Origin of the sequence: Citrobacter sp. Cf132, assembly GCF_030333885.1 — a bacterium.
GTDB lineage: Bacteria > Pseudomonadota > Gammaproteobacteria > Enterobacterales > Enterobacteriaceae > Citrobacter > Citrobacter freundii.
Genome location: NZ_JAOWFA010000054.1, coordinates 115344 through 173014, shown reverse-complemented (window position 1 = coordinate 173014; position 57671 = coordinate 115344). Strand labels below are relative to the sequence as shown.

Genomic DNA, 57671 nt, shown 5'->3' with positions numbered 1-57671 from the left:
CACCGTTCGTGATGGAGCTGCCGGTATATCACGTGCCGCACATCAAGAGTCTGATTATTCAGACCTGGCAACGCCTGAAAGGCTTCGTTCTGCGTGCAGGTAAAGTCATCATCATCGTCAGCATTTTCCTCAGCGCGTTTAACAGTTTCTCGCTGAGCGGGAAAATCGTCGATAACATCAACGACTCTGCTCTGGCCTCCGTTAGCCGTGTTATTACTCCTGTGTTTAAACCGATTGGCGTTCACGAAGATAACTGGCAGGCAACCGTAGGTTTGTTCACCGGCGCGATGGCGAAAGAAGTGGTGGTGGGTACGCTGAACACGCTCTATACCGCGGAAAACATTCAGGAAGAAGAGTTCAACCCGGCAGATTTCCACCTCGGTGACGAGCTGATCGGCGCAGTGGATGAAACCTGGCAAAGCCTGAAAGACACCTTCAGCCTGAGCGTACTGGCTAACCCTATCGAAGCCAGCAAGGGCGACGGCGAAATGGCGACGGGCGCAATGGGCGTGATGGGCGAGAAATTTGGCAGCGCCGCCGCCGCGTACAGCTACCTGATCTTTGTTCTGCTGTATGTGCCGTGCATTTCAGTGATGGGCGCTATCGCACGTGAATCCAGCCGTGGCTGGATGAGTTTCTCGATTCTGTGGGGCCTGAATATCGCCTACTCTCTGTCGACGCTGTTTTATCAGACGGTCAGCTACAAAGAGCACCCGACCTACAGCCTGGTGTGCATTTTAGCGGTCATCCTGTTTAACATCGTGTTGCTGGGCCTACTGCGTCGAGCTCGCAGCCGCGTGGACCTCGCACTGCTGGCAACCAACAGAACGGCGAGTTCCTGCTGTTCCAGCACGACTGGCGATTGCCACTAAGGTTATCGACAATGGCATCACTTATTCAGGTTCGTGATTTATTGGCTTTGCGGGGGCGCATGGAGGCAACACAAATTAGCCACACGCTGCATACCCCGCAGCCCATGATTGACGCCATGCTGAATCAGTTAGAAAAGATGGGCAAAGCGGTGCGGATTCAGGAAGATGCCGACGGGTGTCTTTCCGGAAGCTGCAAAAGTTGCCCGGAAGGTAAAGCCTGCCTGCGCGAATGGTGGGCTTTACGCTAATCAGATGCTATTTGCCGGATGGCGCTACGCTTATCCGGCCTACAAATGATGCAAACGTCCAGGCCGGATAATTCGTTTATGCAGATATCCGGCTTTTTTGCGTAATGGATTCCACATAGATTTCATTATTTCAACAAAAAAGATCTATCCTCCAGCCAGCTACGCATCGTTATTAATTCGTGGATGATTACTGCCGACCATGAAAGTAGAGTCTCGTCATCTTGTTTCTCAGGTGACGGATCGCCATGAATACTGACACGACTGCTACGCCGCATGACGCGATTTTCAAAACGTTCTTAAACCACCCGGCAACCGCACGCGACTTTCTTCAGCTCCATCTTCCAGCCTCTTTACAAAAACTATGCGATCTTAAAACGCTGCAACTGGAATCAGGCAGCTTTATCGAGGACGATTTACGCGCGTACTATTCCGACGTGCTGTGGTCGTTAAAAACTCGCGAAGGTGATGGTTACATTTACGCCATTATTGAACATCAAAGCAGCGCCGATGCTCACATGGCATTTCGGCTAATGCGCTATGCCATTGCGGTAATGCAGCGTCATCTGGATGCGGGACATAAGAAGCTGCCTCTGGTAATCCCCCTACTTTTTTATCATGGTGCAGCAAGCCCATACCCCTATTCACTTTGTTGGCTGGACGAGTTTGATGACCCAGAGTCCGCCAGACAGCTTTATAGCACCGCGTTTCCATTGATCGATATCACCGTTATGCCCGATGACGAGATTATGCAGCATCGCCGGATGGCGCTGTTGGAACTCATCCAAAAACATATCCGTAAACGCGATTTAATGGGGCTGGTAGAAAAACTGGCCATCCTGCTTGTTAAAGGACACGCTAATGACAACCAGTTGAAAGCCTTGTTTAATTACCTGATGCAAGCCGGAGACACCATGCATTTTGGGGAATTTATTCATGAAATCGCCGAACGTTTACCCCAACATAAGGACAAGTTGATGACTATCGCCGAAAGATTACGACAGGAAGGGCATCTTAATGGCCTTCAGGAAGGCCATCGGAAAGGATTACAAGAGGGGTTACAAACGGGCAAACGAGAGGAAGCTTTGCGCATCGCGACAACCATGCTAGTGGATGGTATCGACAGATTAACAATACTCAGAATTACCGGGCTTAGCGCTAAAGACCTGCCTGCGCAACCGCATTAATTTCAGGCCCGGCAAGCGCGACGCTACCGGGCAAATCAACATTGGCTATAGCTGTTGTTTTAACGCCACCAGCGCTGAGCAGAACTCCGCCGGATGCGAGATAAACGGCGCATGCGCCGCCTTAGCAAACACCAACGACTCGCTCTGCGGCCACAGGGCATCCAGCATCGGGACGACTTTGCGCGGCACCAGGCCATCAAGATAGCCGTACAACCGCAGGAAAGGCATTTCCACCGCGCACAGCGGTTCACGCAAATCAACTGTTTTCAGGATCTCCAGCCCGCCATTAAGCACCTCGACTTCCGGCATGGGTAAAGCAAGCACCGTTTTCTTCAACGCTCGCGCATCCTGACGCGCGGTTTCCGTACCCATCGTTTGCAATGCCAGAAAACGCTCCACTGTACGCTGGAAATCTTCGCTCAGCTGCTGCTGGAAGCCTGCCAGCACCTCTGGCTTGATACCCGGCCACTCATCCCGCGCGCTAAAGCAAGGGGAAGACGCGACGGTCACCAGCGCCTGAACACGCTCAGGATGCGTTAGGGCTACCTGACTCGCGACCAGCCCGCCCAGACTCCAGCCGAGCCAGATAGCTTTCTCCGATGCCTGTTTCAATACCCGCTCAGCCATCTCTTCCAGCGACATTGCACCGAAACCCTGGCTACGACCAAATCCCGGTAAGTCGACAAGATGCAGCGTAAAATGCGAACTCAGTTCCTCGCTTATGCAATGCCACACTTGCGCATTCAGTCCCCATCCGTGCAGCAGCACAAGATGGCAATTTCCCGAACCCTGGGTCTGCCACCAGATGTCATTCATCAGTTATTGTTCTCTTTTAGCCTGAAAGGATGCATCTATGCTAACAGTACCGGGATTGTGCTGGCTATGCCGAATGCCCCTGACGTTAGGGCATTGGGGGATCTGCTCAGTCTGTACGCGGGCAACGCGCCAACACGCCAGCCTATGCCCCCAATGTGGACTCCCTGCCGCTCATACCGTCATTCCCTGTGGGCGCTGCCTGCAAAAACCGCCGCCGTGGCAGCGGCTGGTCACCGTCAGCGACTATGTTCCGCCGTTGAGCGGGCTTATCCACCAGCTCAAGTTTTCGCGACGCAGCGAAACAGCCTCCGCTCTTTCGCGTTTGCTGTTGCTGGAGGTACTACAGGCCCGGCGCGTCAGCGCCCTTCCTCTGCCGGACAGGCTGGTCAGCGTCCCGCTCTGGCAACGTCGACACTGGCGCAGAGGGTTTAATCAGAGCGATTTACTGTGCCGTCCGCTTGCACGCTGGCTGGGTTGCGACTGGGACAGCCGGACCGTCTCGCGGGTTCGGGCAACCGCCACACAGCACCATCTCAGCGCCCGATTACGTAAACGTAACCTGAAAAATGCCTTTCGCCTTGAATTGCCGGTGCAGGGACTCCATATGGTTATTGTGGATGATGTCGTCACTACCGGAAGTACCATCGCGGAAATCGCGCAGCTGCTTTTACGCAACGGCGCGGCGACTGTCCAGGTATGGTGCCTGTGTCGAACCTTGTAGAGCCTCGATGATGGGCGTATTATAACCAAGTAAAATAGTCAACTATTAGGCCATTACTATGATCCATATTTCCGATGCTGCACAAGCGCACTTTGCCAAACTGCTGGCAAATCAGGAAGAAGGGACGCAAATCCGCGTATTTGTGATTAATCCCGGCACGCCTAACGCTGAATGCGGCGTTTCTTATTGTCCGCCGGACGCCGTGGAAGCAACCGACACCGCCATTAAATTTGACCTGCTGACCGCATATGTTGATGAACTGAGCGCACCGTATCTGGAAGATGCAGAAATCGATTTCGTTACCGACCAGTTAGGCTCCCAGCTGACCCTGAAAGCACCAAACGCCAAAATGCGTAAAGTTGCCGATGATGCGCCGCTGATGGAACGTGTGGAGTACATGCTGCAATCGCAGATCAACCCACAGCTGGCTGGCCACGGTGGTCGCGTATCTCTGATGGAAATCACCGATGAAGGCTACGCCATTCTGCAGTTTGGCGGCGGCTGTAACGGCTGTTCAATGGTCGATGTGACGCTGAAAGAAGGTATCGAGAAGCAGCTGCTGGCTGAATTCCCTGAACTGAAAGGCGTTCGCGATTTAACCGAACACCAGCGCGGCGAGCACTCTTACTACTAACGACCAGACTTGTAGGCCCGGTAAGACGCATCCGCGTCGCCACCGGGCATCGATGCCGGATGGCAGCGTAAACGCTTTATCCGGCCTACGCCCTTACATTTCTCTGCACGTACCCTGTAATAATCCCCCGCATAATTTGACCAGCCTCTCATAATTTAAATTTTGCCTGCCCAGGTGATTTTCAATCGCCACATGTTACCCGTATCATTCGTATCAGCACCTAACACACACATAATAGTCCGCTAAACTGATTAGTTTTGCAGGCAACCAGCATTGGTGCTGAGAATACTCTGTTCCCGGTCGGGACAATCGGAATTTGTCATCTAAACACTGACGTTACCCATAACAAAGTTAAGGCCAGGTAAATCATGCCATTAGTCATCGTTGCTATCGGTGTAATCTTGTTACTCCTCCTGATGATCCGTTTCAAAATGAACGGCTTCATCGCTCTCGTCCTGGTGGCGCTTGCTGTCGGATTGATGCAAGGGATGCCACTGGATAAAGTCATCGGTTCAATTAAAGCCGGCGTCGGCGGAACCCTTGGCAGCCTCGCCCTGATTATGGGTTTTGGCGCCATGCTGGGCAAAATGCTGGCGGACTGCGGCGGCGCACAGCGCATCGCAACCACCCTGATTGCTAAATTCGGCAAAAAACATATTCAATGGGCGGTGGTATTAACCGGCTTCACCGTTGGTTTTGCCCTGTTCTACGAAGTTGGTTTCGTACTGATGCTGCCGCTGGTGTTCACCATTGCCGCTGCTGCCAACATCCCGCTGCTGTACGTTGGCGTGCCAATGGCTGCGGCACTGTCCGTAACGCACGGCTTCCTGCCACCGCACCCGGGTCCAACCGCTATTGCCACCATTTTCCACGCAGATATGGGTAAAACCCTGCTGTTTGGTACGATTCTGGCAATCCCGACCGTTATTCTCGCCGGTCCGGTATACGCACGTTTCCTGAAAGGCATTGATAAGCCAATCCCGGAAGGTCTGTACAGCGCAAAAACCTTCACTGAAGAAGAGATGCCAGGCTTTGGCGTCAGCGTCTGGACCTCTCTGGTCCCGGTTATTCTGATGGCAATGCGCGCCGTGGCGGAGATGATTCTGCCGAAAGGTCATGCTTTCCTGACAGTTGCAGAATTCCTCGGCGACCCGGTCATGGCAACGCTGATTGCAGTGCTGATTGCGATGTTCACGTTTGGTCTGAACCGCGGACGTTCGATGGATCAGATTAACGACACGCTGGTGTCTTCAATCAAAATCATTGCGATGATGCTGTTGATCATCGGTGGTGGCGGAGCCTTCAAACAGGTTCTGGTTGATAGCGGCGTGGACAAATACATCGCCTCAATGATGCACGGCTCTAACGTGTCTCCGCTGCTGATGGCATGGTCTATCGCTGCAGTACTGCGTATCGCATTGGGTTCCGCAACCGTTGCAGCGATCACCGCTGGTGGGATAGTGGCGCCGCTGATTGCAACAACCGGCGTAAGCCCTGAGCTAATGGTTATTGCGGTTGGTTCCGGTTCCGTCATCTTCTCCCACGTGAACGATCCAGGCTTCTGGCTGTTCAAGGAGTACTTCAACCTGACCATCGGTGAAACCATCAAGTCATGGTCAATGCTGGAAACCATTATCTCCGTGTGCGGTCTGGTAGGGTGTCTGCTGTTAAATATGGCAATCTGATGTAAAAAAGCCGGGTGGCGCTAGCGCCTACCCGGCTTGATTTCTTTATTTCTTCTTCGCGGCCGCTTTTCGCCGCTTATCCAAATCCTTAATCAGCTTATTCACTCTCTCATCTGCGAACATCTGCTCCAGCGTGGCGGTGAGCTTACGCCGCCAGTTTTTGTACTGGTCGCTGGTCCCCGGAATGTTGACCGGTTCAGCCATATCCAGCCAGTCTTCCGGTTGTAGGCCCAGCAGCGCACTGTTGCTGTCTGCGATGTAGCGTTGCATGCCGCGATTAAGAATCGGCGTCATCGACATCAGGGACGCCTTGTGACCGGCACGTTTTGGCAGGCAGCCGTATTTGTGCAGCGCGTCCAGCAGCCCTTGTTTCGACAGTTCTCGGTCCTGATACAGCCCGCGCAGCACGACTTCATCCGGATACAGGCCCAGTGCTTTACCCAGCGTCAAATCGCCGCTATCCCAATAACCTTTAAGCGTAGGAAGGTCATGCGTCGCCGCGACTGCCATTGATTGTTCCGGGTACGCTTTCGGCGTACGGAAGTTTTTCTCATGGTCATTCTCGAAATAAAGCACTTTGTAGGAGTACACGCCGCTGTCGCGCAGCTTGCTGACGATCTCCACCGGCACAGTACCCAGATCCTCACCAATTACCATGCAGTGATGACGTTTACTCTCCAGCGCCAGAATTGAAAGCAGGTCATCGACCGGATAGTGCACGTAAGCGCCGTGATCGGCAGTTTCACCGTAGGGGATCCACCACAGACGCAGCATCGACATAACATGGTCGATACGCAGCGCACCGCAGTTCTGCATATTGGCGCGCAGCAGTTCGATAAACGGTTCGTAGGCGCGTGCCGTAATGATGTGCGGATCCATCGGCGGCAGCCCCCAGTTTTGTCCGAGCGGACCGAGAATATCCGGCGGCGCACCAACCGAGGCTTTCAGGCAATACAGCTCGCGGTCGCACCAGGTTTCCGCCCCACCTTCGGCCACGCCAACCGCCAGATCGCGATACAGTCCAATCGGCATCGCAAAACTCTGGCTGGTTTTCCAGCAGTCAGCAAACTGGGTATACGCCAGCCACTGTAACCACAGGTAGAAATCCACATCGTCACGATGTTCTTCGCAGAAGCGTTTTACCTCTGGCGAGTCCACTGACTGGAAAGCTTCCGGCCACACCGGCCATCCCCAGCGTAATGCGTCCTCTTTGACCTGATGCGCATGCAGCGCATCAAAGGCTGCCTGCCAGTAGAGGCTGTCCCCTTCCTGAGACACAAACTGGCGAAATGCCGCCATCTGCTCATCATCACGTGCAGAGAAGCTTTTCCACGCCATACGTAGCGCCGTCATCTTCAGTGCAGTAACGGCAGAATAATCAACCCACTCGGCATCGCGCGCACGTTGCAGAGCTTGCTGAGTCGCGGGTTTCTGCCACCACGCCTGCGCCTCTTTACTCAGGCGGAAATCGTCTACGGCGTTCACATCAATATAAATCACGTTCAACCAGCGGCGTGAAGACGGGCTGTACGGGCTGGCGCTCTCCGGGTTAGCCGGATACAGCGCGTGAATAGGATTAAGCCCGATAAACGCGCCGCCGCGTTGCGCCACATCTACCAGCATGGCGCGGAGATCGCCAAAGTCGCCAATCCCCCAGTTCTTTTCTGATCGCAGGGTGTAGAGCTGAACGCATGCGCCCCACAGCTTCTGCCCGGCTAACAGCGCCTGCGGTTCATAGCAGCGTTTTGGCGCCACGATGATACGACAATGGGTACGCAGCTCGCCCTGGGTCAGGGTCAACGTGTGATACCCCTCCGGCAGCTTCGCCGGAAGAGTGAAAGATTTACCGCCGACGGCATGCCCTTTGTGCTGTACGCCCTCTTCGGTGGTCAGAAGCCAGTTAAACTCTCCGCTTCCCTCAACCGCCAGCGGCATTTTCTTACCGGCGGTATAGACCATGACATTCGGCACCGGAGTTACCGCCACCTGAGTGGCAGCGGTGGTGCGATGCATGGCGTCAAGCAAACGCCGTTTGGTTTCGGTACCAATAGACTGCGGTTTACCGTGGGCATTAATGTAATTGGGGCTGATCCCCGCCGCCAACGCGGCATTATCCAGACGTTTGCTTTCCATCGCGATTCCTTAACGTTTCGCCTGCCAGATACGAGCCTGATAATCGCGGATGGAGCGATCCGAGCTGAACATGCCGCAACGTGCGGTATTCAGAATCGCCGCCCGGGTCCAGGCTTCCTGGTCACGATACAACACGTCAACCTGCTTCTGAGCTTCAACGTAGGCCGCGAAGTCCGCCATCACCAGATACGGGTCGCCGCCCTGCTTGCCGATACTGTGCAGCATCTGGTCAAAGGCATGCTTGTCGCCGTCGCTGTATTTCCCGCTTTCCAGCTCTTTCAGGACAGCATCCAGCACTTTGTCTTTTTTACGCCATTTCACCGGGTCGTAGCCTTTGGCTTTGAGCACCTTCACCTCTTCCACGGTATGACCAAAGATAAAGATATTCTCGTCACCCACCTTCTCGGCGATTTCGACGTTTGCGCCATCCAGCGTACCAACGGTTAACGCACCGTTCAGCGCCAGCTTCATGTTACCGGTGCCGGAAGCCTCTTTCCCTGCGGTTGAAATCTGCTCAGAGATATCTGCCGCCGGGATCAGCATTTCCGCCGCCGAGACACAATAATCCGGCAGGAACACGACTTTCAGCTTGTCACCCACTTGCGGGTCGTTATTGATGGTTTCCGCCACCTTGTTGATAGCAAAGATAATGTTCTTCGCCAGGTAGTAACCCGGAGCCGCTTTTGCGCCAAACAGGAATACGCGCGGCACGCGATCTGCCTGCGGGTTGTCACGGATTTCTTTGTACAACGCCAGAATATGCAGCAGGTTGAGGTGCTGACGCTTGTACTCATGCAGACGTTTAATCTGAATATCAAAAATCGCGTTAGTCGTTATTTCAATACCGGTACGCGCTTTAATAAACTTCACCAGGCGCTCTTTGTTCGCCAGCTTGATGTCGCGATACTGCCGACGGAACTTCGCGTCGTCGGCGTATTTTTCCAGGTTAATCAACTGGTCGAGGTCGTTGGCCCACTCTTTTTTCAGCGTTTTATCCAGCAGTGCGGCAAGCGCAGGGTTGCACTGCTTAATCCAGCGACGTGGGGTAATCCCATTGGTGACGTTATGGAATTTGTTCGGCCAGAGCTGGTGATATTCAGGGAACAGATCTTTCACCACCAGATCGGAGTGCAGCGCCGCCACACCGTTAACCGCAAAGCCGCTGACCACGCACATGTTAGCCATGCGCACCTGTTTGTTGTGCACCACCGCCAGCTTCGCCCAGACTTCAGCATCACCCGGCCAGGTTTTATCAACCAACGTCTTAAAGCGCTCGTTAATCTCTTTGATGATTTGCATATGGCGCGGCAGTAGCGCTTTCACCAGCTTCTCGTCCCAGCACTCCAGCGCTTCTGGCATAAGGGTGTGGTTGGTGTAAGCAAAGGTTTTGCTGGTAATGGCCCACGCATCGTCCCAGCTCATCTGGTGCTCATCAATCAGCACGCGCAGCAGCTCAGGAATGGCAATGGTCGGGTGAGTATCGTTGAGCTGAATAACTTCAAAATCAGCCAGCTCATGCAGTTTACGCCCTGCCAGATGATGGCGGCGCAGAATGTCAGCTACGGAGCAGGCACACTGGAAGTACTGCTGCATCAGGCGCAGCTTTTTACCCGCGGTGTGGTTATCGTTCGGGTACAGCACTTTCGTCAGTTTTTCGGCGTCGATGCCCTGCTGCTCTGCGCGCAGGAAATCACCGTCGTTAAATTTGGTCAGGTTAAACGGATGCGCGTGGCTGGCCTGCCACAGACGCAGCGGTTGCGCTACGCCGTTACGGTAGCCGAGAACTGGCAGATCCCAGGCCTGACCGGTGATAGTAAAACCTGGCTCCCAGTGGCCTTCTTTGCTGACCTTACCGCCAATCCCAACCTGCACATCCAGCGCCTCGTTGTGACGGAACCACGGGTAGCTGCCACGATGCCAGTCATCCGGGGCTTCCATCTGTTGCCCATCGGCAAACGACTGACGGAACAGGCCGTACTGGTAGTTGAGGCCATAGCCCGTCGCCGACTGGCCGACAGTCGCCATCGAATCGAGGAAGCAGGCTGCCAGGCGTCCCAATCCACCGTTACCCAACGCCGGATCGGTCTCTTCTTCCAGCAGGTCGGTCAGGTTGACGTCATGTGCTTTCAGCTCATCGCTCACCTCCTGATACCAGCCGAGGTTGAGTAAGTTATTGCCGGTCAGACGGCCAATCAAAAACTCCATCGAGATGTAGTTAACGTGACGCTGATTTTTTGCCGGTTTCGCCGCAGGCTGGGCGCTGAGTAACTCAGCCAACGCCCCACTCACTGCCTGCCACCACTGGCACGACGTCATTTCTTGAGCCGACAGTAAACCGAAGCGCTGCCACTGACGCGTCAGGGCAGCCTGAAATTGATCTTTGTTGAAAGTAGGCTGTGACATAGGGGTTCCAGATCCTTAGGTAATAAAACAACGTTATCGCTAGTTTGCCTGGCTCGTTGTTGACATTCCTCATCCTGGCACGGATTAGGGAGGGAGGAGGAGCGGGGATGAGCATAAAAGTGTGATCTCCGCCACTTAAAGGGGGCGTAATCACCCGTAAATTCGCGCAAACCGTGCATAACGCTCTTTGGATGACGCATTAATAACAAAGGATTAATCGACAATCTCAAATAATGGAGTGACGATGAGAAACAAAATGTAAATAGAGAAATAGTTTCTAACCTGAAATATCTATGCCGGGTAAGATAATTCACATAAAAATTTTAAGTCGGCCACAAAATTCGTCGATTTTGATTAGCCGCCTGGGTAACCATATAAAAACAGAGGGATTCTTCGACACATTAAAAATTACAACGGATCCAGTCGCCACGCCTGTTGCGACTCTTTAAAACAATTATTGCAATAGATGTATAGATTTGTGACATAGTGCAAAATCAGACACACAAAAAGTCCGCTTAGCTTGCATAAAACACCAATCTGGCCGACCTTATATCTATTAATTACGAAGCGCAAAAAAAAATCATTCTTCCCTATTTTCACACAGTGAAGTGACTAACTTATGTTGATTCCGTCTAAATTAAGTCGTCCGGTTCGACTCGACCATACGGTGGTTCGTGAGCGCCTGTTGGCTAAACTTTCCGGCGTGAACAATTTCAGGCTTGCCCTGATAACAAGTCCTGCTGGTTATGGAAAAACAACGCTGGTTTCACAATGGGCGGCGGGGAAGAACGACTTAGGTTGGTACTCTCTGGATGAAGGCGATAATCAACAAGAGCGCTTTGCCAGCTATCTGATCGCCGCCATCCAACAGGCAACGGGTGGACATTGCACCACCAGCGAAGCGATGGTGCAAAAGCGCCAGTACGCCAGTCTGACGTCACTGTTTGCCCAGTTATTTATCGAACTGGCCGAATGGCACCGTCCGCTCTACCTGGTGGTGGATGATTATCATCTGATCTCCAATCCGGCTATTCACGAAGCGATGCGTTTCTTCCTGCGTCACCAGCCTGAAAACCTCACGCTGGTCGTACTGTCGCGCAACCTGCCGCAGTTGGGTATTGCCAATCTGCGGGTGCGCGATCAACTGCTGGAAATAGGCAGCCAACAGCTGGCCTTTAACCATCAGGAAGCCAAACAATTTTTCGACCGACGTTTGTCCTCTCCCATTGAAGCGGCAGAAAGCAGCCGGATGTGCGATGACGTTGCTGGCTGGGCCACAGCGTTACAGCTGATCGCCCTCTCCGCCCGCCAGAACAACCATTCTGCGCACCAGTCCGCACGCCGTCTCGCGGGGATCAACGCCAGCCATTTGTCCGATTATCTGGTTGATGAAGTGCTGGACAGCGTCGACCTCGGCACCCGTCACTTCCTGCTGAAAAGCGCCATTCTGCGTTCCATGAACGATGCGCTGATCGTCCGCGTTACCGGGGAAGAAAATGGCCAGATGCGGTTGGAAGAAATTGAGCGCCAGGGGTTATTCCTGCAGCGGATGGATGACGTTGGCGAGTGGTTCAGCTATCACCCGCTGTTTGGCAGCTTTTTACGCCAGCGCTGCCAATGGGAGTTGGCGAACGAACTGCCCGAAATACACCGCGCCGCCGCCGAAAGCTGGATGGCGCAAGGCTTCCCCAGCGAAGCTATCCACCACGCGCTGGCGGCCGGTGACGCCCATATGCTGCGCGATATCCTGCTTAATCATGCGTGGGGACTGTTTAACCACAGCGAGCTAACGTTACTGGAAGAGTCGCTGAAAGCCCTACCGTGGGAAAGCCTGCTGGAAAATCCGCGTCTGGTTCTGCTACAGGCATGGCTGATGCAGAGCCAGCACCGCTACGGAGAGGTTAACACCCTGCTGGCGCGCGCAGAGCAGGAAATAAAAGGCGACATGGAGCCAACGCTGCACGCCGAATTCAACGCTTTACGGGCGCAGGTAGCGATTAACGATGGCAACCCTGACGAAGCCGAACGCCTGGCAAAACTGGCGCTGGATGAATTACCCATCGCCTGGTTCTATAGTCGTATCGTCGCCACCTCGGTGCACGGCGAAGTCCTGCACTGTAAGGGCGATCTCACGCGCTCTCTGGCGTTAATGCAGCAAACCGAGCAAATGGCACGTCATCATGACGTCTGGCATTACGCACTGTGGAGCCTTATCCAGCAAAGCGAAATTTTGTTTGCCCAAGGCTTTTTACAGGCCGCCTGGGAGACTCAGGAAAAAGCGTTCCAGCTGATCAAAGAGCAGCACCTGGAACAGCTGCCGATGCACGAGTTCCTGGTACGTATTCGCGCGCAGCTCCTGTGGGCATGGGCGCGTCTGGACGAATCAGAAGCCTCTGCTCGTAGCGGTATTGAACTGCTTTCCACTTTCCAGCCGCAGCAGCAGCTACAGTGTCTGGCGCTGCTGGTTCAGTGTTCACTTGCGCGGGGCGATCTTGATAACGCTCGCAGCCTGCTCAACCGTCTGGAAAACCTGCTGGGCAACGGTCACTATCACAGCGACTGGATCTCCAACGCCGATAAGGTGCGGGTGATTTACTGGCAAATGGTGAGCGACAAAAACTCTGCCGCCAACTGGCTGCGCCACACGCCGAAACCAGAATTCGCCAATAACCACTTCCTGCAAAGCCAGTGGCGCAACATCGCTCGCGCGCAAATCCTGTTGGGTGAGTTTGAACCGGCTGAAATTGTGCTGGAAGAGTTGAATGAAAATGCGCGCAATCTGCGCCTGATGAGCGATCTGAACCGTAACCTGCTGCTGCTTAATCAGCTCTACTGGCAGGCAGGGCGCAAAAATGACGCCCAGCGTGTGTTACTCGAGGCCCTACAGCTGGCGAACCGCACCGGGTTTATCAGCCACTTTGTTATCGAAGGCGAGGCCATGGCGCAACAACTGCGTCAGCTGATTCAGCTCAATACCTTACCGGAACTCGATCAGCACCGCGCCCAGCGCATTTTGCGTGAAATTAACCAGCATCATCGCCATAAATTCGCCCACTTCGATGAAGGGTTCGTTGAGCGTCTGCTGACTCACCCGGAAGTACCGGAGCTTATCCGCACCAGCCCGCTGACCCAGCGCGAATGGCAGGTTCTGGGACTGATTTATTCGGGCTACAGCAACGAGCAGATCGCCGCAGAGCTGGCCGTCGCGGCAACGACCATCAAGACGCACATCCGCAATTTGTACCAAAAGCTCGGCGTCGCACACCGCCAGGATGCGGTGCAACATGCGCAGAAGCTGCTGAAAATGATGGGATACGGCGTTTAGTTAATGCCTGATACGCGACGCTTATCAGGCCTGGAATTACCTTAGCACAGCTCTAACTGAATATGATGGTCAGCAATCACCTGCATCACACCAGCAGGCGGCAGCGTATCGGTATACACCGCATCCACCATGCTGATGCTGCCCATATTCACCATCGCGTTACGCCCAAACTTCGAGTGGTCCACCACCAGCATCACATGACGTGAATTCTCAATGATCGCGCGTTTGGTGCGAACTTCGTGATAATCAAATTCCAGCAGCGAACCATCGCTGTCGATACCGCTGATGCCTAAGATGCCGAAGTCCAGACGGAACTGAGAAATAAAGTCGAGGGTCGCTTCGCCCATAATACCGCCGTCGCGGCTACGCAGTTCGCCACCGGCGAGGATTATGCGGAAATCCTCTTTCGCCATCAGCGTATTCGCCACATTGAGGTTGTTGGTCACAATGCGTAAATTGCTGTGATTGAGCAGCGCGTGAGCCACCGCTTCCGGCGTGGTTCCGATATCAATAAACAGCGTAGAACCGTTCGGGATCTGCGTGGCAACTTTGCGGGCAATGCGCTCTTTTTCCGCCGTCTGCGTTGCTTTACGGTCATGCCACGGGGTGTTAACGGAGCTGGATGGCAACGCCGCGCCGCCGTGATGGCGCAAAATCATGTTCTGATCGGCCAGATCGTTAAGATCGCGGCGAATCGTCTGCGGGCTGACGGAGAAATGCTCCACCAGCTCTTCAGTACTGACGTATCCCTGTTTTTTTACCAGCTCGATAATCGCGTCATGTCGTTGTGTTTGCTTCATTATTGTTCCCTGAAATTTTGCCGGATGCGCTGACGCTTATCCGGCCTACAAATTGGTCCAAACGCACACCGCCTTCCGGCACCACAAAACTTGAATCAAGTTCGTTTTCGTACATTTATAGTATCGGCAAACGCCATTGCCAAACCCACGGCCAACCCGGCGATATGAGCGCCATTCGCCATCGACATGCCGAATAGATCAAACCAGCCGGCAACAATCCAGATCAAGGCAAAGATAATCAAACCACGCTGCAGGAAAATACCGCTCTGCGGATCGCGCTCGCCGCGCAACCACACGTAGCCCATCAGCGCATATACCACGCCAGACAATCCACCAAACCACGGGCCGCTAAATTTCTGCTGAACATAACCGCTCAACAGGGCGCTGATCACGGTAATAACAATCAGTTTTCCACTGCCCAGACGCTTTTCAACCGCACCGCCGAGATACCACCACCACAGCAGGTTGAACAGAATATGCATCAGCGAGAAGTGCATAAAAGCGTGGGTGAAATAACGCCAGAATTCAAATTTCAGCGAAGGGTCAAACGGCCATGCCAGCCAGAGCATCACAGCCTGGTCGCCCAGCACGTTCATCGCGATAAACACCAACACACACGCGGCCATCACCAACCAGGTTACCGGACCTGCGCGTTCGCGCAATGTGGCCAGGAACGGATAACGTTGGTAGCGCAGACCGCTGTCGGTCTGACCCGACTGCCAGCTTGCTGCGAGGTAGCGCGGATCGCCCGGATTCTCCAGAAACCGCACCAGTTCAGCGTGCACGCGCTGAGCCTGGGACTCATCCGCCAGCCAGACATCCGTTTGCTGATGTTGTTGAATCGTCAGGATAACGCCCTGTGTCGCCATATAATCAACGAATGCCTGCGCCACGCGGGGGTTAGCAAAAGAGGTAATCATCAACATGGTTGCTGTCGCTTATTCCACACAAAAGAGGACAGTATATCTATCCTGCCCGTTTCAGGCTGCATCTTTGTTAGCTTACGAACCGTATGCCACTTCTGCCGGAAAATGTCGATGCCAGGCATCGAAGCCGCCGTCAACGCTGTAAACCGCGTCATAGCCCTGCTGCAGAAGATATTGCGCCGCGCCTTTACTGCTGTTGCCGTGATAACACATCACCAACACGGCAGTGTCGAAATCATGCTCGCGCATAAATGATCCCAGCGTGTCGTTCGTCAAATGAAATGCCTGTGGGGCATGGCCCATTGCATAGCTTTGCGGGTCGCGAATATCCACTAACACCGCCGCCCCCTGATGCAGCTTCTGATGCGCTTCTTCGACATTAATACATTCAAACTGATCCATTGCTCTCTCTTCTTTTTATGGCAGGTGACGCTTTTCGGACATGTTACTGCTTAGTGTACGTCCCGACGGCAGTTAAACGCCATAATGTTATATGTATCACTGTAAATTGTTTATCCGATGTTACCAATGGCGCGATTCTTTGCTATTATGCTCGATAACGAACATTAATGAGCTATAACGAAAGTGCGAGAGGCCAGCATGGAAACCAAAGATCTGATTGTGATAGGTGGAGGCATCAACGGTGCCGGTATCGCGGCAGATGCCGCTGGACGCGGTTTATCCGTGCTGATGCTGGAAGCGCAGGATTTAGCCTGCGCCACCTCTTCCGCTAGCTCCAAACTCATCCACGGTGGCCTGCGCTACCTGGAACACTACGAATTTCGTCTGGTGAGCGAAGCGCTGGCCGAACGTGAAGTGCTGTTGAAAATGGCACCACATATCGCCTTCCCGATGCGCTTTCGTCTGCCCCACCGCCCACACCTGCGTCCGGCGTGGATGATCCGCATTGGTTTGTTTATGTACGATCATCTGGGCAAACGCACCAGTTTGCCAAGTTCTACCGGTTTGCGTTTTGGCGCAGATTCCGTAATGAAACCTGAGATTGTGCGCGGTTTCGAATATTCTGACTGCTGGGTAGATGATGCACGACTGGTTTTGGCAAACGCCCAAATGGTCGTACGCAAAGGCGGAGAAGTATTAACCCGCACTCGCGCCACCTCTGCTCGCCGTGAAAACGGTTTGTGGATTGTTGAAGCTGAAGATATCGATACCGGCAAAAAACACACCTGGCAGGCGCGTGGCCTAGTCAACGCCACCGGTCCGTGGGTGAAAGAGTTCTTTGACGACGGTATGCACCTGCCATCACCGTACGGTATTCGCCTGATTAAAGGCAGCCACATCGTGGTGCCGCGTGTACATACCCAGAAGCAGGCTTATATTCTGCAAAACGAAGATAAACGCATTGTGTTTGTCATCCCATGGATGGACGAATTCTCGATCATCGGGACGACAGACGTTGAATACAAAGGCGATCCGAAAGCCGTGAAAATTGATGAAAGCGAGATCAATTACCTGCTGAAGGTTTACAACGCGCACTTTAAGAAGCAGCTGGGCCGTGATGATATCGTCTGGACTTACTCGGGCGTGCGTCCGCTGTGCGATGACGAGTCTGACTCACCGCAGGCGATCACCCGTGATTACACGCTGGATATCCACGACGAAAACGGCAAAGCGCCGCTGCTGTCGGTCTTTGGCGGTAAGCTGACGACCTATCGTAAGCTGGCTGAACATGCGATGGAAAAACTGGCGTCGTACTATCAGGGCATCGGCCCGGCGTGGACCAAAGAGTGCATTCTGCCCGGCGGTGACATTGGCGGCGATCGCGAAGACTACGCGGCCAAACTGCGCCGTCGCTACCCGTTCCTGACCGAGTCGCTGGCGCGCCATTATTCTCGCACCTACGGCAGCAACACCGAATGGGTCATCGGCGAAGCCACCTCGCTTGCCGAGTTAGGTGAAGACTTTGGCCATGAGTTTTATGAAGCCGAGCTGAAATATCTGGTCGATCACGAATGGGTTCGTCGTGCAGAAGATGCGTTGTGGCGTCGCACGAAAGAAGGTATGTGGCTGAACGCTGAGCAGCAGTCGCGCATGACCCAGTGGCTGGCAGAATACATTGAGAAGCACCAGCTGTCGCTGGCGTCCTGATAAAAATGCCGGATGGCGGCGACGCCTTATCCGGCCTACAAAAGTGCATAAACGTAGGCCGGGCAAGCGAAACGCCCCCGGCCTCGTGTTTTACAACCGCACCGAATCAATATGCCAGATGTTTTCAGCGTACTCTTTGATCGTCCTGTCCGATGAGAAGTAACCCATGTTGGCGATATTAATCATCGACTTGGTAGTCCACTCTTCCGGGTGGCGATACAGTTCATCAACCTTATCCTGACAATCAACGTAACTGCGATAATCCGCCAGCACCTGATAGTGGTCGCCAAAGTTGATCAATGAGTCCACCAGGTCGCGATAGCGTCCCGGCTCCTCTGGGCTGAATACACCGCTGCCGATCTGCGTCAGCACCTGGTGCAACTCCTCGTCTTTCTCGTAATATTCACGCGGCTTATAGCCCTGACTACGCAAGGCTTCAACCTCTTCCGCCGTATTACCAAAGATAAAGATATTTTCTGCGCCCACATGTTCCAGCATCTCGACGTTGGCACCATCCAGCGTACCGATGGTCAACGCGCCATTCAGCGCAAATTTCATGTTACTGGTCCCGGAGGCTTCGGTCCCGGCCAGTGAAATCTGCTCAGACAGGTCGGCAGCAGGAATTATCACCTGCGCCAGGCTGACGCTGTAATTGGGGATAAACACCACTTTCAGTTTGTCGCCAATTTGCGGATCGTTATTGATCACTTTCGCGACATCGTTGATCAGATGAATGATGTGCTTCGCCATGTAATAGGCCGAAGCCGCTTTACCGGCGAAGATATTCACACGCGGCACCCACTCGGCGTCAGGATCGGCCTTAATGCGGTTGTAGCGGGTGATCACATGCAGCACGTTCATCAGCTGACGTTTGTATTCGTGAATACGCTTGATCTGTACGTCAAACAGCGATTTCGGATTCACTACCACGTTAAGCTGCTGGGCAATGAGCGTGGCCAGACGTTTTTTGTTCTCCAGCTTCGCTCGGCGTACCGCCTGGTTCACCAACGGGAAATCGCAGTGCTGTTCAAGCTCGCTCAACTGGCTGAGATCGGTACGCCAGGTGCGGCCAATATTCTCATCCAGCACCTCAGAGAGCGGCGGGTTAGCCAGCGCCAGCCAGCGACGCGGCGTCACGCCGTTGGTAACGTTGCAGAAGCGGGTCGGGAAGATCTTCGCAAAGTCAGCAAATAGCGACTGCACCATCAGGTTGGAGTGCAGTTCAGACACACCATTAACCTTGTGGCTCACCACGACCGCCAGCCATGCCATACGCACCCGGCGGCCGTTAGATTCATCGATAATCGACGTCCGCCCCAGCAGACCGGTATCGTTCGGATACTGCTCCTGCAGCGTTTTCAGGAAGTAGTCGTTAATCTCAAAAATGATTTGCAGATGGCGCGGCAGAATTTTGCCCAGCATATCCACCGGCCAGGTCTCCAGCGCTTCGCTCATCAAAGTGTGGTTGGTATATGAGAAAACCTGACAGCACACTTCAAACGCATCATCCCAACTGAACTTGTGCTCATCAATCAACAGACGCATCAGCTCAGGGATCGACAGCACCGGATGGGTGTCGTTGAGGTGAATGGCGATTTTATCCGCCAGATTATCGTAGGTTTTGTGCAGTTGATAATGCCGATTCAGAATGTCCTGCACCGTGGAGGAGACCAGGAAATACTCCTGGCGCAAGCGCAGCTCGCGTCCTGAATAGGTGGAGTCATCCGGGTAAAGCACGCGGGAGACGTTCTCGGAGTGGTTTTTATCTTCCACAGCCGCAAAGTAGTCGCCCTGGTTAAATTTACCGAGGTTGATCTCGCTACTGGCCTGGGCATTCCACAGGCGCAGCGTGTTGGTGGCATCGGTGTCGTAACCGGGGATAATCTGGTCGTAGGCAACCGCGAGGATCTCTTCGGTTTCTATCCAGCGCGTTTTCTTGCCTTCCTGCTGTATACGCCCGCCAAAGCGCACTTTGTAGCGCGTATTGTGGCGTTTGAACTCCCATGGGTTACCGTATTCCAGCCAGTAGTCCGGCGACTCTTTCTGTCGGCCATCAACAATGTTTTGCTTGAACATGCCGTAGTCATAACGAATACCGTAGCCGCGTCCCGGCAGTCCCAGCGTTGCCAGTGAGTCCAGGAAGCAGGCCGCCAGGCGCCCGAGGCCACCGTTGCCAAGACCCGGGTCGTTTTCTTCGTCGATCAGATCTTCAAGATCCAACCCCATACCTTCCAGCGCATTTTTGACATCGTCATAAATACCCAACGATAACAGTGCATTGGAAAGCGTGCGGCCAATCAAAAACTCCATAGACAGGTAATAAACCTGGCGAGTTTCCTGGGATAATTGCGCACGATTAGAACGCAGCCAGCGCTCCACGAGACGATCGCGCACCGCGAACAACGTGGCGTTCAGCCACTCATGTTTATTGGCAATGACCGGGTCCTTACCAATCGTGAACATCAGCTTGTAGGCGATAGAATGCTTAAGTGCCTCTACGCTGAGTGTGGGCGATGCATAAGTAAATGGAGCATTCATATAGGTGATTCCTGGATAACTATTTCAAGCGATAGTAAAGCTCACGGTATGACTTCGCCGCGACTTGCCAGCTAAAATCCATGGTCATGGCCTGACGTTGTACAAACCGCCACAGCGAAGGCCGGGACCACAATACGAAAGCACGCCGGATCGCACGTAGTAGCGACCAGGCATTACTATCTTCAAATACAAACCCACTGGCGATACCATCCGCCAGGTTTTCCAGCGAACTGTCAGAGACCGTATCAGCCAGCCCACCGGTGCGCCGCACCAGCGGCAGCGTGCCGTACTTCAGTCCATACAACTGCGTTAAGCCACATGGCTCAAAACGGCTGGGAACCAATATCACATCGGCCCCACCCATGATGCGGTGCGAGAAGGCTTCGTGATAACCAATCTGTACGCCCACCTGGCCCGGATGTTCCGCCGCCGCGGCGAGGAAACCTTCCTGCAACACCGGATCGCCCGCGCCAAGTAACGCCAGTTGCCCCCCCTGCTCTAACAGACCCGGCAGAGCCTCCAGCACCAGATCCAACCCTTTCTGACTGGTCAGACGGCTCACGACAGCAAACAGCGGCACTTTATCGTTAACCTTTAGTCCCATCGCGATCTGTAGCTGCCGTTTGTTCTCCGCCTTTTCTTCCAGCGTGTCACGCGTATAGCGCGACGCCAGCAGCAGGTCGGTTTCCGGGCTCCAGATTTTTTCATCCACACCGTTCAGCACGCCGGAAAGCCGTCCTTCCCGATGACGCTGCTGCAACAGACCTTCCATACCATAGGCAAACTGCGGTTCGGTAATCTCCCGCGCGTAAGTTGGACTCACCGCCGTAATGTGGTCTGCGTAGTACAATCCTGCCTTCAGGAACGAAATCTGGCCGTTAAACTCCAGCCCGTGCACATTAAAGAACGACCATGGCAATTGGATGTCATCCATATGCTTTGCATAAAACATGCCTTGATACGCCAGGTTGTGTACGGTGAACACCGATTTCGCCGGATGGCCGCGCGCCGCCAGATACGCCGGGGCCAGACCGGCATGCCAGTCGTGCGCATGCACCACATCCGGGCGCCAGAATGGGTCAAGGCCGCAGGCCATTTCACATCCGGCCCAGCCAAGCAACGCAAAACGCAGGACGTTATCGGTATACGCAAACAGGTTGGTGTCGTGATACGGGCTACCGGGACGGTCGTAGAGATGCGGCGCGTCAATCAGGTAAATACCCACACCGTTGAAATGCCCGAAAAGCAGCGTGATACGTCCAGCGAAGGTATCGCGACGCGTCACGACCTGTGCATCGGGAATGCCGCGTCGAATATCAGGAAACGCCGGGAGCAACACGCGGGCATCCACGCCGTCCGCAATTTGCGCGGCAGGTAACGCCCCAATAACATCCGCCAGTCCCCCGGTTTTTAACAGGGGGAACATCTCTGAACAAACGTGTAAAACCTGCATTATCGCTCCTGTTTGATCTGCAGTTTGCGCAGCATTTCACGCGTGACCAGCACAATGCCTTCCTCTGAACGGTAGAAACGACGCGCATCTTCTTCCGCGTTTTCACCTATCACCATGCCTTCAGGAATAACGCAGGCGCGGTCGATAATGCAACGACGTAAGCGGCACGAACGTCCCACCCACACTTCAGGTAACAACACTGCCGAATCAATGTTACAGAATGAATTCACCCGCACTCGCGGGAACAGAACCGACTGCACCACCACCGAACCTGAAATTATGCATCCGCCAGAAACCAGCGAGTTCAGCGTCATTCCGTGGCTACCGGAACGGTCCTGCACAAATTTCGCCGGTGGCAGCGATTCCATGTGCGTTCGGATTGGCCAGTCCTGGTCGTACATATCCAGTTCAGGCGTCACCGAAGCCAGATCAAGGTTCGCCTTCCAGTAGGCTTCCAGCGTCCCCACATCGCGCCAGTACGGTTCGGATTCCGGGTCAGACTGCACGCAGGACAACGGGAATGGATGCGCATATGCCATGCCAGCTTCGGTGATTTTCGGGATAATGTCTTTGCCAAAATCGTGACTGGATTTTTCATCGAGATCATCTTCCGCCAGCAGTTCATACAGATAATCGGCGTTGAAAATGTAGATCCCCATACTGGCAAGAGATTTGGTCGGGTCGCCTGGCATCGCTGGCGGGTTGGCGGGTTTTTCAACGAACTCGATAATTTTATCGGTGTCGTCCACGTCCATCACGCCAAACGCGCTGGCCTCTTCAATAGGCACTGGCATACAGGCCACGGTGCAACGCGCGCCCTTCTCGACGTGGTCGATCAGCATGCGTGAGTAGTCCTGCTTATAAATATGATCGCCCGCGAGGATCACCACGTATTCCGCTTTATAGCGTCGAATGATGTCCAGGTTTTGGGTCACCGCATCCGCCGTTCCGCGATACCAGTTTTCACCCTGCATTCTCTGCTGGGCAGGCAGCAAATCGACAAACTCGTTCATCTCTTCGCTAAAGAACGACCAGCCGCGCTGAATATGCTGCACCAGCGTATGGGACTGGTACTGGGTGATCACGCCAATACGGCGGATCCCGGAGTTAATACAGTTGGATAAGGCAAAATCGATAATGCGGAACTTACCGCCAAAGTGCACAGCAGGTTTGGCACGTTTGTTGGTCAAATCTTTTAAGCGGGTACCGCGGCCACCGGCCAGGATCAGGGCAACAGATTTTAATGGCAGCTGGCGCGCCAACATTACACGATCGTTCTTCTCTAAACTCACCATGACTAACTCCTTTTTATCTTCTCTGGAACACACACAGTCCGTGCGCAGGTCCCTGCCAGACAGCCGTAAGCACCGGATTATCCTCTCCGGCAAATGGGGGAATGGCATGCCATTCCCCTTCAGGTAAAACGATATCTGTCACCTCAAGCGTGGCGTTTATTGCAATCAGAAAACGGTCTGAAAGCTGGATTTGCATCTGCCTCGGGCCGTTTTGCCACTCATCCGCACTTAAGGGTTGTGCGTACTTATTCAGCCAACGAACATTGCCATCGCCCTCTTCCCACCAGCAATCCCCTGTTAATGCAGGTATTTGCCGGCGCAGATGAATCAGCGCGGCGGTAAATGTGGTTAGCCCACTATTTGCCTGCTGCCAGTCCAGCCACGTTAAGGCGTTATCCTGACAGTAAGCGTTATTGTTGCCGTGCTGGCTATGACCATGCTCATCGCCCGCCAGCAACATCGGCGTCCCCTGGGAGAGCAACAGCGTGGTTAACAGCGCATGAATGCTGTCGCGCCGCCGCTCAATCAGGTCCAGCGTGCCGCCTAATCCTTCTTTACCATGATTGTCGCTGTAGTTATTGCTAGTGCCGTCGCGATTTTCCTCACCATTCGCTTCATTGTGCTTATTTGTGAAGCACACACAGTCGCGTAGCGTAAAACCGTCGTGCGCGGTCACCAGATTGACCGTGGCGCTGGGTTTGCGGCCCTGGCGTTTAAACACATCGCTGGATGCGGCAAAACGCCCGGCAAACTCGCCCAACGAGAGATTACGCTGGAGCCAAAAGCGTCGCGTCGCATCGCGGAAATGGTCATTCCACTCGGCAAACGGTGGGGGAAAATTCCCCACCTGATACCCGCCTTCACCAATATCCCACGGTTCCGCAATCAGCTTAGCGCGTGAGAGCAGCGGACAGTTTTGGATCGCGGTAAACAGCGGCGCATCCTGACGAAACGCAGGTGTACGCCCCATGACGGAAGCCAAATCAAAGCGAAAACCATCCACATGGCAGGTTTCAACCCAGTAACGCAGGCATTCACATGCGTATTCCACAACGCCAGGATGGCTCAGATTTAGGGTGTTCCCACAACCGGTCCAGTTGTAGTAATCGCCATCATCCCTGATCCAATAATAGCTACGGTTATCAATTCCGCGCAGCGAGAAGACGGGACCGTCGAGATCCAGCTCGGCGCTGTGGTTCAAAACGATATCGAGAATGACCTCAATCCCCGCTTTGTGCAGCGCTTTTACCGCGTCGCGAAACTCATCAAGCGCACTCTCTGGCGAGCAGGCATAGGCCGGATGCAGCGCGAACATCGCCACCGGGTTGTAGCCCCAGTAGTTCGACAGGCCCAGCCGCTGAAGTCGCGGTTCGCTGGCAAAATGCGCCACCGGCAGCAGCTCCAGCGCGGTAATGCCGAGACGCTTGAAATAGTCGATCATCACCGGATGACCCAGCGCTTTGTAGGTTCCGCGAATCTCTTCCGGCAGGTCAGGATGCAAATACGTCAACCCTTTGACATGCGCTTCGTAAATCACGGTATTGCCCCACGGCGTGCGCGGCGGGGCATCATCCTCCCAGTCATAATGGTCGGACACCACCACGCCCTTCAGCGCGATGGTGGCATTATCATGGTGATCCGGTTCATTTAGCCCGCCGTGCAGCAGCGGGTTATCTTTTAACTCGCCCTCGACCCGACGGGCGCAAGGGTCGAGCAGCAGCTTGGCTGGGTTAAACCGGTGGCCCTGCTGCGGTTGCCATGGGCCATGGACGCGATAGCCATAGCGCAGACCGGGCCGGGCGTTGGCCAGATAGCCGTGCCAGACATCGCCGCTACGCCCCGGCAGGTCGTAGCGGAGTTCGCAACCGTCCTCGTCAAATACGCATAATTCAACGCGTTCAGCGTGGGCTGAGAAGAGAGTAAAATTAACGCCATGGCCGTCATACGTTGCACCATGGGGGGTGGCGTTGCCGGTTGCCAGTTGCGTCATTCCCCCTCCCGAACCAGCCAGATCGTTGCCAACGGCGGTAACGTGAGGCTCAGTGAATGCTGACGACCATGACTGGCGATTTCATCACTGTGCACCGCACCGCCGTTGCCAGTATTGCTGCCGTGGTAATGCATCGAATCGGTATTGAGGATTTCACGCCATTTGCCCGGCTGGTTAATACCGAAGCGATAGCCATGGCGGGGCACAGGCGTAAAGTTACTGACCACGATGATTTCATTGCCGACCTTGTCACGACGCACGAAAGCCAGCACCGAACGTTCTTTGTCATCCACCACCAGCCACTCAAAGCCATAGGCGTCAAAGTCGAGCTCGTGCAGCGCTTTGTGATGACGATAGGTGAGGTTCAGATCGCGCACCAGACGCTGTACGCCGTGATGCCAGTTATCACCGCCTTCCAGCAGGTGCCAGTCGAGGCTGGCGTCATGGTTCCATTCACGTCCCTGCGCAAACTCGTTGCCCATAAACAGCAGTTTCTTACCGGGGAAGGCCCACATCCAGCCGTAGTAGGCGCGCAGGTTGGCAAACTTCTGCCACGCATCACCCGGCATGCGGTCGAGAATCGATTTCTTGCCGTGCACCACTTCATCGTGCGACAACGGCAGGACAAAGTTCTCGGTGTAGTTGTACAGCATGCCGAAGGTCAGCTTATCGTGGTGATGTTGGCGATAAACCGGATCCAGTTTCATGTAGTCCAGCGTGTCGTGCATCCAGCCGAGGTTCCACTTATACCAGAACCCTAAACCGCCCATGTCCTGCGGTCTTGAAACGCCAGCAAAATCAGTGGACTCTTCCGCCATGCTCACCGCACCAAGCACCTGTTCGCCAAGAATACGGTTGGTATTACGTAAAAACTCAATGGCTTCGAGGTTTTCACGACCACCAAATTCGTTCGGGACCCATTCCCCTTCTTTACGGCTGTAGTCGCGATAAATCATTGATGCCACGGCATCCACGCGCAGCGCGTCGATACCAAAGCGCTCAATCCAGTACAGGGCGTTGCCCACCAGATAGTTGCTGACTTCACGGCGGCCATAGTTGTAGATCAGCGTGTTCCAGTCCTGGTGATACCCTTCTCGCGGGTCGCTGTGCTCATACAGATTAGTGCCATCAAACTCTGCCAGACCAAAATCGTCCGACGGGAAATGGCCCGGCACCCAGTCAAGAATGACGTTCAGCCCCGCCTGATGCGCGGCATTCACAAAATAGCGGAAGTCATCGCGCGTACCAAATCGACGGGTCGGCGCATACATGCCGGTAGGTTGGTAACCCCAGCTACCGTCGAACGGATGCTCGTTAATCGGCAACAGTTCAAGGTGGGTAAAGCCCATCCACTTGGCGTAAGGCACCAGCTGATCCGCCAGCTCGCGGTAGCTCAGCCAGAAGTTGTTATCGGTATGACGACGCCATGACCCCAGGTGCACTTCATAGATAGAGATTGGCGCATCAAACTGGTTGGCTTTTTTACGCTCCTCGCTTTGCACCACTTTTTCCGGCAGACCACAGATAAGCGACGCTGTTTCCGGGCGCATTTGCGCTTCGAAGGCGTAAGGGTCCGCTTTGATTCGCAGCTTACCGTTGGCATCGATCATCTCATATTTATACAGCTGACCATGCTGCGCACCGGGGATAAACAGCTCCCAGATACCGCTTTCTTTGCGCAGGCGCATCGGGTGGCGACGGCCATCCCAGTAGTTGAACTGCCCAACCACTGACACGCGTTGAGCGTTAGGTGCCCAGACAGAGAAGCGCGTGCCGGTTACACCATCCATTGTATCCGCATGCGCACCCAGCGTTTCGTAAGGTCGCAGGTGCGTACCTTCAGATAACAGCCAGGCATCCATATCCTGGATCAGCGGGCCAAAACGATAAGGATCATCAATCAGATTCTGCTGTCCGTGCCAGACAACGGCCAACTGATAGCGAAAGAAATTTTTACGGCGGGGAAGTACTGCACAGAAAAAACCACGAGAGTCGAGGCAATCCAGCTTGCCGACTTTGCGTCCGGTTTTGGGTTCGATCACCCACACTTCGGTGGCGTCAGGTAATAGGGCGCGGACTTCAAGTCCAGCGTCAGTTTGGTACATACCGAGTACGGAAAAAGGATCCGCAAAATGGCCTGCAATTAGCGCATTAATCACGTCTCTATCGATACGAACGGACATGGTTGTCATCCTGTTTTATGGTGTCACCCCTTCCAGCTGATTTTCGACATCAGGTAGCGACACTTTTTTTGACCTGAACGGCGCAGCACAATTGTGCATCCTCTCTGCGTCGTCCCACCTTCAGGCAACAACTTAATACCTCCGGTACTAAGTCACCCTTAAAGAATAGCCAATGCTTTATCTTACTCCCGGTAAAAAATGAAACATCTGCGCTTACTCCTGTATTACGCAAAAAAAAGGGTGACTCAGCACCCTTTGATCATTAACAAACCATTACGCCAGTTGACGTAACATGCGGCGCAATGGCTCCGCAGCACCCCAAAGCAGCTGGTCACCTACGGTAAAGGCTGACAGGAACTCCGGTCCCATATTCAGCTTACGCAGACGACCTACTGGCGTGGTCAACGTGCCGGTAACGGCCGCCGGGGTTAACTCACGCATGGTGATTTCACGATCGTTTGGTACTACTTTCGCCCACGGGTTGTGCGCCGCCAGCAGTTCTTCCACAGTCGGAATAGACACATCTTTTTTCAGTTTGATGGTGAACGCCTGGCTGTGGCAGCGCAGCGCGCCGACGCGCACGCACAGACCATCAACCGGGATCACGGAAGACGTGTTGAGAATTTTGTTGGTTTCCGCCTGTCCCTTCCACTCTTCACGGCTCTGACCGTTATCGAGCTGTTTGTCGATCCACGGAATCAGGCTACCGGCCAGCGGTACGCCAAAGTTATCAACCGGCAGTTCACCGCTACGGGACAGGGTCGTCACTTTACGTTCGATGTCGAGAATAGCAGAGGAAGGGGTCGCCAGCTCCTCGGCCACATGGCCATACAGATGACCCATCTGAGACAACAGCTCGCGCATATGACGCGCGCCGCCGCCGGAAGCCGCCTGATAGGTCGCCACGGAGACCCAGTCGACCAGGTCATTGGCAAACAGGCCACCAAGGGACATCAGCATCAGGCTAACGGTACAGTTACCGCCGACAAAGGTCTTAATACCTTTATTCAGGCCATCGGTGATGACATCCTGGTTAACCGGATCGAGAATAATGATGGCGTCGTCTTTCATACGCAGCGAAGAGGCCGCGTCAATCCAGTAACCCTGCCAACCGCTTTCACGAAGCTTTGGATAGATTTCGTTGGTATAATCGCCGCCCTGACAGGTCACGATGATATCGAGCGCCTTCAGCGCATCCAGATCAAAAGCGTCCTGAAGCGTACCGGTCGCGGTTCCACCGAATGTCGGTGCCGCCTGCCCGAGCTGGGAAGTAGAAAAGAAAACAGGGCGAATGGCGTCGAAGTCACGCTCCTCAACCATGCGTTGCATGAGAACAGAGCCGACCATACCGCGCCAGCCGATAAAACCAACATTTTTCATAGCGTTTTTTTCCTGCAGAGATGTGTGCTGTGTATGTATGCCAGTGTCCTGGTGGCATATCCTTCACCATACAAAATGCAGCCAAAGTCGCAAGTGAAATTAATCAATGATAGCGAAGCCATCAGTAATGCGACTTATCCCGCTGCGCAAGCAAGCAGAAAGTCCGTGGTAATTATCAGGGAATTTGAGTTATGAATGAAATCATTTCAGCGGCAGTTTTATTGATCCTGATTATGGATCCACTCGGAAATCTGCCCATTTTCATGTCCGTATTGAAACATACCGAACCAAAACGCCGCCGCGCGATTATGATTCGCGAGCTGTTCATTGCGCTGTTGGTGATGCTGATATTCCTGTTTGCGGGCGAGAAAATTCTGGCATTTCTTAACCTGCGCGCGGAAACCGTTTCTATCTCCGGGGGCATCATTTTGTTCCTGATCGCCATTAAGATGATTTTCCCCAGCGCCACCGGGAATAGCACCGGGCTTCCGGCGGGTGAAGAGCCGTTTATCGTTCCGCTGGCGATCCCGCTGGTAGCGGGTCCAACAATCCTGGCTTCACTAATGCTGTTGTCGCATCAGTATCCTAATCAGATGGGGCATCTGGTAATCGCCCTGCTGATCGCCTGGGGCGGTACGTTTGTGATTCTGCTGCAGTCGTCGCTGTTTTTGCGTCTGCTGGGGGAAAAAGGGGTGAACGCGCTGGAGCGCCTGATGGGGCTGATTCTGGTGATGATGGCCACCCAGATGTTCCTCGACGGCGTACGGATGTGGATGAAGGGGTGATGTACTCGTTTCACGCCGGGTGGCGGCTTCGCCTTACCCGGCCTACGATGTGGATGTGTGCTCATTTGTAGGCCCGGTAAGCATAGCGCCACCGAGCAATGGTGTTGAAACTGGAAGAACATGGCATTTCAGAGAACGGTTCCGTTCACGTTATGTTCGTTGCTTCTCTGGAGTTTCTTCATCGGTGAACGTGTTAAGGGGGCTACGCAGCCCCCTTAACAATCCCGGCTCTCCGGCAGGAAAATCGATGAGGCGTTGACGGCTGACCGGGTCTGCCCGCAGGGATGCGGGCAGAGGGGACGGCCTGCAGGGACGCAGGCTCGGCCCCGACCCGACAGGCAGACGGAATAAGACGAATAACTCGCGCAGCGACGATTTTCCCGCCGGGAGCCTGGGTTGCAAGGGAGGCGGCGGTGAGCCTCCCTTGCACGTTCACGGGTATCAGCGCTTCAAAGAAATGACACCACTGAGGTGAACGGAAACCTGAGCAATAATCACATGTTCACCCTACATGCTTAACTGAACGGCATTGCGCTGTAATTTCAGGTATTCCTTATGCTTTTAAGTCGCTGATATAACGTATTTTCATTTCTGCGAAGCGCCTTCCGGAATGCCCTCTTGTCAGCATCGTGGATAAGCCTTATCTTCTCGCTGCACCTGCAAAATCAGGTGCCAGAATTAGCCTTCTGAAAATCATACTGGCGACATATACTTCTATGTCGTGCGACCGATTTCGTCTCAATGGCGGGTCGAGCGGGGGCGTCGCAAGACGCGCCGGTATCCAGTATGACCGGTAAGGCTAACTCCGCTCGATTCTGCCACCCGCGAGATTAGCCTCTCCGGTGGTGGTTTAAATAAAACATACTGGAGGCTGCCCTATGGCGACTACCCCTCTCTTTTCACACTCTTTATTTACCCTGCCCTTTAGCCATGCCACGGACTTCACCGAACTGGCGGATAACTGCGAGCGTTTTGTCGAAGGGCTGGTTGAATGCCATGACCCGGTTGAAAAACTGGCGATTTGTGCACGTCTGTCGGCCTGTCTCGCGTTATTGCAACCGACCTTAACGGAGCCTGTACCGCAGCATCTGCAGGCCAGTCTGACGGTAGAAACATTCCCGACCCGTTTTCCCCTTTTCGAGCCTGAGACAGACCAGATGGGGCGTTACTGCCAGCTTTTGACGCATTTACTGATGAGCAAAACGCTTTCTGATGATATGGAGCGAGTAGCGGGTGATTTGCTGCAGGATTTGGTGGGCTATTTCGCCGACACGCTGAAAGCGCCGCGTTGGTTGAAAACCGAGGATGGGGTGATGGTGCTGTAAAAAAGCCGGGTGACGCTTGCGCTTACCCGGCCTACGATGTGGATGTGTGCTCATTTCCAGGCCCGGTAAGCGCAAGCGCCACCGGGCAACAAGACTCAGCTCAACAGCTGGAAGGCAATCATACCGACAATTGCGCCAACCGTACCGAGGATGGTTTCCATCATCGTCCAGGTCTTCAACGTTTGTGCTTCCGTTGCGCCGGTAAATTTACCGAACAACCAGAAACCGGCGTCGTTAACGTGGCTGACCACGATCGAGCCGCCTGCGATACAAATAGACAGTGCCGCCATCTGTGCGCCGGAGAAGTTTAGCTGTTCAATCACCGGCATCACCAGACCGACCGCCGTTAAGCACGCCACGGTCGCAGAACCCTGAATGATACGCACCGCTGCCGCCAGCACGAAGCAGGTAATGGCAATCGGCAGACCCATTCCGGTTAACGCTTCGCCCAGCGCCGGACCGACGCCGGAATCAACCAGCACTTGTTTAAACACGCCACCTGCACCGATCACCAGCAGGATAATCCCCGCCGGTTGCAGCGCATGACCGCAGATCTCCATCACTTTGTCTTTTGGCATACCCTGGCGAATCGCCAGACCATAAATCGCCACCAGACAGGCAACCAGAATCGCGGTAAACGGGTGGCCGATAAACTCAAACCATTCGTAAGTTGAAGAACCAACCGGCACAAAGCGCGCGGCGATGGTTTTCAGACCAACCAATACCAGCGGCAGCAGGATCAGCGACAAGCTAAAGCCGAAGGACGGCATTTTACCTTCGCCCAGATGCGGCTCGGTAATGTCATCAGGAATGTTCAGCTCAACGTAACGGCTGATGAAATTACCCCACAGCGGCCCGGCGATAATCATGCCCGGAATCGCGGCACACAGGCCAATCAGGATCATCCAGCCAAAGTCAGCGTGCATCTGCGAAGCCAGCAACATCGGCGCTGGCCCCGGCAGTAAAAACGCCGCAGCCGCCGCTACGCCTGCAAACAACGGAATGACTAATTTAACCAGGTTGGTACCGGTGTGACGCGCCATCGAGAACGCTACGCTAATCAGCAGCACAATCGCCACCTCAAAGAACAGCGGAAGCGCGCAAATCAGACCGGCCAGGCCAATCGCGTAATGTGCGCGGCTGTGGCCGAAGGATTTCAGCATTTTGACGGCAATTTGATCGACTGCGCCGGTCTCATGCAAAATCTTGCCGAACATCGCCCCCAACGCCACAACAATCGCCAGGAAACCGAGCGTGCCTCCCATCCCTTTTTCCATAGTCGCGGCGATTTTATCGAGCGGCATACCGGAAAAGAGACCTGCACCAATAGACACCACCATCAAAGCAAGGAAGGCGTGCATACGCGCCTTCATCACTAAAAACAGCAGTAATAAAACGGACCCTACTGCTGTTAAAACAAGCGTTAATGTACTCACTACTTACTGCCCTGGTTAATAACCTCAATGGTGCTGGCGACCACACCGTCCAGTGGTTGATCGATATCGACCACCAGTACATCGTTTTCATTCGCACCTGGTTCTTCCAGCGCTTCAAACTGGGTCACCAGCATCTGCGTTTTGAAGAAGTGGCCTTTACGCGCTTTCAGACGGCTTTCGATAACGTCAAAATCCCCTTTCAGATAGATGAAAGAGAGGTTCGGGTTACCGTCGCGCAGCTGGTCGCGATAGACTTTTTTCAGAGCGGAACAGACGATCAGCGAAACCTTGTTGGTACGCTGCATCGCAAAGGCGGCGTCATTCAGCGCCTGTAACCACGGTTTACGGTCATCATCGTTGAGTGGCTCACCAGAAGCCATTTTCATGATGTTGCTGCGCGGATGGAGAAAATCGCCATCAAGAAACGCGGCCTGCAGTTGATGCGCCACTTCGCTGGCGACAGCAGATTTACCGCTGCCCGATACGCCCATCAGAACGTAAACGTGGTGATCATGATTAGTCGTGCTCAAAGCGTTGCCCCCACTGGTACAAGAATCTGGAAATTGTTACGGGTAACTGTTATCGGTAACATTGTCCAGCCGGATAAATAGAGAAGCAATATCCATTCGTGCTCGAAGTGTATAAGTGTGAGCTACTTCAAACTTGTTGGCTTAAATAGATCCGCCCGGTGACAAGGTGAAACCTAAATCTAACATTTTAGGTGTGACTGCTTCACCACGGATGCGCGCCAGCAGGCGTTCAGCACCAATGCTGCCCATGCGTTCACGCGGCGTGAGCACGCTCGCCAGACGCGGCTCCATCACCTGTCCGATGTCGTGACCGTGGAATCCGGCAATCGCCATGTCATCCGGGATTTTTAGCCCTAAACGCTGGCATTCGAAGGCCGCCCCTACCGCCAGGTCATCGTTGGTACAGAAAATGCCGTCGAGCTGCGGGTATTCGCGCCGCGCCTGACGGATGAGTTCAATACCGGAGGAGTAGGAAGAAGACTGTTCCACCATCACGCTGTACGGCACCAGGTTGGCATCGCGCATTGCCTGCTCGTAGCCCCTCTGTTTGATGATAGTACGTTCATCAAGACGTGCGCCAAGATAGGCAACATGACGGTGCCCGCGGGCGATGATAGCGGCAGTCATCTGGCGCGCGGCTTCAAAGTTGTCGAAACCGACGGCGATATCCAGACACGGGGACTGGCTGTCCATCAGCTCAACCACCGGGATACCGGCGACCTCAATCATTTTCAGCGTACGAGGCGTATGGCTACGTTCGGTGAGGATCAGGCCATCGATATTCCACGACAGCATCGATTCCAGGCGCTCTTGTTCCATCTCTGGCTTATAGCCGTAGTGCGCAAGCATAGTTTGATAACCATGGGCGTCGGTGACGGCCTCAATGCCGCGTAACACTTCAGCAAAAACCTGGTTAGTGAGAGACGGTAACAACACGCCGATAGCGCGGCTGGTGGCGTTAGAAAGGATATCAGGAGCGCGATTGGGAATATAACCCAGCTCATCAAGTGCAGCGGCAATTTTGCCCCGCAGCGCCACGGAGACCTGCTCCGGGTTACGCAAAAAGCGACTGACCGTCATTTTAGTCACGCCCACGCGGTCGGCTACATCCTGAAGTACGGGTCTTTTCTTTTTCATCGTCCTGAAGCGTTAAAAAGGGATAGATTCCCCCAGTTTACCACGGACGCATGGAATTAATGACAAACGATGAAAAGCCGGATGTCGACGCTTTCGCGTCTTATCCGGCCTACATCAGGTTCCAGCACGTTAGACAGGCGGCAGATCAAACAGTAACACTTCGCTGTCGCTGTCGGCATGAATAGAAATTGCCTGTTCATCCCAGATTGCCAGACCGTCGCTGGTGGTCGCTTTGGTTCCGTTAATGGTGACGTTGCCTTTAACGACCTGGATCCAGATGCGACGTTCAGCGGCAATCTGATGTACCGACTGCTCATCTTTGACCAGCGCCCAACGGTACAGCTCCATATCCTGGTACACTTTCAGTGAGCCATCGCGGGCATCAGGCGACAGCACCAGTTGTTTACCCTGAGCGGCATCGAAACGGCGCTGTTCATAGCGCGGCGTAATACCGTTTTCCTGCGGCATGATCCAGATCTGATACAGATGCAGCTTCTCAGTATTACTCGGGTTGTACTCCGAGTGACGGATCCCCGTCCCGGCGCTCATAATCTGAAACTCTCCGGCCGGCACCTGCTCTTTGTTGCCCATGCTGTCCTGATGTTCCACCGCGCCTTCCAGCACGTAGGTCAGGATTTCCATGTCTTTATGGGGGTGAGTGCCAAAGCCCTGGCCTGCGTCAATCACGTCATCGTTAATCACGCGCAGTGCCGAGAACCCCATAAAGTTCGGGTCATAGTAGTTGGCAAAAGAGAAGGTATGCCAGGAATCGAGCCAGCCATGATTCGCATGACCGCGGTCGTTAGCTTTGCGTAAATAGATCATTGTGTTCACCCCCAGATGTTTTCGATGGAGTAAGTGTGGACTCAATCCGCCTGGGATCATAGAGGGTGAAAATTGACTCCTCTGTTCAAAAAATATGAATAAACCCAGAGGAGTCTGTGCAGGCTATTTGGCGAGGGTTATCGTCGCCGGAGATGCCTGTTCGAAGGCGCGTTCGAGGATCTCCAGGTTGGTTAGAACTTCAGATTCCTTGACGTAATTAGGCGTACCGGCGGTCAGCGTCTGGTACAGCGCATCATAGACGCGACCGTAATCCCCCACCTCCGGCTTCACCTCTTCTTTTACTGTGATGCCGTCATCGTTGACATACTCCAGCATTCCGATGGAATCATCAGCAGCGAAACCTGGCTCACCCGGCATGATATTGGCCTTCAGACTGGTTTCCTGCTGGTCGATGCCGTACTTCACAAACGAGCCTTTGGTGCCATGAACGATAAACTTCGGATAGTCGATTTTTACCAGGTGGCTGGTTTTGACGATAGCCTTCAGGTCGCCGTAAAACAGCTGCGCTTCAAAGGTATCGTCCGGGTTCGCTTTATTACGCAGGCTGCGGATGTCATAGGCCACATGATCGGGGCGTCCGAACAACGAGATAATCTGATCCATGGTGTGTACGCCCAGGCCATAAAATGCGCCGTCCTGCGGCAGTCCCGGCTTAGTTTCCGCCTCGGGACGGTAGTAATCGAAATGGCTTTCAACCTCAACAATTTCGCCGAGCTTGCCGCTCTCAATCGCCTTTTTGGCGGTAAGGAAGCAGGAATCAAAACGACGATTCTGATACGGCGTAACGGTCAGCCCTTTGCTTTGCGCCAGTTCGAACAGCACTTTTGCTTCTGCCAGCGTCGGCGTGAACGGTTTCTCAACCAGCACGTTTTTACCCGCCTCCAGCGCACGTTTGGCGTAGTCAAAATGGCTGTCAGCATGGGTACAAACGATCACTAACTTCACCTGCGGATCGTTTAAGATCTCGTCGAGGTCGCTGGTGAAGTGAATATGTGAATACTGCGGCGCCTGCTCTTCCGGCCTGGCGTTACGGCGGAAAATGTGCGCGACATGCCAGCTATTTTTGCGGTTGAGGACGTACGGCAAATGGTAGCGAGTGGTACTTTTACCAAAACCAATAAATGCGCAGTGTAAAGTCATGAGACAGTCCTTTTGAAGGTGATTGTCTACACCATAGCGCAAAGCGGCTGGAGACTGAATGTTGGATTCTTTGCCGGATGCGGCGTTGTCTTATCCGGCCTACAAAACCCAGGTCTCAGCCGTAGGCCGGATAAGCGCAAGCGCCATCCGGCATCATCCCGGGGACAAAATGACAAGTAAGCCAGGCTGAAACAAAACCCCAAAAAAAAAGCCAGCAAAAGCTGGCTAAAGTAATACTGGAAGCAATGTGAGCAATGTCGTGCTTTCAGGTTCTCCGTAGGGGTTCCCCTGAACGCAGAGCAATAATAATCATTCTCATTCGCACTTGTCTACTTCTTTTTGCAAAAAAATGCAGTTGACGGAATTTTCTTTCTCAGCGAGGGTAAAGACTCAATTAACCCTGAAGGAGATAAGGAATGAGTGAGATAGTGATACGCCACGCTGAACCGAAAGATTACGACGCAATTCGTCAGATCCATGCCCAGCCAGAGGTGTATCACAACACGCTACAGGTTCCTCATCCTTCCATGGAGATGTGGCAAGAGCGACTAACCGAACGGGTCGGAATCAAACAACTGGTCGCGTGCATTGATGATATCGTCGTCGGACATCTCTGTATTGAGGTCGCGCAGCGCCCCCGCCGCAGCCATGTCGCCGATTTTGGTATCTGCGTTGATGCCCGCTGGCAGAATCGCGGCGTTGCCAGCGCGCTTCTCCGTACGATGATCGACATGTGCGACAACTGGCTGCGCGTCGACCGTATCGAGTTAACGGTGTTTGTTGATAACGAACCTGCTGTTGCGGTCTATAAAAAGCATGGCTTTGAGATCGAAGGGACAGGTAAGAAATACGGCCTGCGCAACGGCGAGTACGTGGATGCGTATTTTATGGCACGCGTGAAATAAATTTAAGGGCGAGTCTTATCGCCCTGTTTATTGAAAGGACGCAATAGTGAAAAAGTTTGTTCCCCTGGTTTTACTGGCCTCGCTCTCCCCAGCTTTTGCCACTACCGTACAAAATCTCGATGCCGTACCCGGCGCTATCCAACATACTGAAGGTAAACAGATTTTTGCTGAGCAAATGGCAGGGGCAACACCTGCGAAAGGATTTGGTGAACTTCCACAGGGATTATCAGAGAACCAGTGGATTGGCTGGGTTGCGCCGAACGAAAATCCTAATAATCTGATCCTCACTGGCGCCAAAGCCTGGAGAAAAGACGGGAAATACATTGGCGTCGCCTGTTTTGCTGACAATCAGGCCGATGCCGGGCAGGCAAAAAAGTACGCGGATAACACCTGTCCGGAAAACTACAACAACGGACGCGCCAATAAATTATATCTCGGCGTTTTCTCCTGGCAGAACCAACAGCTGCAGCCGATTGCCCGCTCGGAAAAACCATTAAACCAGATCTCAGCGTGGAATAAAGCTGCCGAGAAAGAGAGCGATGATGAGTCCGTCAGACCGCTGGCTTATTATACAAAATTGGATCTGGCACCGTACCGGATCGCTCCCGATACTCTGGCGTTCGGGGTGCGCGGTGGCTACTCCGATGCCTACTCCGGCGGCGGGGCGTTTTATGAAGTGCTGGAACTCTACACCATCAAAGACAGCAAGATAATCAACGTGTTTTCTGACCTTGTTTATTACTATTCGGATATCGCCGGAGACTGGAATAAAGACGGCACAAGACAGCACGACATCAGCGAGAGTAAGTACATCCTGAAATTGCGGTCGGCAAAGACGCAGGGATTTTATGATTTAGAGGTCGTGAACCTGCAGGATAAAAGCAGCCAAATATTTCACTGGTCTGAATCACTGCAACAGTATGTTCCTTAAGGAACTAATAAGACCTGCAACGTTCAGAAGGCTGTAGGTCATTATCCTTAATTTCCCCGTCGTTACATGCAAAAGCGGAATTGCCATCCAATCCTGGCATAAAGTTGTTGATTGCAGTCCATCGCCTCCGCCGTCATCTTCAGGCGTAACAACCACCTGAATCATATGGTTATTTTACTTACTATCTTCATCGCTATTTATCTTAACTTTAATAATATTAATATTACATTTTTGTTTTTTTTTGGTTTCTGCCATCACTTTATGGTGACAATCACAACAATATACTTCCCCTGGGACTAACTTAACCACGGTGAGGTAAAAAATGAAATTTGAACGCCATCATAGAATATTGAAAGAAATCAGTATTTCGGGAGTTGTAAAAGTTTCAAATCTGGCGAAAAGTCTCAAGGTAACAAAGGAAACTATTCGCTCAGATCTCAATGAACTTGCCGGACAGGGATATCTCACTCGCTGTCATGGTGGTGCATTTATTACCCTTGACTCTCTTGATAACGTTGCAAAAAACGAAATTGCTTATGTGCTGGAAAAATATGAATCAGCGCAGAAAATAAAAAAAGGTCTCTCTGCCATGAAGAATAATGTATGTGTTATTGGCTCGTTCAATGTTGATATTATCAGTTACCTACCGAGGCTCCCCTCGACAGGCGAATCATTACTTGCCGATAAATTTATTTTTTCGCCCGGAGGTAAAGGATGCAATCAGGCATTAGCTGCAAGCTATGCCGATTCTGATGTGCATTTTATTACTAAAGTAGGGTCAGACCATTTCAGTGATTACGCCATTAATTTTATAAACTCATCAAAAATCCATAAAAGCGTTATCTATCAGACCAAAGAAACACAAACAGGTACAGCTACTATTATGGTGAATGGAGATACCGGGGATAACGTCATCGCTATCTACCCCGGTGCTAACATGACAATTTCCCCTGATGAAATCACCATACAAAAAGAAGCCATCGTTCATTCAGATATTGTTCTCGTACAACTGGAGACAAATTACGAAGCGCTTCACCAAACCATTCGTCTCGCACAGAAAAATGATATCCCTGTCATTATAAATCCAGCACCATACAATGAAATGGTCAATACCATTATTGATAATATTGATTATATCACGCCAAATGAAACCGAAGCGGGTCTGTTGGCAAACATGTCCGTCAATGATATTGAGTCGGCAAAAAGTGCGGCAAAGATTATTCATCAGAAAGGCGTCAAAAATACCATTATCACCCTAGGGAGCAAAGGCTCCCTCGCTTATGACGGAACACAATTCATCTATTCTCCGGCATTCCCGGCAGTTGTAAAAAATACCGCAGGAGCGGGTGATGCCTTCAATGGTGCACTCGCATCTGGCCTTGCTAAAGGAAAATCACTGGCATCTGCATTGTGCTACGCCAGTGCATTCGCCTCGCTTGCTGTTGAAACACCCAATGCCTCTGACATGCCAGAAAACGAATCCGTTCTTCATCGCATTCAAGGTTCGCATTACAAACAAACTATCTCGACTCACTAAATCAAGGAGCAGACTATGAATAATACACAGAAAAAACTAAAGGTGCTCTTTATTGGAGAATCCTGGCATATTCACATGATCCATTCAAAAGGCTATGACAGTTTTACCTCCAGTAAATATGAAGAGGGTGCCACATGGTTACTGGAATGCTTAAAGAAAGGCGGAGTAGAAGTTGATTACATGCCTGCTCACACCGTGCAAATCGCATTTCCAGAAAGCATTGATGAGCTAAACCGTTACGATGTCATTGTCATTAGCGATATCGGCAGCAATACGTTTCTGTTGCAAAACGAGACGTTCTATCAGCTAAAAATAAAGCCCAATGCTCTGGAATCAATTAAAGAGTATGTCAAAAATGGTGGTGGACTGCTCATGATTGGCGGCTATCTGTCATTTATGGGTATTGAGGCAAAAGCTAATTACAAGAACACCATTCTTGCCGAGGTTTTGCCAGTTATTATGCTTGACGGCGATGACCGGGTAGAAAAACCAGAAGGTATCTACGCTGAGGCTATTTCCCCTGAACATCCTGTCGTTAACGGATTCACCGACTACCCGGCATTTCTTGGATATAACCAGGTTGTCTCTAGAGAAGATGCCGATGTTGTCTTAACAATAAATAATGACCCGCTGTTAGTGTTTGGTGAATACCAACAGGGTAAAACCGCCTGCTTCATGAGCGACTGTTCGCCGCACTGGGGAACACAGCAATTTATGTCCTGGTCGTTTTATACCGACCTGTGGGTTAACACGCTTCAATTCATCGCCAGAAAATAAAAAACAATGGAGTAACGAAAGTTACTCCTTTTATAAAATATAAGGATTGATGTATGAACAAGAATAAGTACTCAACCCCCTTACTGATGCTTGCAACTATCTTAGCCGGTATGCTTTCCCCTATGCAGTCTGCCGTTAATGGGCAATTGGGACACTGGTTGCAGGATGGAAATGCTTGCGCAGTAATCTCGTTCGCCAGTGGTCTGGTCGTCATGTTTTTTATTATTATTGCGCGCAAAGAAACACGCCAGCAATTCGCGTCGATCCCAGCTCTGATAAAAACGCGGAAAATCCCTTTGTGGAATTGGTTTGCCGGATTATGCGGGGCGATGGTTGTATTTTCGGAAGGGGCATCAGCCAGCGCGTTGGGCGTTGCCACGTTTCAAACTGCATTAATTTCCGCCCTCCTCCTTTCCGGCCTGCTGTGCGACCGTTTTGGTGTCGGTGTGGACGAGAAGAAATACTTCACGCCATGGCGCGTTACTGGCGCATTGTTCGCTGTTATTGCCACGATTTTTGTCGTGTCACCACAGTGGCATTCAACCTCCTTTATCCTGCTCGCTATCCTTCCATTTTTGGCAGGATTACTCGCTGGCTGGCAGCCCGCTGGAAATGCCAAAGTTGCCGAGGCAACGGGCTCTATGCTGGTTTCCATTACCTGGAACTTCATCGTCGGCTTTTGTGTGCTGGGCGCTGCGCTGGCGATACGTGTCGCATTAGGTCATGTCACCGTCCAGTTACCCGATACGTGGTGGATGTATCTCGGTGGCCCGCTGGGTCTGCTGTCCATCGGGCTGATGGCGATTCTGGTCAGAGGCTTAGGGCTGTTGATGCTCGGTGTTGCTTCTACCGCGGGTCAATTGCTTGGCTCAGTGTTGATTGATGAACTTATCCCGTCACTGGGTAATACGGTCTATCTGGTCACGATCATTGGGACGCTGTTTGCGCTAATAGGCGCAATTGTTACCACCATCCCCGAATACAGAGCATCCAAAATGGCGCAAAAAATGGAGGTGTCAGGATGAAAGGTTTCCTGCAAACCGTGACAGGCCCAGTGGCGCACACGGATATGGGTCTGACGCTACCGCATGAGCATCTGTTTAACGATTTATCATCGGTTGTTGACGAACCGCATTATGAATTCTCACAGCAACTCGTGGGGAAAAAGGTCAGCGCTGATCTGCAGTGGGGATTGAAACATGATCCCTACTGCTGCGCCGATAACATGGACAGAAAGGAAATTGATGATGTCATCTTTGAAATCAACAACTTTATGTCACTGGGAGGCAGGACGATTGTCGACGCGACAGGTTCTGAATCTATCGGTCGAGATGTCTTGTCATTGCGAGAAGTGGCATTAAAAACCGGTTTGAACATCGTAGCTTCATCAGGACCTTATCTGGAGAAGTTTGAAAGTGCCAGGATCCACAAACCTGTCGAGTTGTTAGCCTCACTTATTGATAAGGAACTGAATCAGGGGATAGGCGAGACGGATATTCGCGCCGGCATGATAGGTGAAATTGGCGTATCACCCGCTTTTACGCAGGCGGAACGCAACAGTCTGCGAGCGGCTTCTCTGGCACAACGTAATAATCTTCATACTGCGATGAATATCCATATGCCAGGGTGGCTGCGGCTGGGTGATGAGGTGCTGGATATTGTCCTTGAAGAGATGAACGTCTCTCCGGCAAAAGTCTCGCTGGCGCATTCAGATCCTTCGGGAAAAGATGTTGCCTATCAACGAAAAATGCTCGATCGCGGCGTATGGCTTGAATTTGACATGATTGGCCTGGACATCACTTTCCCAAAAGAAGGTATCGCCCCAGGCGTTCAGGAAACCGCAGATGCGGTAGCACATCTGATTGAATTGGGTTACGCCGATCAGATAGTTTTAAGCCATGATGTTTTTCTCAAACAGATGTGGGCAAAAAATGGGGGGAACGGTTGGGGATTTGTCCCGAATGTTTTCCTCGCCTATCTGGCCGCCCGTGGAGTAGACAACGATACTCTACGCAGGCTCTGTATTGATAACCCAGCGAGGTTGCTCACGGCATAGCCAACAAAACGCCCGGTGCCTGACACCGGGCTATTAATCAAAAATCAGTATCCCGCCGTTAAATCATCCACGGAACGCGGGTCAGATGCGCCATACAGTGCACCATCCGGTCCTACCATAATGCTCTGCGTGCTGCCCATCGCTTCCTTCAGCGCGACTTTCTGCCCTTTCTGCTCCAGCAGCTTAATGGTGTCCGGGCTAAACCCTTTCTCAACGCGCAGTTCATCGGGCAACCACTGATGATGGAAGCGCGGCGCGTTGGTCGCTTCGGCGACGTTCATTCCAAAATCAATGCTGTTGACTACCATTTGCAGCACGGTGGTGATGATTCGGCTCCCGCCAGGGCTGCCGGTAACCAGCCAGGTTTTCCCGTCTTTTACCACGATAGTCGGCGACATTGATGACAGCGGACGCTTCTTCGGCCCAACCGCGTTAGCATCGCCACCCACCAGCCCATAAACGTTCGGCACGCCCGGTTTGGCGGAGAAATCGTCCATTTCGTTATTAAGCAGAATGCCGGTGTTACCCGCCACAATCCCGGTGCCGAAGGTGGTGTTCAGGGTATACGTCACCGCCACGGCATTACCGTCTTTATCCACCACCGAGAAATGGGTGGTCTGATTGCTTTCATACGGCGCGAGCTTGCCAGGTTTGATCTGGCTGGAAGGCTTAGCCTTGTTGATATCAATTTGATCGGCAAGCGATTTGGCATAGGCTTTATTGGTCAGCGCCTGCCACGGTACTTTCACAAAATCCGGGTCGCCCAGATACTCCGAGCGGTCGGCGTAGGCATATTTCTCCGCTTCAGCCATTACCTGCATGGCATCAGCGCTGCCAAACCCGTACTTCTTCATATCGAAGTTTTCGAGAATATTGAGGATCTGCACAATGTGAATACCGCCAGAGGACGGCGGTGGCATCGAGAAGACCTGATACCCGCGATAGTCGCCGCTAATCGGCGTACGCTCCACGGCTTTATAGCTGGCTAAATCCTCTTTGGTCATCAACCCGCCGTTTTTCTGCATTTCCCCAGCTATCTGTTCGGCAATTGCCCCTTTATAAAACGCATCCGGACCGTTCTCGGCAATCATCTCCAGGCTTTTCGCCAGGTTCGTTTGCACCAGCTTGTCGCCCTTTTTCAGCGGCTCGCCGTCTTTCCAGAAAATGGCTTTGCTGTTCTCGTGATTAGGGAGCACTTCGCTGCCATAGGTTTTCAGATCGTCGGCCAGCGCGTCGTTAACCACAAAGCCTTCTTCCGCCAGCTTCATCGCCGGGCGCACGACTTTGTTCAGCGGCATCGTGCCGTATTTCTCCAGCGCCAGCGAGAAACCCGCCACGGTACCCGGCGTACCGGATGCCAGATGCGACGTTAGTGACTTTTTCGCATCGGCGTTGCCCTGTTCATCGAGGAACATGTCGCGGGTCGCGCCAGCGGGAGCCATTTCACGAAAATCGATCGCCGTGGTGTTACCGTCTTTGGTACGCAGCAGCATAAACCCGCCACCGCCCAGATTGCCCGCCTGCGGATGCGTCACCGCCAGCGCGTAGCCAACGGCTACAGCGGCATCAACGGCATTCCCGCCCTGTTTCAGAATATCCACCCCAACCTGGGTGGCTAAAGCATCTACGGAAGCCACCATCCCCTGTTGCGCGCGAACGGGATGGAACACATCTTCCTCGACACCGTAGGATACCGGCGGTGGCGCAGCCGGCGCGGCAGCAACGCTAAAACAACTTCCTGAGAGCAGAGCAGCAATGGCTACCCGGCGTAAAAACGTCGGTTTTATCATCGTTATTCTCCAGATGTACGGGGGTCTGCCCCCACTAAGCCTGGTGCATAACTCTGAAATAATCATCGTAACGGCGAGAAAGGAGTAAACTTAAATGATCCCCGAGAGGAGAAAAGCGATGAAACGACTCTTACTTTTAGCCATGCTCTTGCCGTTTGCAGGCTTTGCACAGCCCATCAACACCATGAATAACCCGAATCAACCCAGTTATCAGATCCCGAGCCAGCAGCGTATGCAAACCCAAATGCAATCACAGCAGATTCAGCAGAAAGGGATGCTCAACCAGCAGTTGCAAACGCAGACGCGCATGCAGCAACAGCATATGGAAAACCAAATCAACACGAACACCCAGCGCGTGCTGCAGTCTCAGCCGGGCGAGTTGAATCCTGGACAGCAGCAAATGCTGCCTAACAGTAACGGTGGGATGTTGAGTGGAACCCGTAATCCGGACAGCTCGCTCAATAAGCAACATATGCTGTCGGAGAAAAAGAACGGCGACATGCTGAAGCCCTCCAGCACGCCGCAGCCTAACGTTCCGTTAAAAACGATTGGGCCTTAACAGGGTTGGAAATCCGGACCAATCGTATCAATGGCATCGGTACAGATGCAGTCCACCCCCCAGCGCAGCAGTTCCGCCGCGCGCTGGGGTCGGTTGACGGTATACACCAGAATACGTAGCCCCGCATCGCGCAGCGCATCCACGCGCGCCTCATCCAGCAGCTTATGATTAAGATGAATAGAGACGCAGCCAAGCCGCGTGGTCAGCTCACGCCAGTCCTCGCGCCATTCATCCAGCAGCAAACCTCTCGGCAGTTCAGGCACCGCCTGCTGCGCCGCTTCTAGCGCATCAATTTCAAAGGATGACAACAGTGGTGGCGTCATTCCCGCCCACAATTCACGCGCGGCCAGCGCCACGACCTTCCCGGTGAGCGCCCCCGTCCCGGTGGTGGGTTTGATCTCAATATTTGCCATCATGCCGTGCTGGCGACAGCGCTCAGCAACTTGCGAGAGCAGCGGCAACGGTTCGCCTTTAAACTCACCGCTAAACCAGCCGCCGGCGTCCACGCGCAATAGATCCTGCCAGTTCAATTCGCCAGCCACGCCCCAGCCGTTGCTGGTGCGTTCCAGGTTGTCGTCATGCAGTAAGAAGATCTCACCGTCTTTCGACAATTTAGCGTCAAACTCAATCATGGTATGCCCGTATCGCGCCCCCACGTCGATCGCCGCCAGGGTATTTTCCGGGGCTAACTTACCGCCGCCGCGATGGGCGACAATATGGGGGTAAGGCCAGTTATTCATACGCGTTGTCCTGTTTCGCCATCAAAAAGATGCAGATGATGTTCTGGCAGATGCAGCCACAGCGTACTGCCTGCCGTCGGGCGATGCTGATGCGCCAACCGCACCACCAGCTTTTGCTCACCCCAACGTCCATGTGCCAGATTATCCGCACCCAGCATTTCCAGCGTGTCGACGACCAGCGGCACGCCGCCTTCGGCCTGCGAGCTTAGCGCAATATGCTCCGGGCGGATACCCAGCGTCATGTTACGCCCAATACACTCCCTGGCGCTTCTGCCAATGGGCAACGTCATGCCGCCCTCCAGCTCAAAATGGGTACCCGTAGCGCTGATGCGCCCATCGAGCAGATTCATCGCCGGGCTGCCGATAAAGCTCGCCACAAAGCGGCTGGCGGGTTTTTCATACACCTCAACTGGGGTACCGATTTGCTCGGCAATACCTTTGTTCATTACCATTACCCGTTGGGCGAGGGTCATCGCTTCAACCTGATCGTGCGTCACGTACAGCGAGGTGGTTTTCAGTCGGCGATGCAAATGTTGTAACTCCAGACGCATCTGTACGCGCAGCTTGGCATCAAGGTTAGAAAGCGGCTCATCGAACAGGAATACCGCCGGGTCACGTACAATCGCTCGTCCCATCGCTACGCGCTGGCGCTGGCCGCCGGAAAGTTCGCGCGGACGACGTTTGAGCAGCTCACCCAGCTCGAGAATACGTGCCGCCTCTTTTACCCGCTCAGCAATGTGTTCCTTGCCCATCCCGCGGATTTTCAGCCCCCAGGCCATGTTTTCTTCCACGCTCATATGCGGGTAGAGAGCATAGTTTTGAAAGACCATCGCAATGCCGCGATCCTTCGGCTCCATCTCGGTGACGCGTTTATTATCAATCCAGATATCGCCGCCGCTTACCCGTTCAAGCCCGGCCACCATCCGCAGCAGCGTAGACTTACCGCAGCCGGATGGCCCAACCATCACAATAAATTCCCCGTCCGCGACGTCCAGCGTCAACGGTTTAATCACCTGGGTTTTGCCGTCCCAGCTTTTGGTTACTGCCTGTAGTTTTAAACCAGCCATTTTTATTTCTCACTATCGACCAGGCCACGTACGAAGGCACGCTGCATGGCTAACACGATGATTACCGGAGGGATGAGCGTCAGCAGCATGGCGGCCATTACCTGGTTCCACTGCGTGGTGCCTTCACCGGTGGCAATCATGCCTTTGATACCCGCCACCGCAGTGCCCAAATTGACGTCGGTAATAATTAACAACGGCCACAGATACTGGTTCCAGCCGTAGATAAAGGTGATCACGAATAGCGCCGCCAGATTGGTTTTTGACAACGGTAGTACGATATCGCGGAAAAAACGCATTGGTGACGCGCCGTCAATACGCGCCGCCTCAACCAGTTCATCCGGCAGGGTCATAAAGAACTGACGGAACAGGAAAGTCGCTGTCGCAGATGCCATCAACGGCAGCGTCAGACCCGCATAGCTGTCGAGCATCTTCAGGTTGGCGATCACTTCTACCGTCGGGAAAATACGCACCTCAACCGGTAGCATCAGGGTAATAAAAATCATCCAGAAGAACAGGTTGCGCAGCGGAAAGCGGAACCAGACGATGGCGAATGCGGAGAGCATAGATACGGTAATTTTCCCTACCGTAATGCTGAACGCCATGATGAAACTGTTGAGCATCATCAGCCAGAACGGCGCGCTGTTGACGCCCACGCCGTTGACCCAGATGTATTTCATGTTTTCCAGCAGCTGCGTGCCGGGAACCAGCGTCATCGGCGTCTCAAACACCGCTTTGTTGTCCAGCGTCGCCGCGACAAACGCGACGTACAACGGAAACAGGATCACCATGATCCCCATAATCAACATGGCATGGCTGAATATTGTCAGCCCACGACGGTTCTCAATCATTGGTAACGCACCTTACTTTCCACATAGCGGAACTGCACCACCGTCAAAATAATGACCAGGAACATCAGCACCACCGATTGTGCAGCGGAAGAAGCCAGATCCAGCCCGACAAAACCTTCGCGATAGATCTTATAAATCAGCGTCGTGGTCGCCTGTACCGGCCCGCCTGCAGTGGCAGCATCAATCACCGGGAAGGTGTCAAAGAAGGCATACACCAGATTCACCACCAGCAGGAAGAAGCTCACCGGGGCAATAAGCGGCAGCGCCAGTTTAAAGAAGCGGCGAACCGGCCCCGCACCGTCAATCGCGGCGGCTTCGATCAGCGAGCGAGGAATAGACTGCAGTGCGGCAAAGAAGAACAGGAAGTTGTAACTAATCTGCTTCCAGACCGACGCAAACACCACCAGGAACATTGCCTGACCGCTGTTTTGCGCATGGTTCCAGTCATAGCCAAACTCACCGAGAAAATGGGTAATCAGCCCGCGCCCTGGGTTAAACAGGAAGATCCACAATACGGCGGCAACGGCGGGCGCAACGGCGTAAGGCAACAGCATTAGCGTTTGGTAAAAACGGCTGCCGCGCACCACGTAATTCACCAACGCCGCAAAAAATAACGACACCAGCAGACCGCTTAGCGTGACTAACGTACTGAACTTAATGGTGGTCCAGAATGAGTCGAGGTAGTACGGGTCATGAAACAGCGCGACAAAGTTTTCCAGTCCGACAAACTGGCTGGAAAGACCAAACGGATCAACGGATTGTAGCGAGTACCACAGCGCTTCACCGGCAGGCCAGATAAAGAAAATAACGGTGATAACCAGCTGCGGAGCCACCAGTAAATAGGGAAGCCAGCGCGAACGGAACACCGGACGGGATGAGGACATGGAAGTTTGATTCCTGAACAGCGCCGGATGGCGCTACGCTTATCCGGCCTACGCGCATTTGTAGGCCGGGTAAGGCGCAGCCGCCACCCGGCATTTCACATTACGATTTGGTCGATTGCTCAAAGCGGCGCAGTAACTGATTGCCACGCTCAACGGCGGCATCCAGCGCCTGCTGCGGGGTTTTCTTCCCGGTCCAGACGCTTTCCAGCTCTTCATCCACAATGGTACGGATCTGCGGCATGTTGCCCAGACGCAGCCCTTTGGTGAACGGCAACGGCGGCTTGTTCAGCATCTGGCGGGTGGCAATATCAGCCCCAGGGTTCTTATCATAGAAGCCCTGCTCACGGGTCAGGTCGTAGGCAGCTGTGGTGATCGGCAGATAGCCGGTCTTCTGATGCCATTCGGCAGCAATTTCAGGCTTCGCCAGGAAGTTGAGGAACTTCGCCACGCCTTCGTAGGTGGCTTTGTCTTTGCCCTGCATCACCCAAAGACTGGCCCCACCGATAATTGCGTTCTGCGGCGCGCCCTTCACATCGGCATCGTACGGCATCATTCCGACGCCATAGTTGAATTTCGCGTAATGGCGGATATCAGCCAGCGAACCGGAAGAGGCGGTGGTAATGGCACAATCCCCGTTATAGAACTTCTCAGTGGATTCGTCCTTACGCCCGAAGTAGCTGAAATCGCCTTTTTTGTTCAGCTCTTCCAGCAGAGCGATATGTTTTACCTGTTCCGGTTTATTGAACTCCAGCACCGCGTCAGTACCGTCAAAACCGTTGTTTTTGGTAGCGACCGGCAGACCGTTCCAGGCACTGAAGTTTTCAATCTGAATCCACCCCTGCCAGCCGCTGGCGTAACCGCACTTCATGCCTGCCGCTTTCAGCTTCGCGGTGTACTCCGCCAGGTCCTGCCAGGTTTTCGGCGGCTGCTCAGGGTCTAAACCAGCTTTTTTAAAGGCATCTTTGTTGTAGTACAGCACCGGAGTGGAGCTGTTAAACGGTTGAGAAAGCAAATGTCCGCTTTTAGAGTCGGTGTAATAACCAGAAACCGTCGGTACGAACTGAGACTCATCGAAGTTGATGCCAGCCTCTTTGAATACTTCATAGACCGGTTTAATGGCTTTCGAAGCCATCATCGTTGCCGTACCCACTTCATAAACCTGTAGCAGCGCAGGCGCGTTTCCGGTACGGAAAGCGGCAATTCCTGCACTCAGGCTCTGCTCGTAGTTGCCTTTGTACTGCGGAACAATTTTGTAGTCGGGATTGGCGGCATTAAAACGTTGCGCCAGAGAATCAACTTCTTTACCCAGTTCGCCTTCCATTGAGTGCCAGAATGGGATGGTGGTGACCGCCAGTGCCTGACCTGCAAACGCCAGGCTAAGTGCCAGTCCTAAAGCTGTATGTCGTAACGATATCATCGGTTATCTCTCTTGTTGTGCCGGATGCGCGATATCACGCGTTTTATGCTCGCGGGGGTAACATGACATGCTCGAATGACAGAAAAATAACTTTTTTATTACAAAAAAAAGATAGTAAGGCGACAAACAGATGGCAAGGCAGTGAAAGCGTAGTGACAGGAAAATGCGGAGTGGTGCACAACAAAGCCGGGTAGCGGTATGCCTTACCCGGCCAGGATGGCGTTATCTGTTGCTGCAGGAGAAAGATTAATCTCTGCGCCAGCGTCGTTCGTACTCATTCTGTAAACGCTGCTGCTCTCGCCGCTCACGTTCACGTTGGATATCTGATTTATCATCTTCCCAGCCCGGGCATACCGAGCTGGTAAACACTTCGCAGGGCGAGTCGGATTGCGCTAACGGGTTGTCCGATTTCTCTTCCCAGATTGCGGGATCGCGCGGGTCAAACGCTGGCGGTGTCGAGGCCAGGGTAGTTAAAGAAAGCGTCAAAAACAAACTGCCAATCATCATGCAGGTACCTGAACGAATCATCCTTTCTCCATGTTCATTTTTTATTATTGATAACTATTCTCAATAATAACATAGCGCAATAAAAAGGGGCCACAGCGGGCCCCTTGTCTATTCAGAGAATGATTAACCGCCCAGATACGCACTGCGCACCGCTTCGTTAGCCAGTAGCGCATCGCCAGTGTCTTCCAGCACCACATGACCGTTTTCCAGCACGTAGCCGCGATCGGCGAGCTTCAGCGCCTGGTTAGCGTTCTGTTCGACAAGGAAGATGGTCATCCCCTGCTCGCGCAGTTGCTCAATGGTGTTAAAGATCTGCTGGATGATAATCGGCGCCAGACCCAGCGATGGTTCATCAAGCAGTAGCAGCCTCGGCTGGCTCATCAGCGCACGGCCTATCGCCAGCATCTGTTGTTCACCGCCGGACATCGTTCCTGCACGTTGAATACGACGCTCATGCAGGCGAGGAAACAGGTCATACACCCACTTGATGCGTTCCTGAAACTGGTCTTTCTCGGCAAAGAAACCGCCCATCGCCAGGTTCTCTTCCACCGTCATACGGGAAAACACGCGACGCCCTTCCGGCACAATCGCTACCGCTTCGCGCATGATTTTCGCCGTCTGCCAGTCGGTAATGTCTTTACCATCAAAGACGATTCGCCCGCTGGTCGCTCGCGGGTCACCACACAATGTGCCGAGCAGCGTGGTTTTTCCCGCGCCGTTGGCACCAATCAGAGTAACGATTTCACCCTGGTTGATATACAAGCTGACGTCATGCAGCGCCTGTATCTTGCCGTAGTGGGCGTTGACTTTGTCGAACGATAACATCGCCTTATCCATATTAATCCTCGCCCCCATTATGCTTCACCTAAATAGGCGCGGATAACATCCGGGTTATTACGAATCTGTTCCGGCGTCCCATTCGCCAGCGGCGTGCCCTGGTTCACCACGTAAATACGGTCAGAAATCCCCATCACCAGCTTCATGTCGTGCTCAATCAACAAAATGGTGGTGTTGTGATGGTTACGCAGTTCAGCAATCAGCTCGTCCAGCTCTTTGGTCTCTTTCGGGTTGAGTCCCGCAGCGGGTTCGTCGAGCATCAGGATTTCCGGCTGGGTCACCATGCAACGGGCAATCTCCAGACGACGCTGATCGCCGTAGGCCAGGTTACTCGCCTGACGGTTGGCGTGCTCCAGCAAACCAATACGCTCCAGCCAGGTGGCGGCGCGATCCAACGCTTCACTCTGCGCGCGACGGAACGACGGAGTTTTCAACAGGCCGGAGAAGACGCCGGTTTTCAGTTGCTGATGTTGCGCCACCAGCAGGTTTTCAATCACCGTCATTTCGCGAAACAGACGTACGTGCTGGAAAGTACGCACCACGCCCATACGCGCGATTTGCTGACCCGGTAGTCCTTCCAGATGCTGGTCGCGCAGCTTAATCGTCCCGCCGGTCGGCTTATAAAAACCGGTCAGACAGTTAAAGACCGTGGTTTTTCCCGCGCCGTTTGGCCCGATTAACGAAACTATTTCCTGCGGCCGCAGTTCCAGTTCAACGTTGTTTACCGCCAGCAGACCGCCGAAGCGCATCATCAGGCCGTTAACGGATAATAATGGCTGACTCATGCCTGCTCTCCTTTTGCTTCCCCGTTTTTCAGTTTCAACTGTGGACGGGTCATCGGCAACAAGCCCTGCGGACGCCAGATCATCATCAGCACCATCAAACCACCCAGCATTAACATGCTGTATTCATTGAAATCACGCATCAGCTCGCGTGACACTACCAGCAGGATGGCCGCGAGGATCACCGCAAACTGTGAGCCCATTCCGCCCAATACCACAATTGCCAGCACAAAGGCGGACTCGGCAAAGGTGAAGGATTCCGGGCTGACGAAGCCCTGGCGCGCGGCAAACAGCGTACCGGCAAAACCGGCAAACGCGGCGCTGATGGTAAAAGCTGTCAGTTTGATGCGCGTAGGGTTTAAGCCCAGCGAGCGACAGGCAATTTCATCTTCACGTAGCGCTTCCCACGCACGGCCCAACGGCATACGCAGCAGACGGTTAATCACAAACAGCGAGAAGACCACCAGCAGCAGCGCCACCAGATAGAGGAAAATGACGCGGTCAGAGGGATCGTACTTGACGTTAAAGAAGTTGCTGAAGGTATCCCAGCCGCCTTCACGGGCGGTACGGCTAAACTCCAGACCGAAAAAGGTCGGTTTCGGGATCTGGCTGATACCGTTCGGGCCACCGGTCACTTCGGTGTTGTTGAGCAGCAGGATACGGACGATTTCACCGAAGCCTAAGGTCACAATAGCCAGATAATCACCGCGCAGGCGCAGTACCGGGAAGCCGAGCAGGAAGCCCGCAGCAGCGGAAACCAGCCCCGCCAGCGGCAGACAGGTCCAGAAGCCGAGTCCGTAATAGTGGTTCAGCAGCGCGAAGGTGTAAGCGCCGATGGCATAAAAGCCGCCGTAGCCCAGCACCAGCAGGCCGGAAAGCCCCACCACCACGTTTAAGCCGAGGCCGAGGATGATATAAATCATCGTCAGCGTGGCGATATCCACCGTACCGCGCGAGACCATAAACGGCCACGCCACGGCAATCACCAGCAACGCCACCAAGAACAGCTTCTGTTTAACGGTGGAGCCGTCAATCGCCGGCAGAATAAACTTCGGTCCGGAGACGCTCTTCAGGCCCTTCTGGAAAGCTGGACGCAGCAACTGAAAGAGGAAGACCACGCCAGTACCAATAAACACCCACTGCCAGCGAATATCCGCCGCGGAATCCACCACCAGTTTGGTGCCGTCAAGCTCTAACTGAACGCCCATAAAGACGCCCGCCAGGACAAAGAACATGGCGGCAGAAAGCAGCGCCATTGCAAAATGCATCGGTTTCATACTTTCTCTACCTCCGGGCGACCCAGAATACCGGTCGGCATCACCAGCAGCACCAGAATCAGCAGCGCGAATGAAACGACGTCTTTGTATTCAGTACTCAGATAAGCAGAGGAGAGCGCTTCCGCGACGCCCAGAATCAGGCCGCCGATCATCGCCCCAGGAATGCTGCCGATGCCGCCAAGCACCGCTGCGGTAAAGGCCTTCATCCCGGCCATAAAGCCGATGTACGGGTTAATTACGCCATAGAATTGACCAAGCAGCACGCCCGCGACCGCCGCCATTGCCGCGCCAATCACAAAGGTCAGCGCAATCACGCGATCGGTGTTGATGCCGAGCAGGCTGGCCATTTTCAGGTCTTCCGCGCAGGCACGGCAGGCGCGACCCATACGGGAGTAACGGATAAACAGCGTCAGCGCCAGCATCGCCAGGAAGGTTACAATCCAGATAACCAGCTGCATGGTGGTGATGGAAGCAGAGAAGTTTTCGCTACTGCCAACGGTCCACTGGCCATTAAACAGGCTGGGCAGTGCCACATCGCGCGAACCTTCCGTCAGGCTGACGTAGTTTTGCAGGAAGATGGACATCCCGATAGCGGAAATCAGCGCGATCAGGCGCTTAGAGCTGCGCACGGGTCGATACGCCACGCGTTCAATGCTCCAGCCGTAGGCGCTGGCAATCACAATCGCGCCAACGAAGCCCGCCGCGACCAGTAGCCAACTGGAATCAATGCCCATCATCATTAGCGCAGCGATGATCATAAAGGAGACATAGCTGCCGATCATATACACCTCGCCATGGGCGAAGTTGATCATGCCGATAATGCCGTACACCATCGTGTAACCGATGGCGATCAGCGCGTAGGTGCTTCCCAGCGTGACGCCGTTAAACATCTGCTGCAAGAAATAGAGGAACTGCTCGGACATAAGGTAACCTTTTTATACCCGCCCATTTTACACGGGCGGTGGGATAACTCGTCTTCAGGTATTACTTCGCGACGGTCGATGAACCGTCCGCATGCCACTGGAAGACACCAAACTCAAATCCCTTCAAATCGCCTTTTTCGTCCCATTTCAGCGGCCCAATCACGGTATCAGCCCCGTGTGCTTTCAGATCTTTCACCAGGTCCAGCGGCTCTTTGCTACCGCTGCGATCCATTGCTGTCGCCAATGACTGGACGGCTGCATAAGTGATCCACACGTACGGTCCAGTTGGATCTTTCTTGTCAGCTTTGAGCGCATCGACGATAGCTTTATTCGCCGGATCCTGGTCATAGCGTTTTGGCATGGTCACCAGCATGCCTTCAGCGGCATCACCAGCAATGTTAGACAGCGACGCATTGCCGACGCCCTCTGGTCCCATAAACTGGGTTTTCAGCCCGACGGAACGTGCCTGGCGCAGCATTTGCCCCATTTCCGGGTAGTAGCCACCGTAATAAACAAAGTCGATATTTTCTTTTTTCAGGCGAGCGATCAGCGCAGAAAAATCTTTTTCCCCGGCGGTGATACCGTCAAAGAAAACGATGTTGGCTTTGCCCGCTTTCAGGCTGTCCTGCACTGAACGCGCCAGGCCTTCACCGTATTGCTGTTTATCGTGAATGATGGCAATGCGCTGCGGCTTCACCTTCTCCAGAATGTATTTCGCGGCGGTCGGCCCTTGAGAGGAGTCCAGGCCCGCTGTACGCATAATGTGAGCGTAACCGCGCTGGGTCAGTTCCGGGTTTGTGGCGCCCGGAGAAATCATCAGAATGCCTTCATCTTCATAGATATCTGATGCAGGCTGCGTGGAAGATGAGCACAGATGTCCAATAACGTACTGTATGCCGTCATTGACGATTTTGTTCGCTACCGCAACGGCCTGTTTCGGATCGCAGGCGTCGTCATATTCCACAGCGACCAGTTTGTCGCCTTTGACCCCGCCTTTGGCATTGATATCTTTAATGGCCTGACGTGCGCCATTAAATTCCATATCACCCCACTGCGCGACCGGACCTGACATCGCGCCGACAACAGCGACCTTGATATCTTCCGCCATGACCGCGTGTGACATTGCCAGTGCTATCACCCCTGCGATGATTGTTTTCGCATTCCGTTTCATTACCTGAATCCCCATTCGTGACGTAATTAATATTTTGTATTTATGTGGTTAAAAAGCAGTCTGTGCTTTTTTTGAACTGCACTATTTTTACCAGTCTCATTAATGGTTTAGCGCAGTCATTTAAGCAAAATCAGGCTAAAATCTCTATTTTTCAGTCGATTAAGAAAAGATAATATTCTGCTTTTCACTATAGATAAACAAAAAAAAGCACGTTTGTCAGCATAAAATAACGGTACAAAGAGCCGAATAAAATGCTGCATTCCAGGGTATTATCCTGCCTGTTTTTCAATCTCTACGGTTTCAAACTGTCATTACTGTTGTTACAAAATTATTAATCTGGTTATTCACATAAAAAAGAGAAAGCATCCGGGCGAATTATTTCGGTACACTCATTCCATCTTTTGTGATTTGGACATGCTGTTAATGAAGCTGACCATCGTTCGTTTAGATAACTTTAGCGACCAGGACCAGATTGATCTGGGCAAAATCTGGCCGGAATATTCCGCCTCATCATTAAGCGTAGATGAAACGCACCGGATCTACGCCGCGCGCTTTAACGAGCGTCTGTTAGGCGCAGTTCGCGTAACCCTGAGCGGTACACAAGGCGCATTGGATTCATTGCGCGTACGCGATATCACCCGCCGCCGCGGCGTCGGGCAGTATTTGATCGAAGAAGTGATCCGGGAAAACTCTGACGTGAGTTCATGGTGGATGGCCGACGTCGGCGTTGAAGACCGCAGCGTGATGGCCGCGTTTATGCAGGCGTTAGGGTTTACGGCCCAGGAAAATGGCTGGGAAAAAAGATAAAAAAGCCGGATGGCGCTGACGCTTATCCGGCCTACATGCTGGGAGAAAAAATAAAAAACCACCTCGCAATTTTCCAAGAATTTCGCGCTGCAGGAAGGCGGCAAGTTATGAAGTCCCCGGGAGCTTACAGAAGTAAGTGACCGGGGTTGAATAACGTAGCCAACGCACCTGCAGCGCGAAAGGCGCCAGGAAAATTACTTGGCGTCTGTCGCCGTACCATTAGCATGCCAGTCAAACACGCCGAATTCGAAGCCTTTCAGATCGCCCTTCGCATCCCATGACAGCGGCCCCATTACGGTTTCCACTGAGTTTGCTTTCAGGTATTTGGCAATTTCAGCCGGGTCGTCAGACTGGTTCAGACCGGCCTGCAAGGATTGCAGCGCGGCGTAGGTGGTCCATACGAATGCACCGCTCGGATCCTGTTTCTTGGCTTTGATCGCGTCCACAATCGGTTTGTTCGCCGGAACCTGATCGTAGTTCTTCGGTTTCGTTACCAGTAAGCCTTCTGCAGACTCACCCGCGATGTTAGACAACGACACGTTCGCTACCCCTTCTGGTCCCATAAACTGGGTTTTCAGACCCGCAGCGCGTGCCTGGCGCAGAATCTGCCCCATTTCCGGGTGGTAACCACCGTAGTAAACGAAATCGATATTCTCTTTCTTCAGACGCGCCACCAGAGTAGAGAAATCTTTCTCGCCAGCGGTGATCCCGTCGAAGAACACCACGTCAGCGTTGGCTTTCTTGAGGTTGTCCTGCACGGAACGCGCCAGGCCTTCACCGTACTGTTGTTTGTCGTGAACGATCGCAATGCGCTTCGGCTTCACTTTTTCAACGATATATTTGGCAGCAGTCGGGCCCTGATCGGAATCCAGACCGGTGGTACGTAACACCAGGTTATAGCCGCGTGCGGTCAGCTCTGGCGCCGTTGCCGCTGGGGTAATCATCAGAATGCCTTCGTCTTCATAGATATCTGACGCAGGCTGAGTGGAAGATGAGCACAGGTGGCCGATAACATATTTAATCCCGTCGTTGACCACTTTGTTAGCTACCGCTACCGCTTGTTTCGGGTCACAGGCATCGTCATATTTCACCATGACCAGTTTGTCGCCTTTCACGCCGCCTTTGGCATTGATATCTGCAATCGCCTGCTCTGCGCCAGTAAATTCCTGATCGCCATACTGCGCTACCGGACCGGACATCGCGCCGACGACAGCAACTTTAATATCCTTAGCAAACGCCATATTGCTCAAAGACAGGGCGATACATCCTGCCAATAACGCTTTACCCTTCATATTCATCCTGACAATCCCCATTATTGTGGTTATTACGTGTGTTGTGATGTTGTTGTTCAGCACTTTATTTCGATTATTGGATAGCCACCCGTGCTTTAGCAGCATACTCTGCTAAAACATACCCGATTTTTATTATTTTGGAATAGCTAAATTTGACATGCAGATAACAACTTGATGACAAAAAGCATAAACGTCAGGAGAGAGGGGGAGAGATAAAAACAAAAAACCCCGGATTTTCATCCAGGGTTTATCAGCATTTCCAGGTCGGCTGGAAGATTATGCTTCGATCGCCGCGCGCAATTTTTTCATGGCGTTCTTTTCAAGCTGACGAACACGTTCAGCGGAAACGCCATAGCGATCGGCCAGTTCCTGCAACGTCGACTTGTTGTCTTCGTCCAGCCAACGAGCACGAATGATGTCCTGGCTACGCTCGTCCAGACCTTCCATTGCGTGGGTCAGTTTGTTCGCGGCCTGATCTTCCCAGTTATCTTCTTCAATGCCGTCGGCAAAGTTAGAAGATTTATCCTGCAGATACAGCACCGGGGCCATCGGCTGGCTGTCAGACTCATCGTCTGAAGACATGTCAAACGTCATGTCCTGCGCCGCCATACGGGATTCCATTTCGCGCACGTCTTTGCTGGAAACACCCAGCTCGCGAGCAACCATTTCA

The 57671-nt window shown here is 53.2% G+C and carries 49 protein-coding genes and 1 pseudogene (2 of these 50 cut by a window edge); 19 read left to right on the top strand and 31 right to left on the bottom strand.

The window, feature by feature from the left end; all coding sequences use genetic code 11:
* The 3 genes from feoB to OGV85_RS12085 all read left to right on the top strand — a co-directional run.
* On the top strand, positions 1-872 hold the final stretch of the coding sequence (gene feoB, locus OGV85_RS12095) for a Fe(2+) transporter permease subunit FeoB (protein ID WP_032937253.1). It extends 1447 nt beyond the left edge of the window; 872 of the gene's 2319 nt are visible here — the last part of the coding sequence; its start codon lies beyond the left edge, outside the window; its stop codon occupies positions 870-872.
* A gap of 11 nt (positions 873-883) precedes the next feature.
* Positions 884-1120 carry a [Fe-S]-dependent transcriptional repressor FeoC gene (feoC, locus tag OGV85_RS12090; RefSeq protein WP_003023516.1) on the top strand — a complete coding sequence of 79 codons (237 nt, stop codon included), beginning with the start codon at positions 884-886 and terminating at the stop codon, positions 1118-1120.
* Between the two features lie 245 nt (positions 1121-1365).
* A complete protein-coding gene (locus OGV85_RS12085) occupies positions 1366-2304 on the top strand; it encodes an Rpn family recombination-promoting nuclease/putative transposase (protein WP_061547472.1) in 939 nt (312 codons plus the stop codon).
* 45 nt (positions 2305-2349) lie between these two features.
* On the opposite strand, the gene bioH is transcribed toward OGV85_RS12085, so the two are convergent.
* Positions 2350-3120: a pimeloyl-ACP methyl ester esterase BioH gene (gene bioH, locus OGV85_RS12080; RefSeq protein ID WP_061547471.1), complete on the bottom strand. Its 771-nt coding sequence runs from the start codon at positions 3118-3120 to the stop codon at positions 2350-2352.
* A gap of 37 nt (positions 3121-3157) precedes the next feature.
* Between bioH and gntX the strand changes: the two genes are divergently transcribed.
* The 3 genes from gntX to gntT all read left to right on the top strand — a co-directional run bounded on the left by gntX (position 3158) and on the right by gntT (position 6160).
* A complete protein-coding gene (gene gntX / locus OGV85_RS12075) occupies positions 3158-3841 on the top strand; it encodes a DNA utilization protein GntX (protein ID WP_061547470.1) in 684 nt (227 codons plus the stop codon).
* 58 nt (positions 3842-3899) lie between these two features.
* Complete coding sequence (gene nfuA / locus OGV85_RS12070) at positions 3900-4475, top strand: Fe-S biogenesis protein NfuA (protein ID WP_003023509.1); 576 nt, start codon at positions 3900-3902, stop codon at positions 4473-4475.
* Positions 4476-4843: 368 nt separating this feature from the next.
* Positions 4844-6160, top strand: a complete 1317-nt coding sequence (gene gntT, locus OGV85_RS12065; protein WP_032950402.1) for a gluconate transporter — start codon at positions 4844-4846, stop codon at positions 6158-6160.
* Between the two features lie 45 nt (positions 6161-6205).
* Here gntT and malQ read toward each other — a convergent pair whose 3' ends face one another.
* Positions 6206-8293: a 4-alpha-glucanotransferase gene (gene malQ / locus OGV85_RS12060; RefSeq protein WP_061547469.1), complete on the bottom strand. Its 2088-nt coding sequence runs from the start codon at positions 8291-8293 to the stop codon at positions 6206-6208.
* A 9-nt stretch (positions 8294-8302) separates the two neighbouring features.
* Positions 8303-10696, bottom strand: a complete 2394-nt coding sequence (gene malP / locus OGV85_RS12055; protein WP_061547468.1) for a maltodextrin phosphorylase — start codon at positions 10694-10696, stop codon at positions 8303-8305.
* Positions 10697-11315: 619 nt separating this feature from the next.
* Here malP and malT point away from each other — a divergent pair.
* A complete protein-coding gene (gene malT / locus OGV85_RS12050; RefSeq protein WP_003837876.1) occupies positions 11316-14021 on the top strand; it encodes an HTH-type transcriptional regulator MalT in 2706 nt (901 codons plus the stop codon).
* 41 nt (positions 14022-14062) lie between these two features.
* Here malT and OGV85_RS12045 read toward each other — a convergent pair whose 3' ends face one another.
* From OGV85_RS12045 to glpE, 3 genes are all read right to left on the bottom strand, one after another.
* On the bottom strand, positions 14063-14821 hold the full coding sequence (locus OGV85_RS12045) for a DeoR/GlpR family transcriptional regulator (RefSeq protein WP_003023499.1): 759 nt from the start codon (positions 14819-14821) through the stop codon (positions 14063-14065).
* 95 nt (positions 14822-14916) lie between these two features.
* Positions 14917-15747: a rhomboid family intramembrane serine protease GlpG gene (gene glpG / locus OGV85_RS12040; protein ID WP_003023496.1), complete on the bottom strand. Its 831-nt coding sequence runs from the start codon at positions 15745-15747 to the stop codon at positions 14917-14919.
* A gap of 75 nt (positions 15748-15822) precedes the next feature.
* On the bottom strand, positions 15823-16149 hold the full coding sequence (glpE, locus tag OGV85_RS12035) for a thiosulfate sulfurtransferase GlpE (protein ID WP_003023495.1): 327 nt from the start codon (positions 16147-16149) through the stop codon (positions 15823-15825).
* Between the two features lie 198 nt (positions 16150-16347).
* Here glpE and glpD point away from each other — a divergent pair, with 198 nt between their 5' ends.
* Entirely contained in the window at positions 16348-17856 is a 1509-nt protein-coding gene (glpD, locus tag OGV85_RS12030) for a glycerol-3-phosphate dehydrogenase (RefSeq protein ID WP_003023494.1), read from the top strand.
* A gap of 90 nt (positions 17857-17946) precedes the next feature.
* Here the strand turns inward: glpD and glgP are convergent, their stop codons facing one another.
* From glgP to asd, 6 genes are all read right to left on the bottom strand, one after another.
* Positions 17947-20394: a glycogen phosphorylase gene (glgP, locus tag OGV85_RS12025; RefSeq protein ID WP_003023492.1), complete on the bottom strand. Its 2448-nt coding sequence runs from the start codon at positions 20392-20394 to the stop codon at positions 17947-17949.
* Positions 20395-20413: 19 nt separating this feature from the next.
* Positions 20414-21847, bottom strand: a complete 1434-nt coding sequence (glgA, locus tag OGV85_RS12020) for a glycogen synthase GlgA (RefSeq protein WP_003023490.1) — start codon at positions 21845-21847, stop codon at positions 20414-20416.
* Positions 21847-23142, bottom strand: a complete 1296-nt coding sequence (glgC, locus tag OGV85_RS12015) for a glucose-1-phosphate adenylyltransferase (protein WP_003023489.1) — start codon at positions 23140-23142, stop codon at positions 21847-21849. The genes glgA and glgC overlap by 1 nt, the downstream gene beginning before the upstream one ends.
* A 13-nt stretch (positions 23143-23155) precedes the next feature.
* A complete protein-coding gene (glgX, locus tag OGV85_RS12010; protein WP_061547467.1) occupies positions 23156-25132 on the bottom strand; it encodes a glycogen debranching protein GlgX in 1977 nt (658 codons plus the stop codon).
* On the bottom strand, positions 25129-27315 hold the full coding sequence (gene glgB / locus OGV85_RS12005; RefSeq protein ID WP_061547466.1) for a 1,4-alpha-glucan branching enzyme: 2187 nt from the start codon (positions 27313-27315) through the stop codon (positions 25129-25131). The genes glgX and glgB overlap by 4 nt, the downstream gene beginning before the upstream one ends.
* A gap of 273 nt (positions 27316-27588) precedes the next feature.
* Complete coding sequence (asd, locus tag OGV85_RS12000; RefSeq protein WP_003837862.1) at positions 27589-28695, bottom strand: aspartate-semialdehyde dehydrogenase; 1107 nt, start codon at positions 28693-28695, stop codon at positions 27589-27591.
* 191 nt (positions 28696-28886) lie between these two features.
* Here asd and yhgN point away from each other — a divergent pair, with 191 nt between their 5' ends.
* Together yhgN and OGV85_RS11990 are read left to right on the top strand one after the other, a co-directional pair.
* Complete coding sequence (gene yhgN / locus OGV85_RS11995) at positions 28887-29480, top strand: NAAT family transporter YhgN (protein WP_003023480.1); 594 nt, start codon at positions 28887-28889, stop codon at positions 29478-29480.
* 878 nt (positions 29481-30358) lie between these two features.
* Positions 30359-30805 (top strand): lipoate--protein ligase family protein, encoded by a 447-nt coding sequence (locus tag OGV85_RS11990; protein WP_003023478.1) that lies wholly within the window; start codon positions 30359-30361, stop codon positions 30803-30805.
* Positions 30806-30900: 95 nt separating this feature from the next.
* Here OGV85_RS11990 and gntU read toward each other — a convergent pair whose 3' ends face one another.
* From gntU to OGV85_RS11965, 5 genes are all read right to left on the bottom strand, one after another.
* A complete protein-coding gene (gene gntU / locus OGV85_RS11985; RefSeq protein ID WP_003023477.1) occupies positions 30901-32241 on the bottom strand; it encodes a gluconate transporter in 1341 nt (446 codons plus the stop codon).
* Positions 32241-32771, bottom strand: coding sequence for a gluconokinase (gntK, locus tag OGV85_RS11980; protein ID WP_003023475.1), 531 nt, complete (start codon positions 32769-32771; stop codon positions 32241-32243). Before gntK ends, gntU begins: the two co-directional genes overlap by 1 nt.
* 141 nt (positions 32772-32912) lie before the next feature.
* The gene (gene gntR, locus OGV85_RS11975; protein WP_003023473.1) at positions 32913-33908 is read right to left on the bottom strand and encodes a gluconate operon transcriptional repressor GntR; all 996 of its coding nucleotides are present in this window, start codon (positions 33906-33908) and stop codon (positions 32913-32915) included.
* 129 nt (positions 33909-34037) lie between these two features.
* On the bottom strand, positions 34038-34733 hold the full coding sequence (gene yhhW, locus OGV85_RS11970; RefSeq protein WP_046671274.1) for a quercetin 2,3-dioxygenase: 696 nt from the start codon (positions 34731-34733) through the stop codon (positions 34038-34040).
* A 123-nt stretch (positions 34734-34856) separates the two neighbouring features.
* Entirely contained in the window at positions 34857-35894 is a 1038-nt protein-coding gene (locus OGV85_RS11965; protein WP_003837856.1) for an oxidoreductase, read from the bottom strand.
* Between the two features lie 416 nt (positions 35895-36310).
* Here OGV85_RS11965 and yhhY point away from each other — a divergent pair, with 416 nt between their 5' ends.
* The 6 genes from yhhY (at position 36311) to OGV85_RS11935 (ending at position 42100) form a co-directional block, all read left to right on the top strand.
* Positions 36311-36799, top strand: coding sequence for an N-acetyltransferase (yhhY, locus tag OGV85_RS11960; RefSeq protein WP_003023469.1), 489 nt, complete (start codon positions 36311-36313; stop codon positions 36797-36799).
* Positions 36800-36845: 46 nt separating this feature from the next.
* Entirely contained in the window at positions 36846-37730 is an 885-nt protein-coding gene (locus OGV85_RS11955) for a hypothetical protein (protein ID WP_061547465.1), read from the top strand.
* 322 nt (positions 37731-38052) lie between these two features.
* Positions 38053-39267, top strand: a complete 1215-nt coding sequence (locus OGV85_RS11950; protein WP_003023466.1) for a PfkB family carbohydrate kinase — start codon at positions 38053-38055, stop codon at positions 39265-39267.
* 15 nt (positions 39268-39282) lie between these two features.
* Positions 39283-40044 (top strand): glutamine amidotransferase, encoded by a 762-nt coding sequence (locus OGV85_RS11945; RefSeq protein ID WP_003023464.1) that lies wholly within the window; start codon positions 39283-39285, stop codon positions 40042-40044.
* A 53-nt stretch (positions 40045-40097) separates the two neighbouring features.
* Positions 40098-41069: a DMT family transporter gene (locus OGV85_RS11940; RefSeq protein ID WP_003023463.1), complete on the top strand. Its 972-nt coding sequence runs from the start codon at positions 40098-40100 to the stop codon at positions 41067-41069.
* Positions 41066-42100, top strand: a complete 1035-nt coding sequence (locus tag OGV85_RS11935) for a phosphotriesterase family protein (RefSeq protein WP_061547464.1) — start codon at positions 41066-41068, stop codon at positions 42098-42100. The genes OGV85_RS11940 and OGV85_RS11935 overlap by 4 nt, the downstream gene beginning before the upstream one ends.
* A 44-nt stretch (positions 42101-42144) precedes the next feature.
* On the opposite strand, the gene ggt is transcribed toward OGV85_RS11935, so the two are convergent.
* Positions 42145-43890, bottom strand: a complete 1746-nt coding sequence (gene ggt / locus OGV85_RS11930) for a gamma-glutamyltransferase (protein WP_003023458.1) — start codon at positions 43888-43890, stop codon at positions 42145-42147.
* A 118-nt stretch (positions 43891-44008) separates the two neighbouring features.
* Between ggt and OGV85_RS11925 the strand changes: the two genes are divergently transcribed.
* Positions 44009-44449 (top strand): DUF2756 family protein, encoded by a 441-nt coding sequence (locus OGV85_RS11925; protein ID WP_061547463.1) that lies wholly within the window; start codon positions 44009-44011, stop codon positions 44447-44449.
* Here the strand turns inward: OGV85_RS11925 and ugpQ are convergent.
* The 11 genes from ugpQ to livK all read right to left on the bottom strand — a co-directional run bounded on the left by ugpQ (position 44446) and on the right by livK (position 54902).
* A complete protein-coding gene (ugpQ, locus tag OGV85_RS11920) occupies positions 44446-45189 on the bottom strand; it encodes a glycerophosphodiester phosphodiesterase (protein ID WP_057063378.1) in 744 nt (247 codons plus the stop codon). The genes OGV85_RS11925 and ugpQ overlap by 4 nt on opposite strands.
* Positions 45186-46256 carry a sn-glycerol-3-phosphate import ATP-binding protein UgpC gene (locus tag OGV85_RS11915; protein WP_003837845.1) on the bottom strand — a complete coding sequence of 357 codons (1071 nt, stop codon included), beginning with the start codon at positions 46254-46256 and terminating at the stop codon, positions 45186-45188. Before OGV85_RS11915 ends, ugpQ begins: the two co-directional genes overlap by 4 nt.
* A gap of 2 nt (positions 46257-46258) precedes the next feature.
* Complete coding sequence (gene ugpE, locus OGV85_RS11910) at positions 46259-47104, bottom strand: sn-glycerol-3-phosphate ABC transporter permease UgpE (protein ID WP_003023450.1); 846 nt, start codon at positions 47102-47104, stop codon at positions 46259-46261.
* Positions 47101-47988 (bottom strand): sn-glycerol-3-phosphate ABC transporter permease UgpA, encoded by an 888-nt coding sequence (gene ugpA / locus OGV85_RS11905; protein ID WP_032937238.1) that lies wholly within the window; start codon positions 47986-47988, stop codon positions 47101-47103. The genes ugpE and ugpA overlap by 4 nt, the downstream gene beginning before the upstream one ends.
* 100 nt (positions 47989-48088) lie before the next feature.
* Positions 48089-49405, bottom strand: coding sequence for a sn-glycerol-3-phosphate ABC transporter substrate-binding protein UgpB (gene ugpB / locus OGV85_RS11900; RefSeq protein WP_003837839.1), 1317 nt, complete (start codon positions 49403-49405; stop codon positions 48089-48091).
* Between the two features lie 246 nt (positions 49406-49651).
* Complete coding sequence (locus tag OGV85_RS11895; protein WP_003023442.1) at positions 49652-49933, bottom strand: hypothetical protein; 282 nt, start codon at positions 49931-49933, stop codon at positions 49652-49654.
* Between the two features lie 102 nt (positions 49934-50035).
* Positions 50036-50749, bottom strand: coding sequence for a high-affinity branched-chain amino acid ABC transporter ATP-binding protein LivF (gene livF, locus OGV85_RS11890; protein ID WP_003827581.1), 714 nt, complete (start codon positions 50747-50749; stop codon positions 50036-50038).
* Between the two features lie 17 nt (positions 50750-50766).
* On the bottom strand, positions 50767-51534 hold the full coding sequence (gene livG, locus OGV85_RS11885) for a high-affinity branched-chain amino acid ABC transporter ATP-binding protein LivG (protein WP_003023438.1): 768 nt from the start codon (positions 51532-51534) through the stop codon (positions 50767-50769).
* Positions 51531-52808: a branched chain amino acid ABC transporter permease LivM gene (livM, locus tag OGV85_RS11880; RefSeq protein ID WP_003023436.1), complete on the bottom strand. Its 1278-nt coding sequence runs from the start codon at positions 52806-52808 to the stop codon at positions 51531-51533. The genes livG and livM overlap by 4 nt, the downstream gene beginning before the upstream one ends.
* A complete protein-coding gene (gene livH / locus OGV85_RS11875; protein WP_003023435.1) occupies positions 52805-53731 on the bottom strand; it encodes a high-affinity branched-chain amino acid ABC transporter permease LivH in 927 nt (308 codons plus the stop codon). The genes livM and livH overlap by 4 nt, the downstream gene beginning before the upstream one ends.
* A 61-nt stretch (positions 53732-53792) precedes the next feature.
* Entirely contained in the window at positions 53793-54902 is a 1110-nt protein-coding gene (livK, locus tag OGV85_RS11870) for a high-affinity branched-chain amino acid ABC transporter substrate-binding protein LivK (protein ID WP_003023433.1), read from the bottom strand.
* A 423-nt stretch (positions 54903-55325) separates the two neighbouring features.
* On the opposite strand from livK, the gene panM reads away from it, so the two are divergent.
* Positions 55326-55709 (top strand): aspartate 1-decarboxylase autocleavage activator PanM, encoded by a 384-nt coding sequence (panM, locus tag OGV85_RS11865; protein WP_003023430.1) that lies wholly within the window; start codon positions 55326-55328, stop codon positions 55707-55709.
* Positions 55694-55820: pseudogene (locus tag OGV85_RS11860) on the top strand (hypothetical protein). Before panM ends, OGV85_RS11860 begins: the two are co-directional and overlap by 16 nt.
* An 83-nt stretch (positions 55821-55903) precedes the next feature.
* Here the strand turns inward: OGV85_RS11860 and livJ are convergent.
* Both livJ and rpoH read right to left on the bottom strand, forming a co-directional pair.
* Positions 55904-57007 carry a branched chain amino acid ABC transporter substrate-binding protein LivJ gene (gene livJ / locus OGV85_RS11855; protein WP_003023428.1) on the bottom strand — a complete coding sequence of 368 codons (1104 nt, stop codon included), beginning with the start codon at positions 57005-57007 and terminating at the stop codon, positions 55904-55906.
* Positions 57008-57277: 270 nt separating this feature from the next.
* Positions 57278-57671: the 3' end of an RNA polymerase sigma factor RpoH gene (rpoH, locus tag OGV85_RS11850; RefSeq protein WP_003023425.1), read on the bottom strand. Its footprint extends 461 nt past the window's final position; the window shows 394 of its 855 coding nt (coding positions 462-855); its start codon lies off the right edge, out of view; it ends in the stop codon at positions 57278-57280.

What these genes read in the sequence shown, in the direction of transcription:
- feoC (WP_003023516.1), top strand. Translation starts at nt 884, where the DNA reads ATGGCATCACTTATTCAGGTTCGTGATTTATTGGCTTTGCGGGGGCGC.
- OGV85_RS12085 (WP_061547472.1), top strand. Translation starts at nt 1,366, where the DNA reads ATGAATACTGACACGACTGCTACGCCGCATGACGCGATTTTCAAAACG.
- bioH (WP_061547471.1), bottom strand. Translation starts at nt 3,120, where the DNA reads ATGAATGACATCTGGTGGCAGACCCAGGGTTCGGGAAATTGCCATCTT.
- gntX (WP_061547470.1), top strand. Translation starts at nt 3,158, where the DNA reads ATGCTAACAGTACCGGGATTGTGCTGGCTATGCCGAATGCCCCTGACG.
- nfuA (WP_003023509.1), top strand. Translation starts at nt 3,900, where the DNA reads ATGATCCATATTTCCGATGCTGCACAAGCGCACTTTGCCAAACTGCTG.
- gntT (WP_032950402.1), top strand. Translation starts at nt 4,844, where the DNA reads ATGCCATTAGTCATCGTTGCTATCGGTGTAATCTTGTTACTCCTCCTG.
- malQ (WP_061547469.1), bottom strand. Translation starts at nt 8,293, where the DNA reads ATGGAAAGCAAACGTCTGGATAATGCCGCGTTGGCGGCGGGGATCAGC.
- malP (WP_061547468.1), bottom strand. Translation starts at nt 10,696, where the DNA reads ATGTCACAGCCTACTTTCAACAAAGATCAATTTCAGGCTGCCCTGACG.
- malT (WP_003837876.1), top strand. Translation starts at nt 11,316, where the DNA reads ATGTTGATTCCGTCTAAATTAAGTCGTCCGGTTCGACTCGACCATACG.
- OGV85_RS12045 (WP_003023499.1), bottom strand. Translation starts at nt 14,821, where the DNA reads ATGAAGCAAACACAACGACATGACGCGATTATCGAGCTGGTAAAAAAA.
- glpG (WP_003023496.1), bottom strand. Translation starts at nt 15,747, where the DNA reads ATGTTGATGATTACCTCTTTTGCTAACCCCCGCGTGGCGCAGGCATTC.
- glpE (WP_003023495.1), bottom strand. Translation starts at nt 16,149, where the DNA reads ATGGATCAGTTTGAATGTATTAATGTCGAAGAAGCGCATCAGAAGCTG.
- glpD (WP_003023494.1), top strand. Translation starts at nt 16,348, where the DNA reads ATGGAAACCAAAGATCTGATTGTGATAGGTGGAGGCATCAACGGTGCC.
- glgP (WP_003023492.1), bottom strand. Translation starts at nt 20,394, where the DNA reads ATGAATGCTCCATTTACTTATGCATCGCCCACACTCAGCGTAGAGGCA.
- glgA (WP_003023490.1), bottom strand. Translation starts at nt 21,847, where the DNA reads ATGCAGGTTTTACACGTTTGTTCAGAGATGTTCCCCCTGTTAAAAACC.
- glgC (WP_003023489.1), bottom strand. Translation starts at nt 23,142, where the DNA reads ATGGTGAGTTTAGAGAAGAACGATCGTGTAATGTTGGCGCGCCAGCTG.
- glgX (WP_061547467.1), bottom strand. Translation starts at nt 25,132, where the DNA reads ATGACGCAACTGGCAACCGGCAACGCCACCCCCCATGGTGCAACGTAT.
- glgB (WP_061547466.1), bottom strand. Translation starts at nt 27,315, where the DNA reads ATGTCCGTTCGTATCGATAGAGACGTGATTAATGCGCTAATTGCAGGC.
- asd (WP_003837862.1), bottom strand. Translation starts at nt 28,695, where the DNA reads ATGAAAAATGTTGGTTTTATCGGCTGGCGCGGTATGGTCGGCTCTGTT.
- yhgN (WP_003023480.1), top strand. Translation starts at nt 28,887, where the DNA reads ATGAATGAAATCATTTCAGCGGCAGTTTTATTGATCCTGATTATGGAT.
- OGV85_RS11990 (WP_003023478.1), top strand. Translation starts at nt 30,359, where the DNA reads ATGGCGACTACCCCTCTCTTTTCACACTCTTTATTTACCCTGCCCTTT.
- gntR (WP_003023473.1), bottom strand. Translation starts at nt 33,908, where the DNA reads ATGAAAAAGAAAAGACCCGTACTTCAGGATGTAGCCGACCGCGTGGGC.
- yhhW (WP_046671274.1), bottom strand. Translation starts at nt 34,733, where the DNA reads ATGATCTATTTACGCAAAGCTAACGACCGCGGTCATGCGAATCATGGC.
- OGV85_RS11965 (WP_003837856.1), bottom strand. Translation starts at nt 35,894, where the DNA reads ATGACTTTACACTGCGCATTTATTGGTTTTGGTAAAAGTACCACTCGC.
- yhhY (WP_003023469.1), top strand. Translation starts at nt 36,311, where the DNA reads ATGAGTGAGATAGTGATACGCCACGCTGAACCGAAAGATTACGACGCA.
- OGV85_RS11950 (WP_003023466.1), top strand. Translation starts at nt 38,053, where the DNA reads ATGAAATTTGAACGCCATCATAGAATATTGAAAGAAATCAGTATTTCG.
- OGV85_RS11945 (WP_003023464.1), top strand. Translation starts at nt 39,283, where the DNA reads ATGAATAATACACAGAAAAAACTAAAGGTGCTCTTTATTGGAGAATCC.
- OGV85_RS11940 (WP_003023463.1), top strand. Translation starts at nt 40,098, where the DNA reads ATGAACAAGAATAAGTACTCAACCCCCTTACTGATGCTTGCAACTATC.
- OGV85_RS11935 (WP_061547464.1), top strand. Translation starts at nt 41,066, where the DNA reads ATGAAAGGTTTCCTGCAAACCGTGACAGGCCCAGTGGCGCACACGGAT.
- ggt (WP_003023458.1), bottom strand. Translation starts at nt 43,890, where the DNA reads ATGATAAAACCGACGTTTTTACGCCGGGTAGCCATTGCTGCTCTGCTC.
- OGV85_RS11925 (WP_061547463.1), top strand. Translation starts at nt 44,009, where the DNA reads ATGAAACGACTCTTACTTTTAGCCATGCTCTTGCCGTTTGCAGGCTTT.
- ugpQ (WP_057063378.1), bottom strand. Translation starts at nt 45,189, where the DNA reads ATGAATAACTGGCCTTACCCCCATATTGTCGCCCATCGCGGCGGCGGT.
- OGV85_RS11915 (WP_003837845.1), bottom strand. Translation starts at nt 46,256, where the DNA reads ATGGCTGGTTTAAAACTACAGGCAGTAACCAAAAGCTGGGACGGCAAA.
- ugpE (WP_003023450.1), bottom strand. Translation starts at nt 47,104, where the DNA reads ATGATTGAGAACCGTCGTGGGCTGACAATATTCAGCCATGCCATGTTG.
- ugpA (WP_032937238.1), bottom strand. Translation starts at nt 47,988, where the DNA reads ATGTCCTCATCCCGTCCGGTGTTCCGTTCGCGCTGGCTTCCCTATTTA.
- ugpB (WP_003837839.1), bottom strand. Translation starts at nt 49,405, where the DNA reads ATGATATCGTTACGACATACAGCTTTAGGACTGGCACTTAGCCTGGCG.
- OGV85_RS11895 (WP_003023442.1), bottom strand. Translation starts at nt 49,933, where the DNA reads ATGATTCGTTCAGGTACCTGCATGATGATTGGCAGTTTGTTTTTGACG.
- livF (WP_003827581.1), bottom strand. Translation starts at nt 50,749, where the DNA reads ATGGATAAGGCGATGTTATCGTTCGACAAAGTCAACGCCCACTACGGC.
- livG (WP_003023438.1), bottom strand. Translation starts at nt 51,534, where the DNA reads ATGAGTCAGCCATTATTATCCGTTAACGGCCTGATGATGCGCTTCGGC.
- livM (WP_003023436.1), bottom strand. Translation starts at nt 52,808, where the DNA reads ATGAAACCGATGCATTTTGCAATGGCGCTGCTTTCTGCCGCCATGTTC.
- livH (WP_003023435.1), bottom strand. Translation starts at nt 53,731, where the DNA reads ATGTCCGAGCAGTTCCTCTATTTCTTGCAGCAGATGTTTAACGGCGTC.
- livK (WP_003023433.1), bottom strand. Translation starts at nt 54,902, where the DNA reads ATGAAACGGAATGCGAAAACAATCATCGCAGGGGTGATAGCACTGGCA.
- panM (WP_003023430.1), top strand. Translation starts at nt 55,326, where the DNA reads ATGAAGCTGACCATCGTTCGTTTAGATAACTTTAGCGACCAGGACCAG.
- livJ (WP_003023428.1), bottom strand. Translation starts at nt 57,007, where the DNA reads ATGAATATGAAGGGTAAAGCGTTATTGGCAGGATGTATCGCCCTGTCT.